The organism is Algoriphagus winogradskyi, from assembly GCF_900182815.1.
Lineage (GTDB): Bacteria > Bacteroidota > Bacteroidia > Cytophagales > Cyclobacteriaceae > Algoriphagus > Algoriphagus winogradskyi.
This window is the reverse complement of sequence record NZ_FXUA01000010.1, coordinates 57,672-115,342: the sequence shown is the minus strand read 5'-3', so window position 1 is coordinate 115,342 and position 57,671 is coordinate 57,672. Positions and strand designations below refer to the sequence as shown.

Sequence of the window (57,671 nt, the reverse complement as noted above, 5' to 3'; positions counted from 1 at the left end):
TCCTGGGCGATTCTTGGAGTTATTGCTTTGGGGATTCGCTATTTGGCAGCTCAAAACCCTGAAGCAACTGACGATATTTACTCGAGAATATTCTTTCCGGGAATCCGGAATGTTATTGATTTGACGCTGGGAAGACTGCCTTTTCCCAGCGTTTATTTGTTTATAGTGTCCGTGATGCTGATTTTTGGCATTTACCTTTATAAGCTTCACAAAAAAATCGGTTGGAAAAACAGAGTTCTCTATTCCTTGCGTGCATTTGCAAATGGAATTGGCGCATTGATTTTCTTTTTCCTATTTCTCTGGGGTTTCAATTACCAACGTACTCCTATTGTAAAGCAACTCAACCTCAGTCCGCGTGCCATGAATTTGGACGAGTTGAAAAGCGAAGTGCTCATTACCCAGCGTCTAGCTCAGCAATACCGGAATGCGATCACTCGTGATACTACGGCAATTGAGGAGATTCTTGCCTATCCAGATTTGGAAAAGTTAGTGAGGGCAAACATAGCTGACAACCTAGACATGATGGGCTTGAATTTCACTGGTCGTCCACGGACAAAGCTGTTTCCACCACCTGGCTTTATGCGTAAGATGGGAATCTTGGGCATCTATTTTCCTTTTACCGGGGAAAGCTACATCGATCCAACCTTGCATGCCTTAGAGAAGCCTTTTACAGTAGCCCACGAGATGGCACACAGCTATGGAGTTACCGATGAAGGAGAAGCAAACTTTATTGCCTGGGTAATTTGTACCAATTCTGATGACCCACTGCTTGGATATTCAGGCCAGCTCCGATTATTGAATTATCAGATTTCGGATTTCTACCGAATGGCTCCGGAAGAGTATAAAATCTGGGTGAAAACCTTGGATCCTGGAATCCGAAATGATATGATTTCCCTTCGAAAAGCAAGTGAAGCGATCAAAGCCTATTCTTTAGAGTTAAGCAGAAAAACGAATGATGTGTTTCTAAAAACTCAAGGCGTAAAAGCTGGAATCAACAGTTACCAGCAATTACCTAAGTTGGCATTTGCCTGGAGAGAGCGAATGAAGTGAGGTAGCGGTGTACAAAACAAGCTTCGATCTTTTCTATCTTTAGTTTGAGACATGCTTATAAAAACACTATTTTAGGAACTGTATTATTTTAATAGTTTCAACTAGCTGTTTTTAAACTTTCTATCTATGCGCTCAATTGTATTCCTACTCATTGTATTGTTTTCCAGTCATACTACTTTCTCTCAAATCACCATAGAGACTGAGTGGAATAGCGATGGGGATATTGAGTTGTATGCGACTAATACCGAAAGATTACCCTATACTGTTTTGATCGATGTGACTGCCCACAACAATGTGCTTCCTATTGGATCATCTGGTTTGGTGGTGGCAAGGTCTGGGAGATCCAAAGTGTCAACGTTGAAGCGGAGAACGGAGGGACAAAGTACAAGTATTAGTTATACCTATTCCTTCATCAAGGGAGATTACTTTGCCAAATCGCGTTCTGAGCCGTTGTATCTCATTCCACTTCCCGAAGGTACGCTAGCTTCAGGTATTCGTATGACGCATATAGAAAATCATCTTCAGCCAGAGAAAGCAAACATGGACTATGTTGGGATATCGTTTAGGTTTGATTTGCCAACGGAGATTCTTGCGCCACGGAAAGGGATCGTTTCAGCAGTTAGCATGGAGCAATACGACGAGAAGCAAAATCTGGACTATGACAGGTCTGAGAATTTCATTGAGTTATTTCATGACGATGGATCATTGACTAAAATAATGGTTTTGCGTCCGGGAAGTCAAAAAGTGAAAGTTGGGCAAGAAGTGTTTCCTGGAGACGTGCTCGCTGAGTCGGCTGGGGAGGAGTATAATTCAGGTTTGCATGTACGATTAGTCAATATGAAACCTATAAAAGATGAGGAGGGCAAGTTGAAGTACTTACTCGAGCCCATGAAATTCGTTTTTAAGGAAGGGCAGTCAGATTTTCCTGAAACGCAAAAAGTGGAGGTAGCTTATCCTGAAGAGATAGTCACTGCCGAAATGAATAAAAAAGAGAAGAAAACCTTTGCTGAGAAGGGTCAGGATTGAATTATTTTCTTTCTATTACCAAACCAAACTCCAATAATTACAGCTACGATTCCAATGTAGTGACCTAGAAGCAATACTTCTCCATCAAGTACTCCCCAGAAAATTGCCACAATTGGGATAATATATGTCACAGAAGCAGCGAAGACTGGGGTAGCTGTTTTTACCATCACATTGAAAATAATCAATGCGATAGCAGTACCCATCACTCCCAGTAAAGTCACATATCCCAGCGCTAGGATTGCCCCATTCATATTCACTACTTTATAGGAAAATTGTGTGCCAGCCATCAAGTAAACTAATGCCATTGGCAAGACCATCAATAAGGATATTGCAGTGATCTCAATGGGTTTTAGCTTTACAAATTTGTACTTGATGATGTTCAGATTGAATCCATAGCAGACACAGGCCAAGAGTACGAAAAATGCGTAGGAGTTAATGTCGGTGAATGCTCCAAATCCAGAACCTTCCTTCACAGTAACTAGGATAAATACACCGATAAAAGCGATTGCAAGCCCAATTCCATTACGTCTCGTAATTTTGGAATTAAAGAATAAAGCTCCTATGACAACTACTGCGAGAGGCGTAAGTGCATTCAGAACGCCCGTAAGTGAGCTGCTGAGTTGAGTCTGAGCTTTGGCAAAAAGGAACGCAGGAATGAAGCTGCCTACCAATCCCACAATTATGAGATTTTTGATTTGGCTTTTGTCCAGATTCCTAATCCTAGGAATGGAAAGTGGCAGGAGGAAAGTTGCCGCAGCCACAATTCTGTAAGCTCCAACCTCTCCCGGAGAGAAAACTTCCAATCCTCGCTTGATCAAGATAAATGAGCTGCCCCAGATTAGAGACAACAGAATAAGTAAACCCCAGTTTTTGAGATTGCTATCGTTGGTGGTAGTGGACATTGGCTATGGCGGATATTTGTCCGCTACACAAAGGAAGCAAAACCAAAGAATATTTGTTTCGAAAAATAGAGTCAGAGGGTAAAAAGTTTAAGAGACAAAAAATAGAAAAGTGGTAAGATTGAAGAGAACCTTTCAACCTTACCACTTTTCAACTTCCTCCTAAAAAACGTGATCTGCATAGACGTCAGAAACTTGATTTAGAATTTCGCACACATGTTCGTAAGTTTCTGCAGTAACCATTTCAGTACGATACTGTTTGAAGTTTGGCATTCCGCGGAAATAGTTGGTGTAATGTCTTCTCATTTCGAGAATCCCAAGTTTTGGGCCTTTCCACTCTACAGAGAAATCCAGATGCTTCTTTGCGACAGCAATTCTTTCGTCCAATCCAGGAGCAGCCAACTTTTCTCCAGTAGCTAAGAAATGCTTGATTTCATTGAAGATCCAGGGGTATCCAATAGATGCACGACCGATCATCATGCCGTCCACGTTGTATTTGTTTTTGTATTCCTGCGCTTTTTCAGGAGTGTCTATATCCCCATTTCCGAAAACAGGAATGTGAAGACGCGGGTTGTCTTTAACCAGATTCAAATAACTCCAATCTGCTTCGCCTTTATACATTTGAGCTCTGGTACGGGCGTGAATGCTGATTGCTTGAATTCCTACATCTTGGAGGCGTTCAGCCACTTCCACGATACGGATGGTGTTTTGATCCCAGCCGAGTCTAGTTTTCACTGTAACTGGAATGTTTACAGCTTTTACGATCTCCGCAGTCATCGAGACCATTTTGTCGATATCAAGAAGAATGCCCGCTCCAGCGCCTTTGCATGCAACTTTGTTTACTGGACAGCCATAATTGATGTCTAGAATGTCTGGTTTTGCTTCTTCTACGATTGCTGCTGCTTCACGCATGGATTCGATCTCATTTCCAAAGATTTGAATGCCAATGGGCTTTTCATAATCGAAAATGTCCAGCTTGGCCACACTCTTTGCGGCATCGCGAATCAATCCTTCCGAGCTGATAAACTCCGTGTACATTAAGTCTGCACCGTTCTGTTTACAGACTGCTCTAAACGGCGGATCGCTCACATCTTCCATTGGTGCAAGCAACAATGGGAAGTCCCCTAACTCCAAGTTTCCTATCTTAACCACTTCTTATTTTAAATTTGCGCGTAAATTTACCTCAATTATGGAGATATACGAAACGGAATCAGAAATTGCCAAGAGGAAGAGTTGGCTTTTGTCCCTGGTAGTCATTGTTTTAGTGGGTTTGGGAGTATTAGTAGTGCTTCAAGTAATTGCTTTAGCTGTTGCGCCTTTTCTATTTAACATCACAATAGAAGAGATAATGGGGCTTATGACAGGTGATTATTCCGCTAATAATGGGCGGATGGCCATGTTTTTTGTTCAAGGAATTGGTTCTGGAATTGGTTTTTGGCTGGCAGCCTATGTGATTACTCATTTTATAGATAAAGCGGACCTGCATTGGGAAATTCAATTACCGAGATTTAATGCTAAAGGCGCGGGGTTGGTCTTTCTGATCGCAGTAGGAGGTATGCTTTTCAATGGGCTGTTAGTCTATTGGAACTCTCAATTGGTTCTTCCGGAGGCTTTTTCTGGCCTCGAGGTTTGGATGCAAGAAATGGAGACCCAGTTAATGGAGATGACTAAATACCTCACCGATTTTCAGACTATACCAGAGCTACTAATGGGTATTTTAGTCATTGGAATTCTAGCGGGAATAGGTGAAGAAATGTTTTTCAGAGGTCTTATCCAGCCAAAGATGCATTTATATACAGGGAATGGTCACGCCGGTGTATGGGTGACGGCTTTTATTTTTTCAGCAATTCACCTTCAATTTTACGGGTTTCTTCCCCGTTTATTTTTAGGAGGTATGTTTGGTTACCTTTATTATTATTCCGGAAGTCTTACCTATCCTATTTTAGCCCATATTTTAAATAATACGGTGACTGTATTGATGGTATATGCGGCTAATCAAGGAATGATAGATTTTGATATGGAGTCAACAGACACAGTGTCATATCCTGCTGCTATGATAGGATTATTGGTTCTTGTGGCTGGAATCTATTACTTTAAGAAAATAAATAAACCCAATGGAAAACTGGATCAAGGTATTTGAAAGTGCTCAGCAAGTGAGAGCTGAAATCGTGAAAGGAGTATTGGAAGAGCACCAGATACAAGCTGTCGTATTGAATAAAAAGGAAACAGTATACCAGATTTTCGGCAATTATGAAGTTCATGTACAACGTGAAAATATGATAGCGGCGAATAACCTAATTCAGAATGAGATCACGTTTTAGTATTAATAATTACAGTAATCTAGGGCAAAGAGCCATTACTGGATTGTTTGGAGCATTGGTGATAGTGGGGGGATGCATCTATTCCGAGTATACTTATTTCTTGGTGTTTGCAGGGATTCTTGGTTTTTCTCAAATGGAGTTTTATAAACTCAGTGGCCTAGATGGAATGCTGCCCTTGAAGAGTTTTGGGACATTTCTAGGCCTGATGATTTTTTGTTTAACCTTTTTGGTTGAGCAAGAGCATCTTTCCAGTAACTATTTCTTTCTGATCTTCCCTATTGTCTCACTCACCTTTTTTATAAAGCTTTATCGTAAAACTGACAAAAAGCCTTTCACTGGTGTAGCTTTTACTTTTTTAGGTCTTTTCTATGTGGCTGTACCGTTTTCTCTACTAAATCTTGCAGTATTCTCAGTAGATGCTACCTATAATTATGAGATCATTATTGGCTGCCTATTGATTCTTTGGGCAAGTGATACGGGAGCATACTTTGCGGGAACAAAATTTGGTAAGACTAAGTTATTCGAACGTGTCTCGCCGAAGAAGTCTTGGGAAGGATTTTTGGGTGGCGCATTTTCAGCAATAGGAGTCGCTTTCATCTTAACTCGGTATTTTCACGTTATTGAAGATTGGAAGTGGCTAGTCATAGCTGGGATTATCATTATTGCAGGCACCTATGGGGATCTGATTGAGTCGCTTTTCAAGCGATCAATAGAGATCAAGGACTCCGGAAAAGGGCTTCCTGGTCATGGGGGATTTATGGATCGTTTTGACGGATTGTTACTTTCGGCCCCTTTTATCACTGCCTTTTTGAAAATCTTCTAATTTGAAGCCCTCTTGATTGAAAATCTGCTTAATATTGCACCGCATTTGAATAACTAAATCAAACCCGAATATGGCTTACATTGAACCGGCTCCGATTAAGGACAAAGAAAATCCTCTGGAGTCAATGATGGAAAGATTCAACATTGCAGCTGAAAAGCTAGGCCTCTCTGACGAGGTGTACAATGTCCTGAAAAATCCAGCCAAACAAGTTATCGTATCCTTACCTATCACCATGGACAATGGGAAGATTCAGGTCTTCGAAGGGATACGAGTAATTCACTCAAATATTCTTGGCCCAGCAAAAGGCGGTATCCGCTTCGCTCCCGATGTACACATCGACGAGGTGCGTGCTTTAGCGGCTTGGATGACTTGGAAATGTGCCGTAGTGGACATTCCATACGGTGGAGGCAAAGGCGGTGTGAGATGTAATCCTAGAGAAATGTCTAAGGGTGAAATCGAACGTCTTGTCAGAGCTTATACCATGGCTATGATTGATGTTTTTGGTCCGGACAAGGATATTCCAGCGCCGGATATGGGAACTGGTCCCCGAGAAATGGCTTGGCTAATGGATGAGTATTCCAAAGCAAAAGGGATGACAGTAAGTTCGGTTGTAACTGGTAAGCCTCTAGTTTTGGGAGGTTCATTGGGCAGAACTGAGGCGACAGGCCGTGGAGTGATGGTGACTGCTTTGGCAGCTATGCAAAAATTGAAAATTAATCCATTCCAAGCGACATGCGCTGTTCAAGGCTTTGGAAATGTGGGTTCTTGGGCAGCTAGACTGTTGGAAGAAAGAGGGTTGAAAATCGTAGCAATCTCTGACCATACAGGTGCTTTTTATAATGAAAATGGGATCAATATTGTAGAGGCCATCGCTTATCGCGATTCTAATAACAATAACCTGGAAGGCTTCAAAGGCGGGGAGAAAATGCTGGATGCCGGTGATTTGCTTACATTGGAAGTGGACGTGTTAGTTCCTGCTGCTGTAGAAGATGTGATCACTATTCACAATGTAAACGACATTAAAGCCAAGCTCATCGTAGAAGGTGCAAATGGTCCTACGTCGGCAAAAGCTGATGCAATCATTAATGAAAAAGGAATCATGGCAGTACCTGATATCTTGGCAAATGCCGGTGGTGTGACTGTTTCTTATTTCGAATGGGTTCAAAATAGATTGGGATACAAATGGACTGCTGACCGTGTAAACAGACGCTCAGACCGTATAATGAAGGATTCCTTTGAAATGGTCTATCAAGCTTCCCAGAAGTACGATGTACCAATGAGAATAGCTGCATATATTGTTGCAATCGATAAAGTAGCGAAGACATATACATTTAGAGGAGGATTCTAATACCCTTCTCTCAAAAGAATATTTTATCTTTGAGGCGTGGGGAGATTCCCCGCGCCTTTTAGTTTATAAGCATATGACCATACACCGCGAAGGACGAGTTTTGTTATTTTGGCTACTAATTATTTTAGTTGCCGGGAATTATTTGATCATCTACTTTATGCCAGATGCTCGAGTGCTTTCTAATGTTGCTGTTTTAGGAAGTATAGTGCTTTATCTAATTATCCTCCAGTTTTTCCGTAGCCCCATTATCCAATTGCCAACCGATGAAAGTCTGGTCTATGCTCCTGTTGATGGGAAAGTGGTAGTGATTGAAGAAGCATTTGAAGATGAATATTTGAAAGAGAATCGCAGACAGGTGTCGATCTTCATGTCTCCAATCAACGTGCATATCACCCGATCTCCCATTAAAGGAATTGTGGAGTTTTTCCAGTATCATCCGGGGAAATATCTCGTAGCTTGGCATCCAAAATCAAGCACTGAAAATGAGCGAACTTCTATGGTAGTGACTCATGAAGGCGGTACGAAGCTCATGGTAAGACAGGTAGCTGGAGCTCTAGCTAGAAGAATCAAATGGTATGTAAAGCCAGGTTCAGAACTTGCTGCAGGCGGAGAATTTGGGTTTATTAAATTTGGCTCACGAGTGGATATTTATCTTCCACTGGATGCTGAGATCTTAGTGGGATTAGAAGAGAAAACTAAAGGTGGAAGAACTCCGATTGCGAGATTGAAAGCTTAATCTTTTGAGAAACTTTTATAACCAAAAATGCTCCAATTAAGGAGCGTTTTTGGTTTTATGCCTTGATGACTTTTTTGTACACCACAAATCCAAGCCCTAGCGTAACCAAGAATAAAATCAGACTGATCCATTCAAAAGTTCTTTTTTCTGAGAGCTTTTCTTCGATTAATTTGTCTCTTTCTGCAACCGCTCTTTTTAAAGCCTGGACGTCTTTCTCTTGTTTGAATGCGATCGCTTTATAGTCTTCCCCTGTCTGAGTGGCTACTGTGGTTTCTATATCCCCGATCATTCTTAGTTCATCCATGATCAGGTTGTCCTTAGCGATAATGCGCTCCAGCCACTCGTTGGTTTCTATCATGTCCTTTTTGGTGCGATTTCCAAAGATACCAGACTTCTTGCTTTCAGATTCCTTCCATTGGCGGGTTAGCGCATCGCGCTCTTGAACCATTTTTTCAAGCTTGGCTTTGCCAGCTTCAGTGAATTGCGGTGTTATTATATTTAGAAAAGTCAGGAGAACTATTAGAATCATTTTTCTTGGGATATTAATGGACTTAAAAGTAAAGAATCAGGAAACTTGATATTCACTTTCGTACGAATATATAGGAAAGCGAATATGAGCATGCCAACGGAGAATATAAGAATAGCGGATTCATCTTGCCAAGAAGCAAATTGCAGGGTTTTTATTTCCTGAGTTTTCTGAGCCAATGCGTTTTTTAGCTTTTGAATATCTTTTTCTTGGGAAAGTGTAATCGCTTTGTAGTTTTCGTTTTCTGAAATAAGTGAAGCTTCGTCGATACGATTATTCAACTTCAGTTTTTGGATAATTGCATTATCTTTTTCGATGATCTGCATTGCTAGTGCATAATTTACCGTCTGATTTGTGGGGATTTCTAACCCAAATACGACTGAGCTTTCATTTGATTCTGCTTTTAACTGCTGAATCATAGACTCTCGCTCTGTCAATAATGAGGACGTAGCATTGCTAGCGTAGATCTGAATTGGTAATAAAAATAGCCAAGTAAAAATTGCAGTTTTCATAAGAGTAGAGTTAAGATAAGGTTGGTGGTTTATCTACTTTCTTTCCAAACAGCATTCCAGTTGGCCAACTTATTTTTTCCAGCCTCTCGTCATTTCCTTTTTACCAGGAGGGCCAGGAAGGGATTCAACTTCAAGTCCGAGTTCTTTCAGATCTCTCCTCAGTTGTCCTGTTGCACAGTAGGTAGTGAAGATTCCTCCAGGGTTTATGGTATCGCAAACCTTCCCTAACACCTCTTTTTGCCACATTTCAGGCTGTTTACTTGGTGCAAACGCATCGTAGAATACTACATCTGTAGGGTAAAGGACCACGTCATTAAGCGTAGTATTTTCTTTTTTCATATTGAAATACTCAGACATGATTACGCCTTTATCCCAATCTGCTTTGTGCAATCTTTGCAAATATGGCTTGTAGTGAAATATAGCATCGTCCATATCTCCATAATTAAGCTGGGAATAAATGTCCTCAGGTAGTGGAAATGGCTCAATGCTGTGATAGAGTACAGGTATCTGGTTTTGCTCAGCCCATACAAGTGTTAGCCAGGCATTCAGACCGGTGCCAAATCCTACCTCAAAAATGCGAAGTGGCTTTTTTCTAGGATGATTCATTACCCATGAATCCAACCCATAAAGCATAAAAACATGAATTGATTCTTTGAAGGCACCATGAAAACTATGGTAAGTTTCTTTTAACTCTTCATTGTAAAGAGAATGAGAGCCATCCTCGGTAGTGATGATTTTTAACTTGTTGCTCATACAGAGTAGATTAAAGCTGTACAGTACGCCGAAACTCCCTCTTGCCGACCTACAAAACCTAGCTTTTCGGTTGTAGTAGCTTTGATGGAAATGTCATTTTCTGAGACATTCATTACCTCTGCCAGACAAGTTTTCATAGTTGGTATATGGGGGTTGACCTTAGGGACTTGAAGACAGATCGTAGTGTCTAAATTCCCTACTTCAAAGCCAGCTTCCCGAATTAAAACCATAACTTCTGATAGCAAAATTTTGCTATCAATGCCTTTAAATTGCGGGTCTTGATCAGAAAAATGATGTCCTATGTCACGTAAGTTTGCAGCACCAAGAAGTGCATCACAAATCACATGGATCAATACATCCGCATCGGAATGTCCGACCGCACCTTTCTCGTGTTCTAGTTTTATTCCTCCCAGCCAAAAGTCGTAGCCTTCCTTTAGTTGATGGACATCGTAGCCGAAACCTATTCTGAATTTGTTCATGCAGGTACAGATTTATAATATAAGACAGAAGAGTTTTCTTCACGGATTAAGCGATTTGCCCAAGTCATGATTTCCTCCCCTTTTATGTTTGATTTTTTCTCGAATTCCTCGTAATACAGGTCCGGATTACCTAGCTGAGCATAATTAGCCAAGTTGATTGCCCGATTAAGAACTTGAATTGACTCGTATGTTTTCATTGCTTCACCTTGGTTCTTTACTTTTTGTAAGGCGTGTTCAGATATTTCAGAGTTTAGAAATTTAGAAATCACTTCATCCAGCCCCTGTTCTGCTTCTTCGGCAGAAACTCCATTTTCCATTTTTCCGGAGAAAATAAGTAAGCCGGGGTCTACCGAACCTAAAATATAAGCGCCTACCGCCGCGAAAAGTTTTCCGTTTTTCACAAGAGTTTGCTCAAGGAGTGAAGACTTCCCAAAGCCAATAATGTCGGTAATCAAATCAGCTTCCAAATATCCTTGGGTAAGTTTAGCTGGCATTTTATAGGCTTTGTACAGTGCGTCAGTTGGGACGTCAGCTTCTACTAGTTTGGTTCTTTTGGCGAGCTGAGCAGGTTCGACTGGTATCTGATGGTTTGCTTTGGAAAGATTAGGAATCGGTTCAAACCACTTCTTGGCCAAGCGCTCTACCTCCGCTTGAGTCACTGCTCCAGCGACGACTAGGACAGCATTGTCCGGTCTATAATTCGCCTGATAAAATTCCCAAACATCCTCTTGGGTGTAGTTGATGATATCGTTTAGATTTTGGCCAATGGTTGGCCATCTATAAGGGTGTGTTGTATAGGCAAGGTCTCGCAAATGGTGAAATACATCTCCATAAGGCTGATTGAGGTAGCGCTGCTTGTATTCCTCCATCACTACTTTCCGCTGAGTTTCGATTGTTTTTTCGCTCAGCGTCAATTGTAGCATACGGTCAGATTCCAGCCAAAAGGCTGTCTCCAGATTTGCGGCAGGAATCGTAATGTAGTAGTTCGTAATATCAGGACTGGTAAATGCATTACAGGCACCACCAACACGCTCGAGTTCACGATCGAATACAGGAACATTCGCAGAACTGCCAAACATTAAATGTTCGAAGAAATGAGCAAGGCCGGTTTTGCCGAGTTTTTCATTTCGGGATCCGACTTTATATAATAGGTTGAAAACAGCGATTTTGCTGCCGTGATCCTCGTGGACGATCACTTCTAATCCGTTTTCTAGGAAAAATCTTGTGTAGGGTAGCATAATTGTAGCTTGCAAAGCTAAGATAATTGGCAATTATGGCTAATCAGCTGGATAGATTTTAAGTAAACCTTAGCAATCAAGCTTGAGTTTAACCATAAACTATCCCTTTGGTGTAAGCATTCCTGATTTTTTCGAAAAAAAAACGAACTTTGGAATGATTGCTTAAGTTAGTTTTCCAATATAACCCTCAGCTCAATTCCCTTATGAAAAAACATTGCGTAGAACTTCACAAGACTGGACAGTTTTCACAATTTTTTTTGGATTATATCGGAGGGAAAAAAGAATTACAACCTTTTTATGCTCACGCTCCTAAGCTGGAGAGTTTCAAGCAGGCAATTGAGCAAAAGACTTTTTCAGATGAAAATCGCAAAGTGCTGGTAGAAGCGCTGCATAGTCAATATGCAAATCAGGAAGTGAGTTACGCTGTTTCTTCCAACATTAAGGCATTGGCTTCAGAAGGTACATTCACGGTGACTACAGGTCATCAATTGAATTTATTCACCGGTCCACTTTACTTTATTTACAAGATTGTTTCTACAATTAATCTGGCCAAAAAATTAGCTGAAACATATCCGAACTACAAGTTTGTGCCTGTTTATTGGATGGCCACTGAGGACCACGATTTTGATGAGATCAATTATTTCAAACTTGATGGCAAGAAATATCAATGGAATTCTGATCAGACTGGTGCAGTTGGAGATTTTGAACTTGATAAAAGTTTTAAGGAATTTCTTAAATCAGTATCCTTTGCTCCGCAGGTATTTTTAGATGCATATTCTTCATCTAAAACGCTGGCAGAGGCAGTCCGCAAGTATGTGAATTCACTTTTTGGCGAGGAAGGTTTGCTGATTGTGGATGGAGATGATGCGAGTTTGAAACGGGAATTTACAGAGGTCATACTTTCTGATTTGTTCAAACATACTCCTTTTACAAAGGCAACTGAAGCGACTGAGGAATTGGAGGAATTGGGATATAGCAGTCAGATATTCCCGCGGGAAGTTAATTTATTCTACCTGGACAAAGGGATTCGGGAGCGGATTGAAAAGATGGATTCTGGATTTGGTGTGGTAAATACCGAATTGCGATTTTCCGATGAAGAAATGGAGGCTTTAGTAGAGTCAAATCCAGAGCGATTTAGTCCGAACGTAGTCTTGCGTCCACTTTATCAGGAAACCATTCTGCCTAATCTGGCTTATTTGGGAGGCCCAGCTGAAGTAGTTTATTGGCTGCAGCTGAAGAGTGTTTTCGATCATTTTAAAACTCCTTTCCCTGTCTTACTACCTCGGAATTTCGCTTTGCTCGCAAACGAAAAAGTACAGCGCAAAATGCAACAATTGAATTGGAGTGTTGAGGATTTGTTTGTGGACGTGGAGCACTGGAAAAAGACTTTTGTGAAGGCTGAAGCTAGCATGGACATAGAGCTCACTAAGCAGAAAGAGGTGATTTCAGCACTATTCGATATGAAAGGTAAGGAAGCTGCGCATTTGGAGAAGACCTTGGAAAATGCATTCGAAGCTGGGAAAATGAGATCATTGAAGATCATTGATCAAATGGCCAGAAAGCTGCGTAAAGCAGAGGAACGTCGTCTGCATACACAAATTGAGCGTGCCTGTTGTATTCAGGAGTTAGTGAAGCCAGGAGGTAGCCCACAGGAGCGGGTGGTAAATATGATGCAGTTTTATCTTGCTAACCCAGATCTGATCTCTGAGCTTCTGGATTGCTTCGATCCGCTGGATTTCAGAATGATGGTATTGACAAATGAGTCTTGATAAGCACCAGCTAAGAACTTTTTACAAAGAGCTTCGTGCGGCTTTGACAAACGAAGAGATCGAACAGAAATCGCTTCAGATTTCTAACAATGTGATTGATTTTTTGAAAGAGCGAAAAGGCCTCAATCATATTCACCTATTCTTTCCCATTCCAAAGCAACTGGAAGTGAATACCTATCCTATCAAAGAGTATATACAAGAGAGGGGTGGAACGGTTTATACTTCAAAGGTTGATCCAGGTTCGTTGAAACTGCAGACTTTGCTTTTAAAGTCTGGCACAAACTTTCAGCTTGATAGTTGGGGAATTCCAATTCCAGAAGAGTATGAGTTCGCTTCGAATGAGATGATTCAGTTGGTTTTTGTGCCCTTGCTAGTTTATGATCAAAAAGGGAATAGAATTGGATTTGGCAAAGGGTATTATGATGTGTTTTTGGCCAGTTTGTATCCTTCAGTAATAAAGGTCGGATTGAGTTTTTTCTCTCCAGAACTGAGTATTCCATCTGAATTACATGATATCCCACTGGATTATTGTATTACGCCAGAAAATATTATTACTTTTTAAACTTGAATTAATGAGCTACTCTATGCGATTTACTTTACTCGTGGTTTTTGTTACGCTTTCTCTTTTGTTTTCAGCAGTAGTTGAATCCAAAGCGCAAATCCAAGATTACAATACCATGATTGGGATTACTGGCGGAACTAATATTGGCGGAACTATAAAACAATTTATTTCTTACAATGGCGCCGTTGACCTGCTTGTTTACAAGAGATGGAAAGGCTGGGTAGCAGCTGCATTATATGAGCACCATATGGACATTCGAGAATTCCGAGGGCTTGAGTGGTATTTTGGTGGCGGAGCTCATTACGGAATATGGAAAGATGGAAAAGGTGAGCCACCTTGGGTGTATAAGATTGATCAGGATTATAAGGTGTTCGGAATAGATGCAATTACCGGAGTGGAATACAACATTAATAAGAGTAATTTTTTTGTAGGGTTGTATTGGAAACCTGCCTATAATTTCACCGACTTTACTAAGTTTTGGGAGGATGAAGTGGCATTTACGCTACGATATTCTTTGTAATGGAAAACCTTTTTTATTGAATGGTGAGACTTCTAATCCTAGGTTTAATATAGATAGTTGAGGAAGCTAAAATTTAAATGAGCAGCGCCAGATCGGCGCTTCTTTTTTTATTCAATTTATTTTATATCACTGATATTAAGTATATTAAATATCATTTTTAATACATTACTCTTTTTAAAACTAGATTTTTATGTCGCAATCAACGGAGGTTTCTGAAACGCTTAAACCATTTAAATCCATTGGAGTCTGCTTTAGCGGCGGTGGCTACAGAGCTACAGCTTTCAGCTTGGGGGTTTTGGATTATCTAAACAGAATAGAATTTGAAGGTAAACCACTTCTAGAAAACGTCATTGCAATTAGCTCTGTTAGTGGTGGGACAATCACTGCAGGACTTTTTGCTGCTAGTAACGCCAAAGGAGAAACCTTTGCCTCTTTTTACTCAAAGCTTTATTCTTTTTTAAAGGAAGATAAGCTGGTAGGGGAGGCTACGGCAAAGTTTATGGATAATGAATTTTGGCAGACCACGACTAGGAGTAGATCAGTGATTAATGGCTTTGCATTGACATATTATGAGAAGCTAGTTGCTGAAAGCTTTGAGGATTTAAAGCCGCAGAAAATACAAGGTCACTTGAAGTATGTCTGCTTTAATGCTACTGAATTTACATATGGGTTGACTTTTAGATTTCAGAACGTTAATAAGTTTGGGAATTATGAATTGAAATGTGATCAGCTTCAAGCTGTATTGAGCGACATACGGATTGCCGATGCAATTGCTTCTTCCTCATGTTTTCCCGTAGGGTTTGCGCCCATGATTTTCCCAAATGATTACTTAGAAAATCACGAAAGTCAAGAATATATTAACCTGATCACTGTTCCCAAATTTGCCAAGGGTGTAGGTATAATGGATGGAGGTATTGTGGATAATCAAGGGATTGGCAGCATGGTGAATTTTGATAAGAGTTCTCAGGAAGGTTTTCCTTTAGATCTACTTATTGTGAATGATGTAGATGGTTTTGTTATGCCACCTTGGAATCCTTATCAAGGCGCAAATTCAAGTGAGGGTAAAGAACCGTTCTCTTCCTATGTTGCAGGTTGGCTAGGGCACCTTCAATTGAAGCCTATTTATTGGATTGGCCTTTTGATAGGGATCTTTGGGTTAATTTTTTCAAGTGTTTTAGACGTATTTTTTGAGAAAACCTGGATTTTGCTTTATGGTATTTCAAGTGGGTTGATCGGCATATTTGCCGTATTAACTAGCTTGGGGCTTTTGGGTGATTACGTAGTGAAAAAAGCTAAGAATGAAGTGCAGGGAATGGTTAAAAATGTCTTGCCACATGCCTTGCTGGATGACGTGGAGAGATTCGCCAATTTGGAAGTAAATCAGGTTAAAAAAATGATCATAAATAGGTGGACTTCGGCCTTACTGATGATTAATGAGATATTTCTTAGACAAATAAGGAGATTGAATTTTGACCTACTTTATACTTCATCTAGGTTTGAAAATCGAAGAATAACTTCCACTGTTTACCAGTTAAATGGAAAACAAAACACGATCAGTGATGAAGAGCAAAAGGAAAAAGCTGATGACGTTTCCATTACGAGGAGAATAAAGGAATCAGCACTCATAGCTTCGCAGATGCCAACAACACTTTGGTGGGATAGCGAAGACCTAAAAGTGCACCGTCAGGATAACCTTATCGCTTGTGGTCAGTTTACTACATGTTACAATCTGATCAAGTACATTCAGAAGCTTCCTGAAGAATATCAAACTGAGCATGTTAAGAGCCTTCACAAAGCTCTCTTGGAAGACTGGAAACAATTTAAAAGCGACCCTCTAGTTTTTGTAGGAAAATAGGGTGATCGAGAGTAATTATCTGTTTGATTAGATGCAAATAGAACAGAATTGTTCGGTCAAAAGTTATTTTTCTCAAAACTGAATAGTGAGTCCGGATAGATTAATCCCTCCTAATCGTTCGGATTGCCTGATTTAAACCCGAAATTTGCTTAGGAATAAACTATATATTCGGAAAGGCAAATAAGCGGTTTTTTATTGTTGGATTAAGACCTTAGCTTTGGCTTCTTCTTCAAAAATTAACAATGGATAAGTTTTCTTATATCGCTAATGCTCACGTGTCCTATATCGATGAGCTATACTCTTCTTACAAGAGTGACCCAGAATCAATCGACCCAAGCTGGAAAGAGTTTTTTGACGGCTTTGACTTTGCACTAACCAACTACGGTGAGGAAGAGGTCACAGCTTTATCAAATGGAAAGTCTACTCCTCCAGCCAAAAATGGCGCACTTGCTACTCCAGGTACTATTATGGACATGGAGCAATTGCCTAAAGAAATTAAGGTGAGAGCATTGATTCATGCTTACAGATCTCGAGCTCACTTGAGATCAAAGACCAACCCTGTAAGAGAGCGAAGAGACAGGAAAGCTTTGATTGACCCTCAGGACTTTGGATTGGGTCAGGAAGATATGAATACCGAATTCCAAGCTGGAAACGAGATTGGTATCGGTTCTGCAAAACTTTCCAAGATTTTAGATTCTTTGAAGTCTATTTATGAAGGATCTGTAGGGTTTGAATACTTATATATACGCGATCCAGAAATGCTGGATTGGTTTAAAACTAAAGTAGAAAAAGAAGCTTTAGCATTTAACCCAACTCATGAGGAGAAAAAAAGAATCCTCTCGAAGCTAAATCAAGCGGTAGTTTTCGAAAACTTTTTGCACACTAAATACCTTGGTCAAAAGCGTTTTTCACTTGAAGGTGGAGAAAGCACCATTCCATTCTTGGATGCCGTTATTAATACTTCCTCGCAACTAGGTGTAAAAGAAGTAATGATTGGTATGGCTCACCGTGGCCGTCTGAATGTTTTGGCCAACATAATGGGCAAAACCTACGAGCAGATCTTCTCTGAATTTGAAGGAACAGCCAAGCCAGATTTGACCATGGGTGATGGTGATGTGAAATATCACATGGGTTATTCCAGTGATATTGTGACGCATTCTGAAAATAAGGTTCACCTGAAACTGGCGCCAAACCCATCTCACCTGGAGGCTGTGGATCCAGTAGTAGAAGGATTTCTACGAGCAAAGATCGATTCAGAATATAAAGGTGATTATACTAAAGCACTTCCAATTTTGATTCATGGAGATGCCGCTATCGCTGGTCAAGGAATCGTTTATGAGGTGACTCAGATGGAAGATCTGAAAGGCTACAATACGGGTGGTACGATCCACTTTGTAATCAATAACCAAGTTGGTTTTACTACCGATTTTGATGATGCCCGTTCTTCGATCTACTGTACTGATATTGCCAAAATCATTGACGCACCTGTCATTCACGTGAATGGTGATAATGCTGAGTCTGTTGTTTTTGCTGCTAAACTTGCTGCAGAATTCAGACAAAAATTCAGCCGTGATATTTTTGTGGATATGGTCTGCTATAGACGTCATGGACACAACGAGTCTGACGAACCGAAATTCACTCAGCCAGAACTTTACAACATCATTTCAAAGCACCCAAACCCTAGAGAAATCTACGTGAAACGCTTGGCCGAGCGTGGTGATGTGGAAGCTAAATTGGCTTCGCAAATGGATGAGGAATTCAGACAATTGCTTCAAGATCGTTTGAATTTGGTAAAGGAAAAGCCTCTTCCATATCAGGCAACTCGATTCGAAGAAGAATGGAGTAACTTGAGAAGATCTAAGCCGGAGGATTTTGATCAATCTCCACAGACCGGAGTTACTGAAGAACAAATTAAAAAAGTAGCTGAAGCGCTTACTGTGATTCCTAAAGGATTTAAGCCGCTTAAGCAGATTGAAGCACAGTTGAAGCAGCGTAAAGACATGTTCTTCCAGTCTAAATCATTAAACTGGGCAGCTGCAGAATTGCTTGCCTACGGTTCATTGACGCTGGAGGGAAAAACAGTTCGATTGACTGGTCAGGATGTGCAAAGAGGAACTTTCTCGCACCGTCATGCGGTACTTCATGATGCCAATACAAATAAAGCCTACAATTCTCTTAAGGAAATGAAGGATAGAAAAGGTGAATTCTATATCTACAATTCACTTCTTTCTGAATACGCGGTATTAGGTTTTGAATATGGTTATGCCATGGCAAACCCAAATTCATTGACTATTTGGGAAGCACAATTTGGTGATTTCGCCAATGGCGCTCAAACCATGATTGACCAATTTATCACCTCTGGTGAATCAAAATGGCAAAAAATGAACGGTTTGGTAATGTTGCTTCCACATGGCTATGAAGGTCAGGGACCAGAGCACTCCAATGCACGTCCGGAAAGATTCCTGCAGCTTGCTGCTGAATACAATACAGTTGTCGCTAACGTAACTGAGCCGTCTAACTTCTTCCACTTGCTGAGAAGACAGCTGGCTTGGGAATTCAGAAAGCCATGTATTGTTATGTCGCCTAAGTCTTTGCTTAGACATCCAAAAGTAGTTTCTCCACTTTCCGAATTTACTTCGGGTACTTTCAGAGAAGTACTTCCAGACACTACCGTGAATGCTAAGGATGTGAAACGTGTAGTGCTTTGCTCAGGCAAGATTTACTACGATTTGGAAGAAGCTCGCGAGAAAGAGAAAGTAAAAGATGTGGCTATCGTTAGGATCGAGCAACTACACCCACTTCCTAAGAAGCAGATGCTGGATGCTTTGTCTGCTTATCCAGAAGCTGAATTAGTTTGGGTACAGGAAGAACCATCTAACATGGGCTATTGGAATTATATGTTAAGACTCCTTTATAAAGAATTACCTATGGAGGTGATCGCAAGAAAAGCAAGTGCTTCGCCTGCCACAGGATATAATAAAGTCCACGTGGAAGAGCAGAAAAATATTGTTGCTCAGGCACTTAAATTGAAATAATTACAGCTCTTTTTATAAAGACATCCAAAATAATCGTATCATTTTGTTCCTCTCTTTTTGACTAGAAAGAGAAAAAAAGAAAAACTTATGAGCAAAGAAATTAAAGTCCCAGCGGTAGGAGAATCCATTACGGAAGTGACTATCGGACAATGGTTTAAAAAAGATGGAGAGGAAGTTCAGATGGACGAAGTTCTGTGTGAATTGGAATCCGATAAAGCCACTTTTGAATTGCCGGCAGAAGCTGCGGGCGTGCTTAGAATCAAAGCCCAAGAAGGTGATGTACTGGAAATCGGAGCTGTGATTTGCGAAATCGACGAAACCGGAACACCAGGCAAGTCTGAGCCAACCAAAGATGAATCTAAGGCTGAATCAGCACCAAAAACTGAAGCAAAATCTTCTGGCGCAAAATCTACTGGAGAAGTGAAAGATATGGTCGTGCCTACTGTAGGTGAGTCTATCACCGAAGTTACTTTGGCTAATTGGATTAAAGCGGACGGGGATTATGTGAAGTTGGATGAGATCATCGCTGAAGTAGATTCTGACAAGGCAACTTTTGAATTGCCAGCTGAGGCATCAGGAATCCTTCGCCATGTGGCACAAGAAGGCGATGTGCTTGAGATTGGTGGAATGATTTGTAAAATCGAAGTGACGGAAGGCGAACCAGCGGCTGCAACTAGTTCTGAATCTTCTTCTGAATCAGCTCCAGCAGCTGCCTCAGGAAATACAAACTATGCTACTGGGCATGCGTCTCCTGCAGCTTCGAAGATTTTGGCAGAAAAAGGAGTTTCTCCTGAGTCTGTAAAAGGAACTGGAAAAGACGGTAGAATTACCAAAGAAGATGCTCAATCTGCTCAAAAAGCTGCTCCAGCTCCAGCAAAAGCTGAAAGCAAACCAGCGGCGGCTTCTGCTCCTGCACCAGTTGCTGGTTCTAGAAACGAGCGCAGAGAGAAAATGTCTTCTTTGAGAAAAACAGTCGCCAAGAGATTGGTTTCTGTGAAAAATGAGACAGCGATGTTAACCACATTTAATGAGGTGAACATGAAGCCGATCATGGATTTGAGATCCAAATTCAAAGAGCAATTCAAAGAGAAGCATGGTGTAGGACTTGGTTTCATGTCCTTCTTCACCAAAGCTGTTTGTGTAGCCCTTCAGGAATGGCCTGCAGTAAATGCTAAAATTGATGGAAATGAAATCGTTTACAACGATTACTGTGATATCTCAATTGCCGTTTCTGCTCCAAAAGGATTGGTAGTTCCGGTAATCAGAAATGCTGAAACACTAAGTTTTGATCAGGTAGAAAAAGAGGTTGTAAGATTAGCGATGAAAGCTAGAGACAACAAGCTTTCAATAGAGGAAATGACTGGTGGTACGTTCACATTGACTAACGGAGGAATCTTCGGTTCTATGATGTCAACACCTATCATCAATGCTCCTCAATCTGCTATCCTAGGAATGCACAACATCGTTCAACGCCCAATGGCTGTGAATGGAGAGGTTGTTATCCTTCCGATGATGTACTTGGCACTTTCTTATGATCACAGAATCATCGATGGCCGTGAGTCAGTTAGCTTCCTGGTTCGAGTAAAAGAATTGCTTGAAGATCCGACAAGATTGTTGTTCGGAGTTTAAGGATTTACGATTTCTGAATTACGATTTACGATGGTCTGAAGGACTTCAGCCCTCATTTTAAACAGTCTTGACTCTTTGTTATAGACTCTAAAAAGACAAAAAAATGTACGACGTAATAGTTATAGGTTCTGGTCCAGGTGGATATGTTGCAGCGATTCGCTGTGCGCAGCTTGGGTTGAAAACCGCCATTGTTGAAAAATACCCAACGCTAGGAGGGACTTGCCTGAATGTAGGTTGTATCCCGTCTAAGGCATTGTTGGATTCCTCTGAGCATTATCATAATGCTGCACATACGTTCGAAACTCACGGTATTAAGTTGAGCAATTTGAAAGTAGATTTGAAGCAAATGATTACCCGTAAGAATGACGTGGTAAAGCAAAATACTGATGGGATTGATTACTTGATGAAGAAGAACAAAATCGATGTTCATCAAGGAGTTGGTTCTTTCGTAGATAAAACTACTGTGAAAGTGACTAAAGATGACGGTACTACTTCTGACATTCAGGGTAAAAACATCATCATAGCAACCGGTTCTAAACCATCTACTTTGCCTTTCATCAAGATAGACAAAGACAGAGTAATCACTTCTACTGAAACTTTGAACTTGAAAGAGATTCCAAAGCATCTAGTAGTAATCGGTGGCGGAGTTATCGGCTTGGAGCTAGGTTCTGTGTATGCGAGATTGGGAGCGAAGGTTTCTGTGATCGAATTCATGGATTCATTAATTCCTACCATGGATCGCACCATGGGCAAGGAACTTCAGAAGTCCTTGAAGAAAATTGGCTTTGAATTTTTCCTGAAGCATAAAGTAACTTCTGTAGAAAGCAAAGGCAAAGAAGTGACTGTGAAAGCTGAGAATGCAAAAGGTGAAACGGTAGAAGTGAAAGGCGATTATGTCTTGGTTTCAATTGGTAGAAGACCTTACACTGATGGCTTGAATACTGAAGCTGCAGGTGTGAAAATCACCGACAGAGGTCAAGTGGAGGTGAATGATCATCTTCAGACCAATGTGCCAAATATCTATGCAATCGGTGATGTGGTGAAAGGTGCCATGCTTGCTCACAAAGCTGAGGAAGAAGGTGTCTTTGTTGCTGAGACTATATTAGGTCAAAAGCCTCATATCAACTACAACCTGATTCCTGGTGTAGTTTATACTTGGCCGGAAGTAGCTGCCGTAGGATATACCGAAGAGCAATTGAAGGAAAAAGGCATCAAGTACAAGGCTGGTAAATTCCCTTTCATGGCTTCAGGCCGTGCAAGAGCTTCCATGGATACTGATGGCTTGGTGAAAGTCTTGGCAGATGCTGAGACAGATGAGATCCTTGGCGTTCACATGATCGGTCCAAGAACTGCTGATATGATAGCGGAAGCGGTTGTTGCGATGGAATATAGAGCATCGGCTGAGGATATCGCCAGAATGTCTCATGCTCACCCGACTTATACTGAAGCTTTCAAAGAGGCTTGTTTGGCTGCTACTGATAATAGAGCGCTACATATTTAATAAAATTAGTACCCTTGCTGATTTAAGCCATTCGGAGAGATTCGAGTGGCTTTTTCTTTTTGAGGAAAAATGAGTTATTTCCATCATGAAGTTCAAAATTGCAATTATTGGAGCGGGAAACGTGGCCTGGCATTTGGCTCCAGCTCTGGAAGATGCCGGACATGTTATCACAGAGGTTTATGCGCGCACGATAAAAAGTGCCGAAAATATCACTGGTCGTGTTTATGCCGGAGAGTCTAAGGATGATCTTGATTTTTCGGCTAGCGAAGCAGAGATTTTCATTTTGGCAGTCAAAGATTCTGCGATACTTGAAGTTGCAGATGAGATAATTTTACCGGAAGATTCTATTCTGGTTCATACTTCTGGATCTGTAGGCTTAGATATTTTGAATTATAGCTCAGCCAGCTACACAGGCATATTTTATCCCTTGCAATCCTTTACTAAGGGGAGAAAAATTGAATTTGATGAAGTTCCTTTTTTGCTGGAGTCAGATGATGAAGAGACTTTGCAAAAACTCAGAAAGCTAGCTAAAAGCTTATCCCCTCTGACTTATACTGTGAGATCAAAGGATAGGAAAGCGATGCATATTGCAGCTGTTTTTGCGAGCAACTTTTCCAATCATATGATTAGAATAGCGGAGGAAGTGATGCACCGGCAAGGTTTGGATTTCGAAATGCTTAAACCGCTGATAATCGAAACTATTTCAAAAAGTCTTCAAATGGGAGCTAAGGCTGCTCAAACTGGCCCTGCAATTCGGGAGGATTATGAAACCCTGGAAGACCATCATCGCTTTTTGAATTACAACGAATCAATAGCAGAAATCTACAGATTAGTCTCCCAGGATATTATTGATAGCTAATTAATGGTTCCAAGTTCCGAATTTCCCGGCTTGGTAATCAGCATAGGCTTCTTGGATTTGCTTGGTGGTGTTCATTACAAATGGACCTTGAGCAACCATCGGCTCATTGAAAGGGGCTGCATGGCCTAAAATCAAAATGGCTTCTTCGCTAGCTTCTACCGATATTGATCCATCTTGATTTTCAAATTCTACCAAGTTTCTGAAATTGACTTCTTCGCCATTTACAATGAGTGTACCGCTAACGAGGTAGAAGAATATATTCTCTTCAGCAGAAATTGACTTCTCGAATTCCCCTCCTTTTTCCAAATAAATAGTACTCATCGTGATTGGGAAGTTTCCCTCAAAAGCACCTTCAGTTCCATCCCATTCTCCGAACAACTGCTGGACCTTTACTTTTCCTCCATCCAATTCGAAAGTTTGAATTTCTTCTTTTTGCAGGCCTATATAGCTCGGTTTCATCATCTTTTTATCCGCAGGAAGATTCAGCCAAAGCTGTAAAATTTCAAGGTCTCCACCTTTTTTCTTGAATTCATCGCTACTGACCTCAGCATGTATCAGCCCGCTACCAGCGGTCATGTATTGAACCCCTCCTGGTCCGATGACAGATTCATGTCCGGATGAATCTTTGTGCATGATATCACCCGCTAGTATAAAAGTTACAGTCTCCATTCCCCGATGCGGGTGCGGACCAAAAGGCAAGCCTTCATTGTTAGATGGATAAGTTTGAAATCCGTGATGGTTTAGAAAAATAAATGGGTCTAAATGATCCAAAGATCTGGTAGGCATAGGACTATATGTCACCAAATCCGCTATAGGTCGGTATTCTGCTTTATGTATTTTTTTAATTGCTCTCATGATATTTCAATTAATGTATATACATGTAATTGATTTCAAGTGAATTTGGTTTGCCTAAATTCAACTTATTTTGGAATATCTTTGAGTCTAAGCTCGAACAAGTCTGTTCGACGGTCCTTGCGATTTCTCACGCTTCCAAATTGCTCTAACTCCCGCAACAAGGATAGATCAACATCTGCAATCAGTGTCATTTCGCTATTTGGGGTGGCTTCAGCCTTGATGCCATTACTAGGGAATGCGAAATCACAAGGTGTAATGACCATAGACTGTGCGTATTGCATATCCATATTGTGAACCTTTGGCAAGTTGCCCACACTTCCTGCCATGGCTACGTAGCATTCATTTTCTATCGCTCTTGCCATTGCACAATTGCGGACTCTGGAATAGCCATTCTGGGTATCTGTTAAGAATGGGATGAAAAGAATATCCATTCCTTCATCAGCTAGAATTCTGCTTAGTTCCGGGAATTCTGCATCGTAGCAGATCAAGATTCCGATTTTTCCACAGTCAGTATCAAAAGCTTTCAGTTGCGTTCCGCCTTGCATGCCCCATACTTTAGCTTCCAAGGGTGAAATATGCAGCTTCTCATACATTTCAACGGATCCATCACGTTTGCAGAGGTAGCCTACATTGTACAGCTTATCATTCTTGATCTTTGGCATGGAGCCAGTGATGATATTGATATTATAGGACACAGATAGCTGCGCAAAACGCTTCACGATCTCATCAGTATATTTTGCTAATCCACGAACAGCCTGTGCTTCACTTAGGTGATTGAATTCTGCCATCAACGGAGCATTAAATAGCTCAGGGAAAAGCGCGAAATCTGAGCGATAACCAGATACTGCATCGATGAAGTACTCTGCTTGCTGCATCAACTCATCCAAATTGTCATACAGGCGCATTTGCCATTGAATCAAGCCAAGACGAACAATAGTCTTATTTGTGGAGGCTTTTTTATTTGGCTTTTCATAGAAAATATTATTCCACTCCAACAACACAGCGAACTCACTGGAGGCGGCATCACCCTCAAGATAGTTTTTCATGATCCTAGCTGGGTGGAAGTCATTTGCTAACTGAAAATTCAGAACTGGGTCATAGATTTCCTTGAGCTTTACTTTTTCCAAGTATTCCTTTGGGCCCATTTTATCTGCATACTTGTGATAATTTGGGATTCTACCTCCAAAGACTATTCCTTTCAAGTTCAGTTTTTCACATAGCTCTTTTCTATAATCGTACAACCTTCTACCTAGCCTCAATCCGCGAAATTCTGGTTTGATAAACACATCGATACCATACAGCATATCTCCTGCATTGTTATGGTTGTCGAAGGTGAAGTCCGTCGTAATATCTTTGTATGTATGCTCACCTTCCAGATCAGCGTCGCTCACAATAATCGAAAGCGCACAGCCAGCTAGTTTGTCGTTGATGCGAATGACTACCTGACCTTCAGGAAACTTGGTGATCAAACTTTCAATTTGACTTTCCTTCCAATACGAACCAGGCATACTTCTGTATGCTTCGATCATTGCCGATTTGAGATCTGCGTAATCAGAAGGTTGTAGGTAGGATAATGATATGTTTTCTACTTGCGTATTGTCCATGTTAAGTTACTGAATGTGGATTTTAGGCTGCTAACTGGGTGCGATATTAGTCTAATTCTTTGTCAATTCTAAGAATGGTCTGAAGTAAGACATTCGCTCCATTTGCAATGTCCTCTGGAGATGAATATTCCTGCGGGGAATGGCTGATTCCATTTTTACTTGGGATAAAAATCATCCCAATAGGACCAATTCTGGCCATTTCCTGCGCATCGTGACCAGCACCACTTGGTAAATACATCGTGCTCAGACCAAGTGTGGAGGCAGAATTTTCAATTGCTTTTTGAATAACGGGATTAGCCATTGCTGGCTCGCTAGCCACTTCTTGATGTACAATCTGGAGCTCGGTACCATTTTCCTCAGCAAATGTCTTCGCTTTGCTCTCAAGTTCTGAATAAATTTTCCAGATTTTTTCAGAAGAAAGGTCTCGCAACTCCAAATTCAGAGTTACTTCACCTGGGATTACATTTCCAGCACCTGGGAAAGCTTCTATTTTCCCTACGGTTCCCACCTGAGCTCCAGCGTATGAATTGACTGTTTCATTCACTGCCAAAATAAATTTAGCAGCAGGAAGCATAGGGTCTTTTCTCATGTTCATTGGAGTGGTTCCAGCGTGGTTTGCCGTCCCTTTAAAAGTGAATTGCCACCATTCTATGGCGACAATTCCTTCAACTACTCCAATCTGCTTTTGGTTTTTTTCAAGATTTCCACCTTGCTCGATGTGAAGCTCTAGGAAAGCAGCTATATCGCCCTTTTCTCTCTTTACTTCCATTATCCGATCTGGATTTCCTCCTACTGCTCTGATTCCTTCGGATTGAGTCAGTCCACTACTACTTTTTGTTGTCAAGGCTGCTGCAGAAAGTTGTCCAGCAATAGCGCGACTGCCAACTACTCCGCCTTCTTCATTGGTGAAAAGAATGAGCTCTAAAGGATGCAGTGTAGTGACGTTGTTTTCGATTAATGTTTGCATTACTTCAATAGCTCCCATGGATCCCACTGGTCCATCGTAATCTCCACCGTTTGGGACTTCATCTATATGAGATCCGAAAGCTATGGGCTTTAATTTAGGATTACTTCCAGTCTTTTTTGCGATAACGTTGCCTGCAAAATCAATCGATACTTCCAGGCCAAGCTTTTCTAATTTTCCCAATAAAAACTTGCGAGCTGCGATATCATGGGTGCTGTAGGCAACTCGATCAGATCCGCCAGCATCATTTTTCCCATAAGTAGAAAGTTCATGGATTAGGCCTGTAAGTCGTTCTTGGTTTACTTGAATAGTCTGAGAGTAGACGTCTGCGCCAAAAAAAACTGTAAGAAGGCAAATGGAAAAGAGCTTAATAAAAATATGTTTCATAAGGTAGAATCTAGTACGATAAGATAATTATAGTAGATGCAAACAAAAAATCCCTTCCAGTATGGAAAGGATTTTTTAGGAGAATTTTTTGATTATTTAAGCCATGCTAATTTTACTTCCTCAGGAGCTTTCATCCTGTCTGCTAACCTCATATATCTATCAGATAGCTTTACAAGGTAATCTTGAGCTTTTGATGCCACATCGTTAAGGCCTGTGAGACTTTCGATTTTCCAGAGTTGAACCAAATGGTCAATTATTCTAGCATAATCCCATCCAGTATATATCCCGACTTTCTGTGTAATAGCTGAGAATTGGGTGAATAGAGAAGGGTTTGAGCCACCTTCGCCCATTAATACGGCAGGCATGACAATCTGCTTTCTCATTAGTTTTTCGAAAGCGATAATTGCTCCATTTGGATCTATTTCAAAAATGGCTGACATAAAGCTCTTGTAAGCTTTTTCATGTCTTGCTTCATCACCCGCAATTTGCTTACAGATTCTGCCTAGGACTGGATCTCCCGCGATATCAGCAAGTTTGCCAGTATTTACATGAGAAACCTTGGTAGCTCTTTCCTGAAAGGATGTATAAACTATTGCCTGATAAGGATCTCCTCCAGTATTGGCATCAAAACCATTCATAAGAAGCCTGTGGATAGTTTGCTCTACGGCTTTCATATCCACCCTTCCTGTCATGTAAAGGTATTTATTGAGCAGGTCACCGTGGCGGTTTTCTTCTGCTGTCCAAGACTTACTCCATCTCACCCAGCCGGATGGCGACAGAAGTGAACGTTCTGGATTAATGCCTTCAAGTAAATTGAAATAGGTCTGATAACTTGGAAGGGCTTCCTCTGTAATCATATTACCTACGAGTGAGGTCAAAACTGTATCTGGTATTCCCTCAGATCTTTGCTGAAGTAATTTCACCTGATCATGTATGTCGGGATCGCTAAAGTCAGGTAGAAAATCTGAAGGTTGCCAACACTTGTCTGGGTCAACCAGAATATTATCCACCGCTTCACTAACGAGACCATCCAATTGGGATATGACCTCTATATTCTTTTCTAGTTCGTAATCTATTTCTCCTGATTTCATCATGGATAAATTTAAGCCCGAATTATAATTGATTCGGTACGGATTTGAATTAGGACAAATTTACTCACAAATGGACAAATTACAGATAGAAAGTACCTATCAATGATTTGTCTTTCTGTAAGTAGCCAGCTTACAGATATTTAACTATTCAAAACATGATAAAATTCATAAAATATGGCATGTTTTGCTTTTCTGCACTCCAAAAAGGGTGAGATTCTCTTGAATGCATGTTTATTAATATAAGGAAAATTTTCACCTTCTCGTTCACCTAACTTAAAAAAGCCTCCAAGGGGAGGCTTTTAACTCTAATGCGAAAAGATGGATTAATAGTCCAACTTATAGGCTACAACTTTGTTTTTGAAAAATGTTGGGACTAAAATGATGTTGTCTTCCGGTATAAACCCAATATCTGCTGTATTAGAGGACGCGTCTTTCGTATCTAAAAGCAAAGTCTCACCTTCTGCACTTACAAAGTAAATTTCTCCCGCCCAGCGAGAAGCCACATAATTTCCATCTCCCAAAATAACAAGCCCATCACCTCCAGTTACTGTGCTATTCATGATATTTGCTGTTCCATCTGAATTGAGCGACACTAGGCCAGATTTATCTAACCCATAAATGGCTCCATCTTCTCCGACAGCAATACCATTGATAGACTCATGGCCTTCAGTTACGGTAGAAATTGCACCCCCATCAAGCATATGTACTTTACCAGTATTCATGTCTGTAAAGTAAACTTTGCCTTCGTATGTGGCCAAATCGTTAAGAAACTGTCCTCCTTCTATTGGGTATTTATTGGAGATTTTTCCTGTTACCAAATTGATTTCGACCAATTGATCAATGTCAGTTACATACAAGTTTCCATTTGCAATACCCATTCCTTTTGGAGCATTTAGACCAGTGACCCACTCCTGAGTGACTATATTTCCTTGTTTATCAATGATGGCAATAGATCCTTTACCATCTTTATCTGTAGGTTGACCTTCGATATTGGAAACATAAATTTTACCTGTAGTAGCATCATATAAAACAGATTCGTTAGTAGTTAAGGTAGAATCAGTTTCCCAGATTTTGGTTAATGTGGGGGTTTTTACCTCTTCTACCACGACTTCTTCGGTTGTTTCTTCTGTTTTAGGGGAAGAGCAACTCGCGATTAGGACTGCGCTTGAAAGTCCAAGAAGACCAAGTTTAAATGTTGTAGATTTCATATTAGTTTTTAGTTAAGGTCCAGTTGTATTGATTGAAATTTGCAGGAGCTGTATCTTTTAGGCGTTCACCTATTTCTTCAAGATAGAGGGTGTTGTACCTAAGTCTTGAAATATAATTGGGTAATGTAGGATCTCCATTCCAGCAATGTTCGGCACGATCGCCGTATGCGACGGTGCCGGCATAATATGGGTTTTGAGTTTGTTCCAAAAATTCTTCAGTCAAGTAAACAGCATTATTCAGGTAATAATTATCCATATCTCCACAGAATATGTTTACTTTTCCTTCAAGTTTTGGACCTAAAGTGTCCCAGTCCTGCTCCATAATATAACGAAGGTCGTAATTTTCCTTCCAATAAGAAGCTACTTGCGGGTCGATTTCTCCGGAATATTTGTCCCAAATGGGTTTTGGATAGCCATCTTCTCCAGCTGGAGAATAAACAGCTTGCCAAATATTGAATTGGTCTCCAGATCTACTTTTGGTGCCCCCGATAGCCAGTTCTTTATGGTTCATATCTTGCACAGTAGCTGAAATATGGCCTAAATAATCCCTGTGACTTGGACGAAGAGTCTTTCGGAATTCTCCTTCCTGATAGTAAGCATTCTGATCTTCATAGAGATTAATAGAAGTATAAGCCCTAAAGTCAATTGGGTCTGGGCATGCTGCAAAACAGCCATTATATTCATCAGGATAAAAAACCTGTACAGCTAAAGCTTCCCATCCTCCAGTGGATCCCCCATAAAGGAAGCGTGACCAGCCTTCGCCTATACCTCGGAATTTTTCCTCAATATGGGGAATCAATTCATAGGTAATAGCATCGCCGTATGGTCCTAGATTGGCAGAGTTGACTGCATAGCTATCGTCATAATAGGGGTTTGCGTGTTGGATCTCAATAATAATGAAGCGCTGGAAGTCAGGCGAAATCCATTTTTGATAAAAATCATAGGCTTCTTGCTGCTGAATTTTTTCATAGCCATAGATTCCAAATCGTGCACTGTAATCATCTTCAGCAAGGTTGGGGTCGGGTGGGATTGTTCTAAATCCTGAAAAATCCGAAGGAAAATGTCCATGGGAAATCATCAAAGGATAATACTCATTTGGGTTTTCATCATAACCTTCTGGAAGTAGAACGTTTGCTCCAAGGAACATGTCTCTTCCCCAGAATTCTGTAAGTTTTTCTGATTTGAATTTAATGTGCTTGATGTATTTTGTGTCTTCGGGCTGGGTGACTTCTGGGATACTATTATCAATCGTCAAGCTTAGCTTTTGACCTTTTTTCCATTCTACTTTTACTGGAGTGCTGTATATGTTTTTAGGAGCCCGCGCCCATTGCCTTCCTTCTCCTTGATCCATTGGAAGTTTTACAGTATGCCCGTCAGCTCTTTTGAAGGTGTCGTGTTTTTGAATAAAAGCTTGAATGTAATAGAAACCTTCTTCCAGATCTTTGAGGTTTTCTACTGGGTATCCAAAACTTTCATTGTCGAAAAGGATATGTTTTGAAGCTTCATAATTTTCAAAGTCCATTCCGAAAACTTGATTTGTATTTACATTGTCACTGATGCCAAATCTAGGTTCTGAGGTGCTATCTGTAGAAAAAATTAAAAGTACTCTACCATCTTTTAGGTCGGCTTGCACGGATTCATCAATTTCGATTTCGATTTGAGATTCGTTTATAGATGTGCAGGCCCAACTAGCAAAAAGCATCAAGGCGTAATAGATGAATTGTTTCATGATGGGTGGTTTTGTATTGGAATTTACATATTTCCCATTAATTCTCGGGGTGATTGGGTTTTTTATGGTTTAAAATTGGCGATTATTTGGTTCAGAATGCCATTGATGGATTAATTGGATATCAAATAGAAAAACACCTTATCTTACGCTATAAATCAACCCACCAACTTATGAGAAAGTATTTAAATCTTGCCATGATGGCTACAATGGTATTTTCATGTGCCCCAAAAGAAGAAGTAGCAGTCGATTACACAACTTTATCTGATGAGGAACGCCTTGAAGTCGCCACCCAAATGGCGCATGAGACTATCATGGTAGATGGCCATGTAGATTTACCCTACCGGATGAAAGTAGGTGGATTCACACTGCAGCGTGAGATTTTGGATGTATCAGTTCGTACACCGGATGGCAATTTTGATTTTCCAAGAGCAAAAGAAGGTGGTCTGGATGCGCCTTTCATGTCTATCTACATTCCCGCAGGGCTCCAGCAGACCCCAGGATCCTCTAAAGCTTTGGCTGATTCACTTATTCTAATGACTGAGCGATTGGCAGAGACTTTCCCAGATCAATTTGCTATGGCATATAGCCCAGCCGATGTTGAGGCTAATTTTGCTTCTGGCAAAGTCTCTCTTCCGATGGGTATGGAAAATGGATCTGCACTAGAAGATGATATTTCTAATGTTGAATATTTTCACGGAAGAGGTATTCGCTACATCACACTAACTCACGGAAAAGCGAACCTAATTGGTGATAGTAGTTATGATACAGTTCGTCTGTATAATGGATTGAGCGAATATGGAGAGCAGGTAGTAGCTGAGATGAATCGAGTGGGAATTATGGTCGATCTTTCTCATGTATCTGATGATACCTTTAAGGATGCATTAGCTATCACAAAGGTGCCCGTAATTGCCTCTCACTCTTCAGTTAGAAAGTTTACTCCAGGCTTCGAAAGAAATATGAATGATGAGCTTATTCAGGCTATGGCTAAAAATGGAGGAGTGATGATGATTAATTTCGGCGGGACTTTTATTGATTCTGCTTACGCTGCGGGTAGTTCGGCCGTACGCGAGCACCTTGTTAACTATCTGGCAGAAAATAATCTTTCAAGAAGAGACTCTGCTGCTCAGGCTTATATTTCTGAATACACAGCTGCTAATAATCCATTCCCGACAGTGCAACGAGTTGCTGATCACATAGATTATGTAAAAGACTTGGTAGGCATTGACTACGTAGGTTTAGGGTCTGATTTTGATGGGGTAGGGGATTCCCTTCCTACAGGATTGAAAGATGTTTCCATGTATCCAAATTTGATAGCAGAACTCTTGAAAAGGGGATATTCTAGGGAGGAAATTGAGAAAATCTGTTATAAAAATGTGTTTAGAGTATGGCAGGCTGTAGAGGATTATGCAGCTTCTCAAAAGGGATAAATATTTGAAAGATATTTTTAATGCAACCCTGTTTCATGTAAATGAAGCAGGGTTTTACTTTTTAAAATCAACTGTGCCCTAAACTATACTTTAGATGTTCTTCTATCATTTAATAAATAGATGTAATGATTTTGTTGATAGCTCTAAATCCAGCTCTTCATTATTAGATCACGCATAGTGATTGTATTAAAATGAGTAAACTAAACTTGTTTTAAATATTCATAATGTCCCAAAACCATCATATTTCAAATAAAATTCTGTCAAAATTTCCGTTTTAGGGTATAAAACTCAATTTTTCCAGCCATTATGACCGAAAAACGTAATTGGAAGTAGTTTTGATAATATGGGATAAGAGAAGGGCGAAAAGTTAAGGCACTCTTCTCAAATTTCTAATTGTAGATACCACTATTGCTAATAACCAACTATACCTATGGACTTTAAACAATTCACTATAAAATCTCAGGAGGCGATACAGAAAGCTCTTGAGCTCGCTACCGCGGCTGGTCAGCCCAACATTGAGCCAGCACATTTGCTGAAAGGAATTATTTCAGAAGATGAGAATGTCACTGAGTTCTTGTTTAAGAAACTTGGGACCAATAAGCAGTTTATTTCTCAAAGATTGGATGAGCAATTGGCGCGTCTACCGAAAGTAAGTGGTGGTCAACAGCCTCATTTATCTAATTATTCTAATCAGGTGCTTACAAAAGCGAAAGAATATCTGAAGACTTTTGGAGATGAATATGTCGCAATAGAGCATTTATTGCTGGCTATTTTGGCCTCAGGAGATGGGACTTCCCAATTATTGAAGGATCAGGGTATTTCAGAAAAAGCATTGATTGAAGCTATTAAAGAACTTAGAAAAGGAAATAAAGTGACCGATCAAAATGCAGAAAGTAAATATCAGGCGCTAGAGAAATACTCCAAGAACCTGAATGAAATGGCTAAGAAGGGGAAAATTGACCCTGTGATTGGCCGAGATGAAGAAATCAGAAGAGTACTTCAGATTTTGGCAAGAAGAACTAAAAACAACCCAATTCTACTCGGCGAGCCGGGAGTAGGTAAGACAGCTATTGTAGAAGGCCTGGCACAAAGAATTGTATCTGGAGATGTGCCTGAAAACCTAAAATCAAAGACATTGATTTCTTTGGATATGGGTTTGCTGGTAGCAGGCGCCAAATACAAAGGAGAGTTTGAGGAGAGATTGAAGGCTGTCATAAAAGAAGTAACCGATGCCGAAGGGGAGATTATTCTCTTTATCGATGAGATTCATACGCTCATTGGTGCAGGCGGTGGTGGAGAAGGAGCTATGGACGCTGCAAACTTACTTAAACCTGCTTTGGCTCGTGGAGAACTTCATGCAATCGGTGCTACTACGCTAAAAGAGTATCAGAAATACATCGAAAAAGATAAGGCGCTGGAGAGAAGATTTCAGGCTGTAATTGTAGACGAACCTGATGCTGCCGATGCGATTTCCATCCTTCGAGGAATCAAGGATAAATATGAATTGCATCATGGAGTACGTATCAAGGATGACGCTGTGATAGCCGCAGTTGAGCTTTCTCAGCGATACATTTCAGATCGTTTCTTGCCGGATAAGGCAATTGACTTGATGGATGAAGCTGGCGCTAAATTGAGAATGGAAATTGATTCATTGCCTCAGGAATTGGATGAGTTAAATCGTAGAATCATGCAGCTGGAGATCGAGCGAGAAGCTATCCGTAGGGAAAAGAACAAAGATAAAGAGACAGTTTTGAGCAAAGAACTAGCTGAACTCGCTGAAAAGCGTGACAATGTTAAAGCGAAGTGGGAAAGTGAAAAAGCTGTTATTACTGGGATCCAAAGAGAAAAGGAGCGAATTGACAATTATAAAATTGAAGCTGAGCAGGCGGAACGATCAGGAGATTTTGGTAAAGTCGCTGAAATCAGATATGGGAAGATCGGGGAGGCCGAGCAGAAATTGGAGTCATTCAAAAGCCAATTGAAAGAAATGCAGGCCGGTTCGCCTTTGCTCAAAGAGGAAGTTGATCAAGAGGATATTGCCGCGGTTGTTTCTAAATGGACTGGCATACCAATGAATAAAATGATTCAATCTGAGCGGGAGAAATTGCTTCATCTGGAGGAAGAGCTTGGAAAAAGAGTCGCTGGTCAGAAAGAGGCAATCACAGCATTATCTGATGCAGTTCGCCGAAGCCGTGCTGGCCTGCAGGATCCAAAACGGCCGATTGGTAGCTTCATCTTTATGGGTACTACAGGTGTCGGAAAGACTGAACTTGCAAAAGCTTTGGCCGAATACCTGTTCAATGATGAGAATTCCATGGTTCGGATCGACATGTCCGAATATCAGGAAAGGCATGCAGTAAGCCGATTGGTGGGAGCGCCTCCAGGCTATGTGGGTTATGATGAAGGTGGTCAGTTGACTGAGGCGGTTCGTAGAAAACCATATTCTGTAATTTTGCTGGATGAAATTGAAAAAGCACATCCTGATGTGTTTAACATTCTCCTACAGGTGTTGGATGACGGACGGTTGACCGATAACAAAGGTCGTGTGGCGAATTTTAAAAACACGATTATCATCTTGACTACAAATATCGGTTCTCATTTGATCCAAGAGCGATTTGCTGAGATGGAGGAATGGAACAAGGAAGATGTTTTGGAAAAGACAAAAGCTGAGGTGTTTGATTTGTTGAAGAAGTCCGTAAGGCCTGAGTTTCTTAACCGAATTGATGAGACGATAATGTTTGAACCATTGAATAAGGGGATCATTCGCAAAATCGTAGATATACAATGGAGAGAGATTCAGCATAGATTATCTGAATCAGGAATCGAAATCGAAGCGACCAAGGAGGTCTTGGATTACCTTGGGGAAATGGGGTTTGATGCCAACTTCGGGGCCAGACCGCTAAAGAGAACTATGCAGCGATTGATCTTAAATGAGCTTTCCAAACAAATCTTATCCGGCTATATCAAAAATGATTCAGCTGTATTGGTTGATCTTGATGCAGATAAGCAAGTCTACTTTAAGAATGTAGATGCTGAAATAGAGGTGTAATTTAGGTTAGTAGTTATAGTTAAACCCTCGGAGTATGTAGCTTCGAGGGTTTTTATTTTAGTTAAATTAAAGGATGCTTGAACACTTCTTCCAATGTCCCTATTGTGTAGGTGAAATCTCTATGCTGATTGATCCTTCGGTCCCTGACCAAAAATATATAGAAGACTGTGAGATTTGCTGCAACCCGATTGAAATTCAATTTGCAGTAGAGGAAGGAGGAATTATTTCTTTTGAGGCAAAATCTATTGACCAATAACTTAATTAACTGGCGTGTGTCCTAACAAATAATTTGTCAACAAAGTGTATAAATGCAGTGATGTGCCTTCCCCTTCATAAATCCCATGAGAACGGTTTGGATAGGGCATCATTTGGAATTGCTTGTTGTGCTTGATCAGCTCGTTCATAAGCATTTCGGCTCCTTGATAATGCACGTTGTCATCGCCGGTGCCATGCACGATTAAAAGATTTCCTTCGAGGTTTTTGGCATAGGTGATAGGAGATCCATTTACGAAGTCCTCCATGTTTTCCTGAGGCAATCCCATATAGCGCTCTTGATAGATATTGTCATAGATGAGCTGATTGGAAACCGCTGCCACGGACATTCCTGTCTGATAAATTTCGGGGAATTTAAACATTAGATTAAGCGTCATAGATCCACCGCCGCTCCATCCCCAAACAGCTACTCTTGTTTCATCAAGATAAGGAAGCTTCAGTAATTCCTTTGCTGCCAAACCTTGATCTTGGGCATTGATCACGCCGATTTTTCGGTAGATACTTTTTCTCCATGCACTTCCTTTGAGAGTCGGCGTGCCCCGATTGTCCATGTCGATGATGAAGTATCCTTTTTGCGCAAGCATAATATTATAAAGTCCGACTTGCGTATCCGTCGCCACTGTGCTCCAAGGTTCACCATAGACATGGAATAGCACAGGGTATTTCTTTGTCTCATCAAAATCAATTGGATAAATAACCCTTGCGTCTAGCGTCACACCTTCTGAAGTAGTCACGGTAGTGAATTTGATTTCTGGAGTTTTGAGAGAAGCCAGTTTCTGTTTGTAGGCAGTGTTTTCTACCAGATTTTTTACGATATCATGCTTAGGTAGAGATACCAATCTTACACTCAAAGGATCGTTAGTGCTTTGGTGACTATGCACCGCTACCATTCCATTAGGAGCAATATTATAAGTGTTTACACCTGAAAAGGACTCTGGAGTAACTTTTCTAAGTTTACCTTTTCCTGCCAAATCAATCGCATAAAGGTAGCGCTGAACAGGGTTGTTTGGCGATGCAATAAAATAGACTTCCTTATCAGTAACTCCCCCAAAAGAGGCTACATCAAAAGCTCCAGGGGTAATTAGTGTTTTCTGTCCATTGCTGATATTTACCTTATATATGTGCCTCCATGCATCCTTTTCTGTCATTCGGAGAAAAGCTTTTCCACCATCTACAATTGGTAAACTATTGTCGCTCCAGCCATTTTTAGAAAGATCCGGATAGGCCAAGTCAACCCAAGTTTCTTCAGATTCAGTATAAATCTTCTTCAGCTCAGAAGTGGATGGTTTGAAAGTCCAAATGGTCAGTAAGTTTTGCTTTCGATTCATCTGCTGGATGAGGAGCAAATCGGCGTTGATCCATTGCATCCCGGGCAGGTAATTTTCTTTTTCCTCTCCCGGAACTGGAATCCATTTGGTTTGCTTCGTCACCATGTCTACCAATCCGATTTTGGCACCAGCCGGCTCTTGTCCCACTTTTGGATATTGCAGTGGGATAGGCTTAGAATAGACCGAGTCGGTATTATTGATCATGTAAAAAGTGCCGATTTTCGATGCGTCAATCTGCCAGTATGAAATGAACTTATCATCAGGACTCCATTGAAAACCGTCTCTTTTACCAAACTCTTCTTCATACGCCCAATCGAATGTTCCATTGATGATTTTATCTGTGCCATCAACTGTCAACTGAGTGACTTTTCCTGTCACGAAATCTTCTAAATACAAATTGAATTTCTGTACGTAGGCAACCTTTGAATTGTCTGAGGAAAACTTTGCAAACATCAGAGATGAGGGCTCAAACTCACTTCCCAATTGCTTCAATTCTTTGCTTACTAAATCATATACAAAATAGTCTCCTTTAGTATTGGATCTCCAAACCCTGCTGGAATTAGTGAATACCAAGACTTTTGATCCATCATCAGAAAGGCTGAAAGATTCTATATTAATTGGTTTACCACTGCTTTGCAGTGCTGAGCCAGGAACAAAGACACTTTTTTCTAAACTCTTGCTATCCCATCTTGCCAATTCATTTCCTTTCTCCACAGTCACATAAGCGGCTCCATTTTCGATCCACTGAATCGGTTGAAGTCTCTCCTGCTGAAATTCACTTGAGGCATAGATCCGCTCTAAGGTGAGTAGGTCTTTTTGCTGGGCAAATGTGGAAGTACTGACTAGAGAGAAAAGAAATATTGTGCAAGGAAATAGGGTAGGAAAACGCATGAACTATTTGGTTTAAACTGAAGTATTCAAAAATAAGGGAATATCCCAATACTTTTCAGTAGAGGTGAATTCAAAAGAAAAACAGGTCAATCAGACCTGTTTTGAGCTTTTGTTAAGAATGGGGATTTCTGACTTCAGCTAATAATAAAAACTATAAAACCCCGTCTTTCAATTTGATCTGTCCTAAGGACTTCGGGAGTTCTTTGATTTTCACCTCTATCGAATTTGATTCCTTCCCAATATACCCAATATTCAACGTGATACTTTTGTTTTTGAATTGGCTAAGATCTAACTCAAAGAATCCATTTTCGTCCGAAACCACTCCTTTGGTAGTGCTATCCACTAAAATCGTTGCACCGATTATTGGAGAATTTTTCTTATCAACGATTTGACCTCTGACAATAGGTGTACTTGCAGGTCTTTCCATTTTTTGAGCAATGGATTCTTGGCTTAAGGAAATGCACAAGATTACTCCTAGAAAAAAGTAAATGCGAAGGAAATTAGATTTTAGCATGGTTCAAGAATCAAAAGTATGAATTGTTTGAATGAATTAACTAAGATTATTGGTGTAAATCAAGTTATTGAATAGTAAATATTTACATCTTTACAATCCTGGCGAAATCAGATTCTCCTTGGTGAGCATCTTTATTATAAATGATTTTGACAGCACTTACTGCTTCAAACGATAATTCATTGTTAAGTTAATTTGTCTCATTTGACGTTGAGAGCTTGCTTCAGTATAGAAATTATCCCCTTCTGTGATGTTTCTGTTTATTCGGGAATTCAGGATATCTGTAGCATTTAAGGTTAAGGTTCCGCGATCTTTAATTATATCCTTACTTGCAGACAAGTCCATGAAAAATATCCCTTTTCTGATCCCCTGTGCTGTTTTTTGCTTTGCTTCATAATTAGCGCGGAACTGTATATCCAAGCCATTTTTTAAAGTGAACCGGGAAGTTTGTCGGAATAGCCAAGAGTAAGTTTTAGCTGTGTAGTCAGCTTGGATGTTACTTCCATCAATTTTTGCATGAAAGAAATTCACATTTACGTCAATTTTCCACCACTCTTTTGGCCGATAATCTCCACTAAGTTCTAATCCAAATGATTTTTCTCCATTTAAATTGTAGGGTTTTGTCACCGAACTCCCATCATTATTTACAGTTCTCAACCGTTCAATTTTTTCATCAGTACTTCTGTAATAAACAGTCGAAAAAAGAGTCCCTTTGTCGAAATATTTAATATGTCCAAGTTCGAATGCATTGGTGTATTCTGGGTTCAAATCTGGATTTCCACTACTGAAATTTCTAGCATCTGAGAACGTTACATAAGGACTCAAATCATTATAAACTGGCCTTTGCACTCTTCTGCTATAGCTGAGTTGAAAAGCATTTTCTTGCGTGATGTTGTAAGTCAAGTGAGCACTCGGAAAAAGATTCGTGTACTTTCGTGGATTCTCTTCATTTGTCTCTTCGAGAATAGTTTTGACATCTGTATTTTCCACTCGCAAACCTGCCTGATAGCTCCAGTTATTCGTTTTATTGCCAATGATTCCGTAAGCCGCCATGATGTTTTCATCGTAAAGAAAAATATTATCTAGTCCTGGAATCGGAGTAAACTCTCCATCCTCACCTTTCTCCTGAACTAGGTAGTCATTTTTCATTCTTCTAAAACTTGTTCTAAAGCCTGTTTCAAACTTCCCCTCTTTTGCAAAAGGCTTGACGTAGTCCAACATGACCAAATATTGGTTTTCATATTCGTCATTTAGCGAGGTTTGAACTTGCTCAAGGGAGGTGTCTTCGACTCCTTCAGGCGAATAGGTATTTTGTGTAAAAATTTGATCAGAATTTTCCCAATAATTCAAATAGGTAAACGTAGCTGTGAGCTCATGACCTTTCTGCTCAAATGCCCGCTTGTAGTTCGCTGAGATTTCTGAGTTTGGTTCTTGCTCAGTTTCATCCTGAGTTCTTAAACTATAAGTCTGCAAATTACCAATGGTATTCCAAGAGTCTTCATAACGAAAATCTGTGAGTCTATGTGCATCACTTCTTCGCCAGATGTAGGATAAAGTCAGAATACTATTTTCATTGAAATAATAATCCAGTCCACCTCTGATATTGTTATTCCAACTAGCCACCGTGCCTTCTCTAGTCTGATTTGAGATAAATGTGGTGTCTTGTGTATAGACTTCCTGATACAAATCTGCCACATTTGGTGAGCGTCGGTGGGCCAAACCATAGTTTATAAACCAGTTGATTTTTTTGTGCCTGTAGTTCAAATTCGCAGTGAAACCAAGGTTCGTGGGAGTTCCAGCGATTACTTCAAAGGAACCGTTGAACCCTTGATTATTCTCTTTTTTCAAAATGATATTAATGACACCAGCCATTCCTTCAGCTTCATATCTGGCAGACGGATTCGTGATCACTTCTACTCGATCTATCATATTGGCTGGTAGCTGGCGCAACCCACTACTTCCTTTGAAACTAACCAACCCAGAGGGCTTCCCATCGATCAAAATTCTAACATTAGATGAGCCTCTCAATCGTACATTTCCTTCCGGATCTACTGCAATAGAAGGCAAATTCATCAGAATGTCATTTGCCGTTCCACCGGCATTTGCCAAATCCTTACCCACGTTGAAAATTCGCTTATCAAGTGAAAGCTCCATGATCGTTTTTTCACCGCGAACTACCACTTCTTCCAAATCTTCAGAAGTTGATTCCAACGTTATAATACCAAGGTCAACTTTGTTGTTTTGAGGTGAAAAATTGATTGATCTAGTCTTATGAGATTCAAAGCCCATGAATTCAATCAATGCGTAAAAGTTACCATTAGGAACATCTATGCTGAACTTCCCGTTTTCTTCCGATATCCCACCGGCCACCAAGCTGTCTTTTTCTGAATAGATGCCAACAGTAGCGAAACCTAATGGGTTTTCACTCCCTTTTTCATGGATTGTTCCAGAAAGTTTGGCCTGGTTTTGTTGAGCAAAAGCGTAGGTGTTAAATAGGATTGCTATTGAAAGGAAAGCCCCGAATTTCCCAAGACAGCTAAGTTTGGTTTGGTCCATTTTGCAATTCTAGGTTTGATTTTTTGGGTTTCTTTACTCCAAATCAACTGTTGAAGGGAGTGGATTTGACAGGAATATATTTTGAATATTCGGGAAATCCAGAGATTAAGTGATCAAAGGTCTAAAAGTTTGCTGGGAAATAACGTTTAGACCTTTGCGTTACTATTTCTTTGTTAGAAGACCTACTTTAATTCCCAAAGTCACATGTGGGATATAGTCCCTTCCGTTTATTCGGTATCGATCACTACCCAAAAAATTCTCGTCTTCTTTATTTTGAATTGGAGATACTTTTAGCATAGTTATTTTGGTGTACCTAGTCCGAATTCCAATTCCGACAAAACTGTCTAATAGTATATTTTGAGAAATGAATTTCTGCTTACCTAATTTTAATCCGGTGCCCAGCACCTGAAAGTCAATGTGTGCTTTATCATACCAAGTTTTGGAATTTGAAGAATAGTAGTAATCATCTGTACGATTGAAGTCCTTTTCGACAAAAAATAATTCAACCCCCAATAGTTCTTTGCAGAATAAAGTTTTAATTCGTTCTTCGTTCTCCACATAGAGAACTGTTCATTTTTTCCTCTACCTGAAGAGATTCCAATAAAGCCGCCATTCAATCCTATTTCTGACTGAATACTAAGTTTTGGACTCAAAAAGTATTCAATTCCGCCCTGAACGACAACGGTCTCAGGTTCCAAAAGTGCCATAGGAGAGGCCTTAATCAAAATGTTTTTGTCAAGTCTAGGTATTTGTTGAGCGAAGTTTTTCGAAGGCATTAGCCAAAATAGTAGAATACCTACCACTTTGAGCCAACAGCTTGATTTCATTTTAAGATCAAAATATCTGGTACTTGCATTGTTTTCTGGTGTCAACTTATTGAAATTTTTATTTCCTTCTAAATAGCTTTGCAACCAATTTCCTGGTATAATCAAATCGCTCAATTGGCCCAACAAGAGAGCCATGTATCATTTCCATTCCGTCCATTCCAGCGAATTTGGGTTGGTTAGGATAGATTAATATGAAGCTATTATTCTTCAACCAAGTATTGATCAAGTTTGGAACCTGCTCCAATTTTGGATGGTAGGAAATGGCGCCTTTTCTGCTCAAAATCATGATCAAATTATCATCAGGCTTTAGATGAATATTAAGATTTGAAAGCTCTTCCCATCCTGGAAATGCACGAAAATCAACTCTGATTGGATGATTTTTTAGGATATCGGCCAGGTATTCTCTTGTTTCAGGTGCTACATAAAAGATAATTCTAGCTCCAGTATTTCTAGCTATATTCCAGACTTTGACCAGCCAAAACGGGAATCCTAGCTCTTTTTCTGCATTCGGAGGTACTAGGATCAAATGTCTCTTGTGTGTATCGAACGGTTGATGGGATTTGTAAATAAAGGTCGTTGTATTTGATTTACTTAGCAGACCTTCCGTGAGATTTCCCAAAAAGCTATCATCTATACCTTGTTTTTCATGAAGGCCTAATACTAGGTCGGTAATTTTATTCTCATGGATTACACCTGTAATTCCTTGTTCAACATTTGTGTCATAACGAAGCAGTTCAATCAGAAAGTGGTCTGTAGCCGATGCTGTTTCACTCGCTTTGTTTAACGTTTTTTGAGCCTTCATTTCTGCCGCAGAATCCTGTAGATCTGGGTTGATGATACTCAAAGCATACATACTACTTTTCCTTTTTGGCGACTGGATTAAGATACTTAAATTGATAAGTTCATCCGATGTTTCCTGATTTCTGACAGGGATAAGAATTCGCTCCACTATTTCTTTTTCACTATTTGCATCGTCAATAACCGTTTCAGCTAGTGCAATATTCTTAGCGCCTTTTTGAGCTTCCAAAGAGGCAATGGTACAGGTGATGAGTATCATGATGATTGTACCATTTAAGATAGATTCTGATAAAAGGCGGATGGGCTCACCTAAATCATCATATCCTATGAATGTATTAAACCCGATGATTACAGCTGCTAGAGTTGCTGCTGCTTGGGCATTACTAAGTCCAAAAATTATCCTACGTTCATCTATTGTGAATTTGTATGTTTTTTGTGTTGCTAAGGCAGCTAGCCATTTCGCGGTAATAGCAATAGTCGTCATCACAAACGCTACCCAGATCGTCTCCCAACTTTGAAAAAACACCCTGAAATCAACTAACATTCCTACTCCAATTAGGAAAAATGGGATAAAAATTGAATTACCTACAAACTCTATCCGATTCATCAGAGGCGAAGTATGGGGAATCATTGAATTGATGGATAGACCAACAAGGAATGCCCCAATAATAGCCTCAATTCCTGCAAGTTCAGCCAAAGTGGCACCTAAAAATACTAGTACTAATACAAAAATGTATTGAGAAGAATTATCTAAGTATTTTTTGAAAAACCATCGAGCAAGCCGAGGGAAACCAAAGATGATAGTCAGTGCAAATAAAGTGATAGAAAGAATTAGTTTTAGCCAGAAAAGAGTGTTTACTTCTCCTTTGGTAGAGCCAATAATTATTGCCAAAATCAATAAGGCCAAGGTGTCTGTGATTAAGGTTCCTCCTACTGTAATATTTACCGCTCGGTTTTTCCCAATACCTAATTTTGAAATTAAGGGATAGGCAATTAGGGTATGTGAGGCAAACATGCTGGCAAGCAAGACTGAAGAAATCAATGACAAATCAAGAAGGAATAGCCCTGAGATGATTCCTAATGTCATGGGAATTAGGAAGGTATACATTCCAAAAACCAGGCTCTTATTCCGGTTTTTCTTAAACTCATGCAAATCAATCTCTAATCCAGCGAGAAACATGATATAGAGTAGTCCAGCAGTGCCAGAAAGAATAATCCCACTGTCCCGCTCAATTAGGGCCACTCCATTTGGGCCAACAATAGCACCAGCTATGATTAACCCTAATAATGGAGGGATTTTTATACGGTTTAATAGTATGGGAGCCAAAAGGATGATCAATAGAATCAATAGAAATTTGATCACCGGATTGGTAATTGGCAATTCGGATGAAAAAATCGATTCTAGGATCATGTTTTAGGATTTTATTTCTTATTCAAAGCTCCATGCTAACTAAGTAGGTAGTATATCCAATGTATGCTAGTAATAGTATGATAGCCTCCCATCTGTCCAGACTCTTTCTTTTGCCGGAAAACATAGCAGTGAAGAGAAATAGCGTGCCACCTAAAAGCAAGTATATGTCGTTATTAAATGTGATTTGAAATGGTAAAGGTCTAATGATTGAACTTACACCGAGTATCAAGAAAATATTAAAAATATTGGAGCCAATTATATTACCTATTGCGATATCATTGTTCTTCTTTAAAGATGCCACTACAGAGGTAGCCAATTCTGGTAGGGATGTTCCGGCAGCAATGATGGTGAGTCCGATGATTTTCTCGCTCACACCTAAACTGTTGGCAATTGTCACAGCGTTATCCACTACTAGTTTTCCGCCCAAAACAAGCCCCGCTAGCCCGCCTAAAATCAGAGTCCAGATTTTGAGATTTGAGTAGACTTTTTGCTCTATTTCTTGATTAGTAGTTTCTGATTTGAGTTGTGTGAAAACATAGTATAGAAATGCAGCAAAACAAACCAATAGAACTATCCCTTCAATCATCGATAAACTAGGTGCTGTATTTGAGAAATAATTATTGACCATCAGCAATAAGATGATAGCCGCGATAAAAGAAAAGGGAATCTCTTTCCAAACCGAACTAGATTGAACGGCTAGCGGGGTAATTAATCCTGCTACTCCAAGAATGAAAAACAGATTAAAATTATTGGATCCGATTACATTACCGAAAACTATATCTGCGTAGCCTTGTGCGGAAGCAACTGAATTGACTACTAATTCTGGTGCGGATGTACCAAAAGCCACTATAGTCAGACCGATAGCCAAGTCCGAAACTTTGTGTTTTTTTGCTAGTACCGATGCACCATCTACCAGCCAATCAGCACCTTTTACTAATAGTAAAAGACCTGCAATAAGAATGACACTTTGAAGAATCATAGCTTTGGTGATTTTTCTTCTACAGCTAAATGCTTTAAAAATCTATCAAAAGTAGAATGAAATATGTAGGTAATTTCATGCTATACCAATAAATATTTTTAAAGGAAAAGTGGTTTGACCTTAGCCTATCTTTTATCATCCACAATTTTAACTTGCTTTGTTGTTTTTATTTGATGTTTTTCCTAACACGCTTATAAACAAATTCTTATGAAGCTGTTTTATTTGCCGTTAATATTCATGTTTACTTTTTCCGTTTCCGCAGCTTTGGCCCAAGAAAATATGCCTCCACATATAAAGGAAGGTATTACCTATCGTGTAATGAATTTTCACCTTGGGTGGGAGTGATGCCAGTTGCCAATCCGGTTATTACTTACGATTCTACTCTTAACTATAAAATCGTTTTTGATTTGAATGGGAAAGTGAAAGACTCTACAGTCGCAAACCCTATTCTTTTAGAAGTGGCAAGGACTTATAATCTCACCGTTGCAAATGGAGTTCCTGCTGAAAAATTCAAGTAGCGGCTGTTATCCATGGAGGTTTGGTGGATGTGATATTAACAGAAGAGGACTACCAACCTCTGATGCTCAAAGTGCCTTAAATTGAATCAGTCGTTAAACCAGAGGTAAAGCATGGGCGATACTAATGGGCAATGGTCTCGGTTTTTTAAATTTTAAAATCACTTTTGTGATTTTAAAATCAGATTCATTGTAGGATACATAGATAATTAAGTAGTAATTCTACTGATACGAGGGGCGAATTCTAAGTAAGATAGATTCTGTTTGTGATGATCTTAAGTAAGCAACATAGCTTGAAAATTCTATCCGAACAGATTGCATAAGGGTTTTAGGCAGGATGACAGTAAGTGCTACAGTATCAGCAAAAAGCTTGGAATTTGAGTCTACTAAAAAATCTATTTAGGAATTAAATCAAAAAAGGGGTTCGATAATAAATCGAACCCCTTTGATTATGTATTGAGTGCTAATTACTTCACTTCGAAGCTAGCTCTTCTAGCCATTTGTCTTGCATCTGCTGATGACTTATCTACGCTGGTATCTTCACCATATCCTTTGTAGGATAATCTTGAAGCATCAACTCCTGAAGCTACTAAGATGTCATAAACAGCCTTAGCTCTTCTTTCAGAAAGTTTCATGTTGTAATCTTCAGGACCTAATTCATCAGCATAACCTTTGATTTCAACACTTACTCCTGGATTCTTTTTCAAGAAATTTGAAACATAGCTAGCTGCGCTAGTAGAGTATCCAAGTGGCTTAGAGCTATCGAATGCGTAGTAAACATTAACATAACCGTCATTGATAGCTTTCTTGAAGAAATCAAGTTGCTCTTGTACTTCTTCAACTGGACATCCATTTGTTGATGCTGGACCAGGAAGGAATGGACACTTATCCATGTGATCAGGAGTTCCGTCACCGTCAGAATCCAAAGTCATACCTGCGGAGTTAACTCTTGCACCAGCTGGAGTATTAGGCTCTTTATCTAAATAATCAGGAACGCCATCACCGTCAGAATCCTTCAACATATCTTTGATTCCGTTGATTTGAGTAGCAAGTTCTTCTTTTGTAGCATATTTATCTGCAGCAATGTACCAGTCAGCGTGCTCTTCATTTTTACCTAAGTAGAACTGAAGACCTATTGTACCAGTCCACAATACGCTATTAGCTCCGAAGAAACCATTGTCGATCGCTGGTCCGATTGGAGTAGATCCATCCCAAGTAACTGTCTGGCGACCGTTAATGATGGTACTGATGTCTCCATAAAGAGCAACACCTTTACCCAACTTCAATTGAGGAGTTACACCAACTATAAAGTTGTAAACGTCATCAGTTTCACCTGCATAAAGGTTTTCTTGAGGTTTCACACTACCGATACCACCACCAAAATGACCTAGTAAACCTAGAGATCTTGAAAATGATTCGAAATTCATGATTCTACCAAGGTTGGAAACCATTTGAAGATCCAAACGATAATATTTGGTGTCAAATGAACCTGTCATAGCATCGTCATTACCTGCTTCTTTCACAGATCCGAAACCGTAATCTAGTTTCAAACCAAATTTCTCGTTAAACATGTACCTAGCACCGAAATCGATGTGACCTAGGTTGAGAGTAGGAGACAGATATCCAGCTGCAATGGGTGCCATCGGTTTATTAAAACCTCCGCCAACTTCCAGAGAGAATTTGTCGAATTCCTGTGCATTTGCTCCAACTGAAAGAGCGCCTGCGATAATTGTTGATAGTATTAGTTTTTTCATAACAAAAAATTTTTGTTCAAATTTTAAGTGTTGATTGATGTGAATACAAATTTATAAACTTTTAATTTACTACAAATCTAGCTGAATTATTTAAAACCCACTGAGGATAAAAAATAAATTCCAGTCTTTTTTCAAATATAACATCGAAATATTAACATAATTTATGCCACAATGAAATTTTTATTCGAAATCCTTAAACAAAACAGTGTTTCGGGAGATGAATCCAAAACGTCAGAATCCATATTAAAGTATATAGCACAACGGAAGAAAAGTTGGAAAGTTTTGCCAGAAATCTATTCTGGAGAAGATTTTCATGATTGTATTTTACTGAAATTTGGAAAGCCTAGAACAGCTGTTTTTGCTCATATAGATACCATAGGATTTATGTCAAGGTATAATAATCAGCTGATTAGCATTGGCGGGCCAGAGGTAATTGAAGGTACTTTATTGGAGGGGAAGGACTCGTTAGGAGAGATATCTTGTAAAATAAAAGGTGATGAAAATAATATTTCTCATGATTTTCCGAGAGGTATAGACCCTGGTACTCGCCTATCTTTTGCTCAGAATATTAGAATAAACGATGAATTTATTCAGGCAGCCTATTTGGATAATAGGTTAGGAGTTTATTCTGCGCTTGAGCTCTGCGAAAAAATTTCCGATGGTTGGGTGGTATTTTCCACATATGAGGAACATGGCGGAGGAAGCATGCCATTTTTACTCAAGTTCATTCAGGAAACATCTCCCGTTAAACAAGCATTGATCTCTGATATTACCTGGATTACAGAAGGGGTTCAGTTTCATAAAGGCGTGGTGATTTCCATTAGAGATAAATTTATCCCCAGAAAAAAGTTTATTGATAGAATAATAAGTCTTGCAAATGAAAGTGGAATACCCTTCCAGCTTGAAGTGGAGGAATATGGCGGAAGTGATGGTAGAGAGGTGCAGTTTTCCCCATATGCAATAGATTGGTGTTTTATAGGTGCAGCTGAAGAAAATGTACATTCTCCGGATGAAAAGGTTTCTTTGGTTGATTTGGAAGCGATGCTAAAGATTTATCCCTACTTACTAGAGAGACTTTAATTATATAGGATGAGTATTATTTTAAAAGACAAGATATTTGAGATTTACCTAAGCGCCGAAAAGATTCGTGTTAGGAATACAGAACTTGGGAAAGCTATATCTCGGGATTTTGTAGGCAAGGAATTGGTTGTAATTGGGATTTTGAATGGATCCTTTGTGTTTATGGCTGATCTATGTAGGCAAATAGATTTACCAATTTCTACTTCTTTTATAAAAGTGAGTAGTTATTCAGGAACAGAATCAACAGGGAATGTGCGGTCTATCTTAGGCTTAGAAGAAAAAATTGAGGGAAAAAATGTACTAATTGTAGAGGATATAGTTGATACTGGAATCAGCATGGATTATTTGTTAAAGGCACTTTCTGAGTTCAATCCTGCCAAAATTTCCATAGTAACTTTGCTACACAAACCTGATGCTTTTCAGTTTAATTACGCGTTGGATTATGTGGGTTTTGAAATTCCCAATAAATTTGTGGTCGGTTACGGCCTTGATTACGATGGTTTGGGTAGGAATTTACCTGATATTTACCAGCTCAGTACTCCTTAAATAATAGACTTACGAATGTATAATATTGTATTATTTGGTCCTCCGGGTGCAGGCAAAGGCACTCAAAGTGAAAAACTTATTGAGAAATACGGACTTACTCATTTATCCACTGGGGATCTTTTTAGAAAGCACCTAGGAGAAGGAACGGAACTTGGCCTACTCGCCAAAAAGTACATGAACGAAGGTCGATTGGTTCCTGATGAGGTTGTGATTGGAATGGTTGAGGATAAGATCAATGAGACTAAAAATGCCAAAGGATTTATTTTTGATGGCTTTCCACGTACTACCGCACAGGCAGAGGCTTTGGATAAAATGCTCTCTAAGCATAGTCTTGAGATCAATGGCATGATAGCTCTTGATGTACCTGAAGAAGTATTGAGAGTGAGAATTAAAGAGCGGGGTAAAACTTCTAACCGAGTGGATGATCAAGATGATGAAAAAATCAACACACGTATAAAAGTATACTTGGATGAGACTCTCCCGGTAGCTGATTATTATGGTTCACAAGAGAAACTTCAGAAAATCAATGGCGTAGGAGAGATCGATCAGATCTTCTCAGACATCACTTCGGTAATTGATAGCTACTGATTGCCTTTAATTTCCTAATTTTGCAAATCATATATGGCTAAGCTAGTAAGCTTAGCCTTTTTCTTTATCACAAAATGGCTGATTCAAATTTCATAGATTATGTAAAGTTCTGTTCCAGGTCTGGGGCAGGTGGACCTGGATCTACGCATTTTCGGAGAGAAAAGCATGTGCCTAAAGGAGGACCCGATGGCGGCGATGGCGGAAGAGGTGGACACATTATAGTAAGAGGCACGACTCAAGTATGGACTTTGCTACATCTCAAGTACAAAAAACATGTTATTGCCGAGGCTGGGAAAAGTGGCGAGGGAGGAAGAAGAACTGGTGCTGACGGTAAGGATATAATTTTGGAAGTACCACTTGGTACCATTGCAAAAGATGCTGAAACAGGAGAAAAACGCTTCGAAATCACAGAAGATGGCCAAGAAGTAATTCTTACCAAAGGCGGGAGAGGTGGACTGGGAAATGACCATTTCAAAACATCTACGAATCAAGCTCCTCATTATTCTCAGCCTGGAGAAGAAGGAATCGAAGAGTGGATTATTTTAGAGTTGAAGCTTCTGGCGGATGTAGGTTTGGTAGGATTTCCAAATGCGGGCAAATCGACCTTGCTTTCTTCTATATCTGCAGCTAGACCTGAGATTGGAGATTATCCTTTTACTACCCTTGTGCCAAATCTTGGCGTTGTAGCCTACAGAGGAGATCAGTCTTTCGTGATGGCAGACATCCCAGGAATCATCGAAGGAGCTGCAGAAGGCAAAGGGCTAGGAATTCGTTTTCTCCGCCATATAGAGCGCAACTCGATTTTACTATTCATGGTGCCTGCAGACGCTGCTGATATTGGAGAGCAATACAGAATTTTACTGGCAGAACTGGAAAAGTATAATCCAGAATTGCTAGATAAGCGAAGACTGCTTGCTATATCCAAAGCAGATATGCTGGATGACGAACTTGTCAAGGAAATGGAAAAAGAAGTCCCGGAAGGAATTCCTTATGTGTTTATATCTTCTGTCTCCCAATACAATCTTGACAGGCTTAAAGATCTAATCTGGCAGGCTATACACGAGGGGTAAGGTGTCAGTTTGTCAGACATCGCGCAATGGCAACAATATTGATAACCCCATAACGCCAACTATTGTCTATTTCAATTATGACTAATAAAGAACAAGTGGATCAAGAAATGAATCTCAAGGACGAGAATATCAATGAGGAAAAGGTAGAAAACGCTTCTTCCGAAACGGAACTTGAAGAACAAGCTCCTCAAACTGAATCAGAAGAAAATAAATTGGAGTATGAAGTAGCCGATCTTAAAGATAAATACCTTCGTCTCTATTCAGATTTTGAGAATTATAGAAAAAGAACTGCAAAGGAGCGATTGGATTTGATTTCAACAGCTTCCGAGGATGTTATTAGGGATCTAATTCCAATTTTGGATGATTTTGAGCGAGCTTTAAAAGCCAGTGAAAATGAGGCTGAAGGAGCTAAAGTAAGAGAAGGTAATCTTCTTATTTTTCAAAAATTCGGAAAAATACTTGGTTCAAAAGGCTTAAAGCCAATGGATGATCTAGTAGGTAAGCCTTTCGATCCGGAAACCCAGGAAGCAATAACCCAAATCCCGGCGCCTAGCGAAGACTTGAAAGGAAAAGTAGTTGATGTAATCGAAAAAGGTTACGTATTAGGAGATAAAGTAGTACGCTACGCAAAAGTAGTGACAGGAGCATAATATTATGGCGAAAAGAGATTATTACGAAGTACTTGGAGTAACAAAGTCCGCATCTGCCGATGAAATAAAAAAGGCGTATCGGAAACTAGCGATTCAATTTCATCCGGATAAAAATCCTGACAATCCAGAAGCTGAAGACAAATTCAAAGAAGCAGCTGAGGCTTACGAGGTTTTAAGTAATCCTGAGAAAAAGCAACGTTATGATCAATTTGGTCATCAAGGTGTTGGTGGAGCTGGAGGTTTTGGCGGCGGTGGAATGAACATGGATGACATCTTTTCCCAATTCGGCGATATTTTCGGCGGAGGAGGCGGAGGAGGTTTCGGTTCATTTTTCGGCGGAGGCGGCGGTGGCCGTCGCACCAAAAAAGGAACGAATCTTCGCGTAAAGATGAAGTTAACTCTTGCTGAGATTGCTAATGGCGTGGAGAAAAAGATTAAAGTGAAACGCCATCTTATAGCTGATGGAGTCACTTTCAAATCTTGTTCAGCATGCCAAGGATCTGGCCAGGTTAAGAAAGTAGTGAATACGATGTTGGGCCAAATGGTTTCAGCTAGCACCTGCGGTGTTTGTGGGGGAAGTGGTCAGATTGTAGATAAAAAACCTGCTGATGCTGACGCAAGAGGTCTAGTGGTGAAAGAGGAAGTGATTTCTATCAATATCCCTGGCGGGGTAGCTGAAGGAATGCAGCTAAGTATGTCTGGCAAAGGGAATGAGATTCCTGGTGGAATTGCCGGAGATCTTCTTATAGTTATAGAGGAAATTGAAGATAAAGTACTTCAACGTGATGGGAATAATGTGATCTATGATCTATACGTTTCCTTTGTAGATGCAGCACTTGGTGCTTCTATAGAGGTGCCAACCATAGAAGGAAAAGTAAAAATCAAAATTGAGCAAGGAACTCAAAGTGGTAAAATGCTCCGTTTGAAAGGAAAGGGTATTAAAGATATAAATGGATATACCAAAGGTGATCAATTGATCATGGTCAATGTGTGGACGCCTACCCATCTATCCAAAGATGAAAAAGAAGCGTTAGAAGGACTGAGATACTCAGACAACTTCAAACCAGATCCAGGAAACAGCGAGAAATCCTTCTTTGATAAAATGAAAGAGTTCTTTTAATACAATAAAGCCAGAAGCAATTCTGGCTTTTTTTATATTTTTAAAAAACCTTTTTAAAGTCGCCTCGTAACCTTACCGTATGCTTAAAAGATTGTGTCTGCTTTTTCTGATGATGATTGGATGGGTAGCTGTGGGTAAGGCGCAACTAGTCAAAGAGTTCAAGGCGACAGAAAAAGACGGTTTTGATATGGTTGCTTTGGAGTTCACCTCCTACAAGAGTACCACACAGCTGAAGAGAACCAAATCTTCAGATCCTGTCTATATTCATGGGCATCTCGATCAAACGAATATCCTTCCGGTATTTTCTCAGAAAGTATCAAATAATATACTTCAGACCACATTAGTTCATAAGAACGTGGAGTCCGAAAATCTCGGTAAAAGTATCACATCCAAACTATTTTCGGGATCTTCAGATGATTTTGATCACAGCTGGAATGTAGGTTTAAGTACCAATTATCTTTATCATCTCGATTTTAATTTGGGAATGGGCAAGTCAGACTTTGACCTTGCCAATCTAACCATCAGTCAGCTGAAAGTGAAAAGTGCCAGTGCTGATGTGGCTATCCGCTATAGTAGCGACTCTCCAAATCAAGTGCAGATGGATACCCTTTTGGTAACCCTAAATATGGGGACCGTAGTGGTAAATGATGCCAATTTCACCAATGCCAAGAGAATGATATTCGAAGTTAACTATGGCAAAATCGATTTGGATTTCTCAGATGGCATGCATAATGCCAGCCATATTATTGCTGCAGTTGGTGCAGGAACACTTCACGTGCGTTTGCCTTCTGACTCTTTTCCCATCAAAATAAAAATGAGAACTACGGCTATGTGTAAAACCACCTTGCCAAAGTATTTAAAAACCTTAGAAAAAGGAACATACATAACGAAAGGGTTCAAAGTGGATGACCCAAGATTAATGGAATTGATCATTGATGTAGGAGTGGGTTCTTTAACAGTGGAATAATTCCTATTTTTTCAGATATGTTAAAAATCAATAAGCTTAATAAATCCTACGGAGTCAATAAAGCACTTACAGAGGTGGATTTAAATGTATCCGAAGGTGTGGTTTTTGGACTTCTCGGGCCAAATGGAGCGGGTAAAACCACGCTGATTCGGATTATTAATCAGATTATAGATAGCGATAGCGGTGAAGTTTACATTGGCGGTGAGCTTTTGGCACCTAAGCATATTGGACTGATTGGCTACTTGCCAGAAGAGCGTGGGCTTTATAAGAAAATGAAGGTCTGGGATCAGATGCTTTATTTCGCGAGATTAAAAGGACTTAGTCCTCACGAGGCCAAACTGAAGATCAAATACTGGCTGGAAAAGCTGGAGATGGAGACTTGGAAGGACAAGAAGATTGAAGATCTATCCAAAGGCATGGCGCAGAAAGTCCAGTTTATCTCCACAATAATTCATAATCCTCCGCTCTTGATCCTCGATGAACCTTTCTCCGGCTTTGATCCAGTAAATGCAGAAATCATCAAAAATGAGATTTTGGAACTCAAGGAGAAAGGCACCACAGTGATCCTCAGTACTCACAGAATGGAGTCTGTAGAGCTGCTGTGTGACCAGGTCGCAATGATCAATCGCTCGAAGAAAATCTTGGATGGTACAATCAAGCAGGTGAAATCCATCTATAGACCGGAAGTCTATACGATAACTCTTGATCACCTTACTAGAGATTTGCCGACAGAGTGGATATCCAAAGAAGACGAAGGAAGCTACAGTTTTACGCTACCTCTTAGTGGGAAATTGCCAAATGAACTTCTCAATGAGTTAATGCAATATGGTCAAGTGAGCCAGTTTCAAGAACTGATTCCGAGTATGGAAGAAATTTTTATTCACCAGGTAAAGTCAACAGAAAATGGATAAAATCTGGTTAGTAATTCAGCGTGAATATGTCGCTCGAGTTAAAAAGAAGTCGTTTTTGCTTGTCACCTTATTGACTCCTTTGATTTTCCCAGCCATCATGGGAATTTTCGTGTGGATCGCTTTAGAAGAGGAAGACAATCAAGCGCTGAGAATCATCGAGGTGGTAGATGATAATAAGCTGTTTTTCTTGGAAAGTTCTGAGCAGTATGCTTTTTCCTTTTCGGATATAAACTCTGAAGAAGCCAAGAAATTAGTACAGGATGGAGACCGTTACGGCTTTCTGCATATCCCTAAGTTTGATATAAAAGATCCAACGGGGATTTCTTTTTATGGAGAAGAAAATCCAAGTATGAGTCTGATCAGCTATTTGGAAAATAATCTGCGGAAGAAAATCGAGGAACAACGGCTTTTTGAAAGTGGAATTGATCCAAAAATTATAAATGATGTCCGGACAAAAGTGGCGATCAAATCCATTACGCTAGATGAAGAAGGGACAGAAACTGTAAGCGACGCGACAGTGAATTATGCAATAGGCTTTGTTGCAGGCATTTTGATCTACATGTTCATTTTCATCTATGGCAATCAGATTATGCAAGGTGTGATTGAAGAAAAGTCCAGTAGGATCGTGGAGATATTGGTTTCTTCACTGAAGCCTTTTCAGTTGATGCTGGGAAAAATCATTGGCATTGCTGGAGTAGGATTAACTCAACTTCTAATTTGGATCGTGCTAGTGGGGACGTTGACGACTATTGTGACGGGCTTTCTAGGGATGCAAATGCCCCAGCAACAGGCGATGGAATTGGCCAATCCTGAATTGGCTCAAGGCCTAGCTCAAAACACAGAAATGGGTGAAATTCTGCAAGTGATCGCAGGAATTAATTACATGGAGATAGCCTTAAGTTTTGTTTTTTACTTCTTGGGCGGATACTTATTGTATGGAGCTTTGTTTGCAGCGATTGGATCTGCGGTGGATGCACCTTCGGACGCGCAGCAGTTTATGTTACCCGTAACTATTCCTTTGATTGTAGCCTACATGGGTTTGTTTGTTTTTGTACTGAATGATCCTACCAGCACTACGTCATTTTGGCTATCAGTAGTTCCGCTGACTTCGCCGATTGCGATGATGGGTAGGGTGAGTTATGGTGTGCCATTTTGGGAGCTAGCTTTATCTATGGGGCTTTTAATCGTTGGCTTTTTATTTACTACTTGGGTAGCGGGTAAGATCTACCGAATAGGAATTCTGATGCATGGGACAAAGCCAAGCTATAAGACACTTTGGAAGTGGATCAAGACGAATAATTGAGAAGCTAAAATCTTAGTATTAAGTAGCAAGATAGAAATATCAAGGTGGTAGAGCTAAATACCAATAAATCAAGAGTCAGGAAAAAAGAGTCAAGAAGTAGCAATTATTGATAGAAAAAAATCCCGATCAGTTGCTGGTCGGGATTTTAGTTTAGGCGTTATTGGGGGAAGATCATTCTTATTATCTCAAATACGCAGAAAGCATCCATACTACTTTTTCTTTTGCAGTAATGTAGTCACTCATCAGGGAAGCAGTTCCCTCATCGCCTGATGCTCCTGCTGCTTCGAGGGTTTCTCTTTCGAGTTGCAAAAGGGTGTTCATATTTGACTTGATTATCTCCACCATTTTCATGGGATCTGTAATTTCTTTTGCCTCTTTGATAGAAGCAGTGTCAATGTATTCCTGATATGAAGAAAGTGGTCTGGCCCCTAAAGTCAAAATTCGTTCTGCAGTTTCGTCTACTGCCAAGTTCGCAGCATTGTAAAGTTCTTCAAATTTGGCATGAAGCTCAAAGAAATTTGGGCCGGAAACATTCCAATGAAAATTCCTCAAATTCTGGTAGTAAATCTGATAATTAGCTAGTAGGTCATTAAGTTTTTCTACCAATACCTTACTTTCTTTGATTTCTAATCCAATGTCGTTCGTTTTCATATGTCTGTTGTTTGTTTTACTAGTGTCATATGGAATCTAGCATGCGATATAACCATCCCGTTTTGTGACGCCGGAGGGATGCTCGATTTCATATTTAAGTTGTTTAATTTTCTCTGCTTGAATTAAAGTATAAATTTACTCCATAGGTCGATACCTTCCCAACTGATAAATTCTATCTTCAAGTCATACTATCTATGTGATTGGGAAGTTAGTAACGGTAGTAATTCAAGTTTGATTAATGAAAAAAAGATTTCAAGACCTTACCTCTTTAGATTTTTATACAAATAAGAAGCAAGTCAAATGGCTTGTCGTTGCGGCCTCACTAATCATAGGAGCAGGTTCGATTTGGTATACTAATAGTCTGGTGGAGGAATTGCGCGAGCGGGAAAGGAGGCAGATCGAATTGCTGTCCAGTGCGCTGGAGTATGCAGCTACTACGATGGAGAATCTCACGTTTATCAATCAGGAGATCATCCAACAGAATTATTCCATTCCGATCATTATGGTGGATGATTCGGCCAATCCTATTGAATTTAGAAATATACCTTTTAAGAATAATGCAAGTGCTGCCGATTCTGCAGAAACGCTGCAAAAGGAGCTGGCAGAGATGCGAGCGGAGTACGAACCTATTTTGCTTCCAGAGGCAGATATTCTGGTTTATTACAGGAACTCTGAATTGCTGATTAATCTAAAGTATTATCCTTACGTGCAATTAGGAATCATTCTGATTTTTGGGGTATTGGCTTATGCTCTTTTCAACCAAAGTAAAATTGCCGAGCAAAACCGTGTGTGGGCTGGTCTTACTAAAGAAACTGCGCATCAATTGGGAACGCCGATCGCTTCTTTGATGGCTTGGATTGATTACCTGCGAAACTCTCCAGTCTGGGAGGAAAATAAGGAAATCATCACCGAAATGGATAAGGACGTGGTGAAGCTGAGGATGGTGACGGAGCGATTTAGCAGTATTGGCAGTAAGCCCGTGATCCAATCAGGGAATGTCTACGAAGCAATTGACGAAACAATTAATTACCTCCGTCCGAGAATATCTACCAAAGTGGATTTGAATATTCATGCAGACACTAAGGATCTCGATGCGATGATGAATAAGCCACTGTTTGAGTGGGTGATAGAAAATATCTGTAAAAATGCTGTAGATGCGATGAAGGGTAAAGGGCAGATTGATATTA

Annotated in this window: 51 protein-coding genes (2 of these 51 cut by a window edge); 29 read left to right on the top strand and 22 right to left on the bottom strand. The window is 40.0% G+C overall.

Annotated elements, in window-relative coordinates:
* Both QOL76_RS19925 and QOL76_RS19920 read left to right on the top strand, forming a co-directional pair.
* A protein-coding gene (locus tag QOL76_RS19925; RefSeq protein ID WP_283414721.1) for a DUF3810 domain-containing protein crosses the window boundary here: on the top strand, positions 1-1,050 show its 3' portion. 18 nt of this gene lie to the left of the window's left edge; only the last 1,050 of its 1,068 coding nucleotides appear in the window; its start codon lies off the left edge, out of view; its stop codon occupies positions 1,048-1,050.
* 126 nt (positions 1,051-1,176) lie between these two features.
* Entirely contained in the window at positions 1,177-2,076 is a 900-nt protein-coding gene (locus tag QOL76_RS19920; protein WP_283414720.1) for a M23 family metallopeptidase, read from the top strand.
* Here the strand turns inward: QOL76_RS19920 and QOL76_RS19915 are convergent.
* Together QOL76_RS19915 and dusB are read right to left on the bottom strand one after the other, a co-directional pair.
* Positions 2,067-2,978, bottom strand: a complete 912-nt coding sequence (locus QOL76_RS19915) for a DMT family transporter (RefSeq protein WP_283414719.1) — start codon at positions 2,976-2,978, stop codon at positions 2,067-2,069. The two genes, QOL76_RS19920 and QOL76_RS19915, sit on opposite strands and share 10 nt — an antisense overlap.
* Before the next feature lie 159 nt (positions 2,979-3,137).
* Positions 3,138-4,127, bottom strand: a complete 990-nt coding sequence (gene dusB, locus QOL76_RS19910; protein WP_283414718.1) for a tRNA dihydrouridine synthase DusB — start codon at positions 4,125-4,127, stop codon at positions 3,138-3,140.
* Between the two features lie 37 nt (positions 4,128-4,164).
* Between dusB and QOL76_RS19905 the strand changes: the two genes are divergently transcribed.
* From QOL76_RS19905 to QOL76_RS19885, 5 genes are all read left to right on the top strand, one after another.
* On the top strand, positions 4,165-5,115 hold the full coding sequence (locus tag QOL76_RS19905) for a CPBP family intramembrane glutamic endopeptidase (RefSeq protein WP_283414717.1): 951 nt from the start codon (positions 4,165-4,167) through the stop codon (positions 5,113-5,115).
* Positions 5,090-5,296, top strand: a complete 207-nt coding sequence (locus QOL76_RS19900; protein WP_283414716.1) for a putative signal transducing protein — start codon at positions 5,090-5,092, stop codon at positions 5,294-5,296. Before QOL76_RS19905 ends, QOL76_RS19900 begins: the two co-directional genes overlap by 26 nt.
* Entirely contained in the window at positions 5,280-6,119 is an 840-nt protein-coding gene (locus QOL76_RS19895) for a phosphatidate cytidylyltransferase (protein ID WP_283414715.1), read from the top strand. The genes QOL76_RS19900 and QOL76_RS19895 overlap by 17 nt, the downstream gene beginning before the upstream one ends.
* Positions 6,120-6,189: 70 nt before the next feature.
* Complete coding sequence (locus QOL76_RS19890; protein WP_283414714.1) at positions 6,190-7,467, top strand: Glu/Leu/Phe/Val family dehydrogenase; 1,278 nt, start codon at positions 6,190-6,192, stop codon at positions 7,465-7,467.
* A 73-nt stretch (positions 7,468-7,540) separates the two neighbouring features.
* Positions 7,541-8,203 carry a phosphatidylserine decarboxylase family protein gene (locus tag QOL76_RS19885; RefSeq protein ID WP_283414713.1) on the top strand — a complete coding sequence of 221 codons (663 nt, stop codon included), beginning with the start codon at positions 7,541-7,543 and terminating at the stop codon, positions 8,201-8,203.
* A gap of 55 nt (positions 8,204-8,258) precedes the next feature.
* Here QOL76_RS19885 and QOL76_RS19880 read toward each other — a convergent pair whose 3' ends face one another.
* The 5 genes from QOL76_RS19880 to QOL76_RS19860 form a co-directional block, all read right to left on the bottom strand.
* Positions 8,259-8,732, bottom strand: a complete 474-nt coding sequence (locus tag QOL76_RS19880; protein ID WP_283414712.1) for a Clp protease ClpB — start codon at positions 8,730-8,732, stop codon at positions 8,259-8,261.
* The gene (locus QOL76_RS19875) at positions 8,729-9,241 is read right to left on the bottom strand and encodes a hypothetical protein (protein ID WP_283414711.1); all 513 of its coding nucleotides are present in this window, start codon (positions 9,239-9,241) and stop codon (positions 8,729-8,731) included. Before QOL76_RS19875 ends, QOL76_RS19880 begins: the two co-directional genes overlap by 4 nt.
* Before the next feature lie 69 nt (positions 9,242-9,310).
* Positions 9,311-9,994 carry a tRNA (5-methylaminomethyl-2-thiouridine)(34)-methyltransferase MnmC2 gene (mnmC2, locus tag QOL76_RS19870; RefSeq protein WP_283414710.1) on the bottom strand — a complete coding sequence of 228 codons (684 nt, stop codon included), beginning with the start codon at positions 9,992-9,994 and terminating at the stop codon, positions 9,311-9,313.
* Entirely contained in the window at positions 9,991-10,473 is a 483-nt protein-coding gene (ispF, locus tag QOL76_RS19865) for a 2-C-methyl-D-erythritol 2,4-cyclodiphosphate synthase (RefSeq protein ID WP_283414709.1), read from the bottom strand. The genes mnmC2 and ispF overlap by 4 nt, the downstream gene beginning before the upstream one ends.
* Complete coding sequence (locus tag QOL76_RS19860; protein WP_283414708.1) at positions 10,470-11,711, bottom strand: M16 family metallopeptidase; 1,242 nt, start codon at positions 11,709-11,711, stop codon at positions 10,470-10,472. The genes ispF and QOL76_RS19860 overlap by 4 nt, the downstream gene beginning before the upstream one ends.
* A gap of 203 nt (positions 11,712-11,914) precedes the next feature.
* Between QOL76_RS19860 and bshC the strand changes: the two genes are divergently transcribed.
* The 8 genes from bshC to QOL76_RS19820 all read left to right on the top strand — a co-directional run bounded on the left by bshC (position 11,915) and on the right by QOL76_RS19820 (position 23,441).
* Positions 11,915-13,480, top strand: coding sequence for a bacillithiol biosynthesis cysteine-adding enzyme BshC (gene bshC / locus QOL76_RS19855; RefSeq protein ID WP_283414707.1), 1,566 nt, complete (start codon positions 11,915-11,917; stop codon positions 13,478-13,480).
* Positions 13,470-14,042 carry a 5-formyltetrahydrofolate cyclo-ligase gene (locus tag QOL76_RS19850; RefSeq protein WP_283414706.1) on the top strand — a complete coding sequence of 191 codons (573 nt, stop codon included), beginning with the start codon at positions 13,470-13,472 and terminating at the stop codon, positions 14,040-14,042. The genes bshC and QOL76_RS19850 overlap by 11 nt, the downstream gene beginning before the upstream one ends.
* Positions 14,043-14,052: 10 nt before the next feature.
* Positions 14,053-14,562, top strand: a complete 510-nt coding sequence (locus QOL76_RS19845; protein ID WP_283414705.1) for a hypothetical protein — start codon at positions 14,053-14,055, stop codon at positions 14,560-14,562.
* Between the two features lie 190 nt (positions 14,563-14,752).
* On the top strand, positions 14,753-16,417 hold the full coding sequence (locus QOL76_RS19840; RefSeq protein ID WP_283414704.1) for a patatin-like phospholipase family protein: 1,665 nt from the start codon (positions 14,753-14,755) through the stop codon (positions 16,415-16,417).
* A 242-nt stretch (positions 16,418-16,659) separates the two neighbouring features.
* Positions 16,660-19,452 (top strand): 2-oxoglutarate dehydrogenase E1 component, encoded by a 2,793-nt coding sequence (locus QOL76_RS19835; protein WP_283414703.1) that lies wholly within the window; start codon positions 16,660-16,662, stop codon positions 19,450-19,452.
* A gap of 87 nt (positions 19,453-19,539) precedes the next feature.
* On the top strand, positions 19,540-21,081 hold the full coding sequence (odhB, locus tag QOL76_RS19830) for a 2-oxoglutarate dehydrogenase complex dihydrolipoyllysine-residue succinyltransferase (protein ID WP_283414702.1): 1,542 nt from the start codon (positions 19,540-19,542) through the stop codon (positions 21,079-21,081).
* Between the two features lie 103 nt (positions 21,082-21,184).
* Entirely contained in the window at positions 21,185-22,582 is a 1,398-nt protein-coding gene (gene lpdA, locus QOL76_RS19825; protein ID WP_283414701.1) for a dihydrolipoyl dehydrogenase, read from the top strand.
* 85 nt (positions 22,583-22,667) lie between these two features.
* Positions 22,668-23,441, top strand: a complete 774-nt coding sequence (locus QOL76_RS19820) for a Rossmann-like and DUF2520 domain-containing protein (RefSeq protein WP_283414700.1) — start codon at positions 22,668-22,670, stop codon at positions 23,439-23,441.
* Here QOL76_RS19820 and QOL76_RS19815 read toward each other — a convergent pair whose 3' ends face one another.
* The 6 genes from QOL76_RS19815 to QOL76_RS19790 form a co-directional block, all read right to left on the bottom strand.
* Positions 23,442-24,296, bottom strand: a complete 855-nt coding sequence (locus QOL76_RS19815) for a pirin family protein (RefSeq protein WP_283414699.1) — start codon at positions 24,294-24,296, stop codon at positions 23,442-23,444.
* A 65-nt stretch (positions 24,297-24,361) separates the two neighbouring features.
* Positions 24,362-25,900 (bottom strand): carbon-nitrogen hydrolase family protein, encoded by a 1,539-nt coding sequence (locus QOL76_RS19810; RefSeq protein ID WP_283414698.1) that lies wholly within the window; start codon positions 25,898-25,900, stop codon positions 24,362-24,364.
* A gap of 46 nt (positions 25,901-25,946) precedes the next feature.
* The gene (locus tag QOL76_RS19805; RefSeq protein ID WP_283414697.1) at positions 25,947-27,251 is read right to left on the bottom strand and encodes a M20 family metallo-hydrolase; all 1,305 of its coding nucleotides are present in this window, start codon (positions 27,249-27,251) and stop codon (positions 25,947-25,949) included.
* Positions 27,252-27,343: 92 nt separating this feature from the next.
* Positions 27,344-28,345, bottom strand: a complete 1,002-nt coding sequence (locus QOL76_RS19800) for an acyl-ACP desaturase (protein ID WP_283414696.1) — start codon at positions 28,343-28,345, stop codon at positions 27,344-27,346.
* A gap of 320 nt (positions 28,346-28,665) precedes the next feature.
* Positions 28,666-29,550: an SMP-30/gluconolactonase/LRE family protein gene (locus QOL76_RS19795; protein ID WP_283414695.1), complete on the bottom strand. Its 885-nt coding sequence runs from the start codon at positions 29,548-29,550 to the stop codon at positions 28,666-28,668.
* Position 29,551: 1 nt separating this feature from the next.
* Positions 29,552-31,279: an alpha/beta hydrolase gene (locus tag QOL76_RS19790; RefSeq protein ID WP_283414694.1), complete on the bottom strand. Its 1,728-nt coding sequence runs from the start codon at positions 31,277-31,279 to the stop codon at positions 29,552-29,554.
* A 170-nt stretch (positions 31,280-31,449) separates the two neighbouring features.
* On the opposite strand from QOL76_RS19790, the gene QOL76_RS19785 reads away from it, so the two are divergent.
* The 3 genes from QOL76_RS19785 (at position 31,450) to QOL76_RS19775 (ending at position 36,011) form a co-directional block, all read left to right on the top strand.
* Positions 31,450-32,706, top strand: a complete 1,257-nt coding sequence (locus tag QOL76_RS19785; RefSeq protein WP_283414693.1) for a dipeptidase — start codon at positions 31,450-31,452, stop codon at positions 32,704-32,706.
* Between the two features lie 430 nt (positions 32,707-33,136).
* Positions 33,137-35,755: an ATP-dependent chaperone ClpB gene (gene clpB, locus QOL76_RS19780; protein WP_283414692.1), complete on the top strand. Its 2,619-nt coding sequence runs from the start codon at positions 33,137-33,139 to the stop codon at positions 35,753-35,755.
* A 73-nt stretch (positions 35,756-35,828) separates the two neighbouring features.
* The gene (locus QOL76_RS19775; RefSeq protein ID WP_283414691.1) at positions 35,829-36,011 is read left to right on the top strand and encodes a CPXCG motif-containing cysteine-rich protein; all 183 of its coding nucleotides are present in this window, start codon (positions 35,829-35,831) and stop codon (positions 36,009-36,011) included.
* A 1-nt stretch (position 36,012) separates the two neighbouring features.
* Here the strand turns inward: QOL76_RS19775 and QOL76_RS19770 are convergent, their stop codons facing one another.
* The 7 genes from QOL76_RS19770 to QOL76_RS19740 form a co-directional block, all read right to left on the bottom strand.
* Complete coding sequence (locus QOL76_RS19770; RefSeq protein WP_283414690.1) at positions 36,013-38,247, bottom strand: S9 family peptidase; 2,235 nt, start codon at positions 38,245-38,247, stop codon at positions 36,013-36,015.
* Between the two features lie 151 nt (positions 38,248-38,398).
* Positions 38,399-38,761 carry a carboxypeptidase-like regulatory domain-containing protein gene (locus QOL76_RS19765; protein WP_283414689.1) on the bottom strand — a complete coding sequence of 121 codons (363 nt, stop codon included), beginning with the start codon at positions 38,759-38,761 and terminating at the stop codon, positions 38,399-38,401.
* Between the two features lie 156 nt (positions 38,762-38,917).
* Positions 38,918-41,314: a TonB-dependent receptor gene (locus tag QOL76_RS19760; RefSeq protein ID WP_283414688.1), complete on the bottom strand. Its 2,397-nt coding sequence runs from the start codon at positions 41,312-41,314 to the stop codon at positions 38,918-38,920.
* Between the two features lie 162 nt (positions 41,315-41,476).
* Positions 41,477-41,611, bottom strand: coding sequence for a hypothetical protein (locus QOL76_RS19755; protein ID WP_283414687.1), 135 nt, complete (start codon positions 41,609-41,611; stop codon positions 41,477-41,479).
* Between the two features lie 89 nt (positions 41,612-41,700).
* Complete coding sequence (locus QOL76_RS19750) at positions 41,701-42,141, bottom strand: hypothetical protein (RefSeq protein WP_283414686.1); 441 nt, start codon at positions 42,139-42,141, stop codon at positions 41,701-41,703.
* A gap of 58 nt (positions 42,142-42,199) precedes the next feature.
* Positions 42,200-44,350 carry a cation:proton antiporter gene (locus tag QOL76_RS19745; protein WP_283414685.1) on the bottom strand — a complete coding sequence of 717 codons (2,151 nt, stop codon included), beginning with the start codon at positions 44,348-44,350 and terminating at the stop codon, positions 42,200-42,202.
* A 22-nt stretch (positions 44,351-44,372) separates the two neighbouring features.
* Positions 44,373-45,329: a calcium/sodium antiporter gene (locus QOL76_RS19740; protein ID WP_283414684.1), complete on the bottom strand. Its 957-nt coding sequence runs from the start codon at positions 45,327-45,329 to the stop codon at positions 44,373-44,375.
* 344 nt (positions 45,330-45,673) lie between these two features.
* Here QOL76_RS19740 and QOL76_RS19735 point away from each other — a divergent pair, with 344 nt between their 5' ends.
* On the top strand, positions 45,674-45,847 hold the full coding sequence (locus QOL76_RS19735) for a hypothetical protein (protein WP_283414683.1): 174 nt from the start codon (positions 45,674-45,676) through the stop codon (positions 45,845-45,847).
* Positions 45,848-46,311: 464 nt separating this feature from the next.
* Here QOL76_RS19735 and QOL76_RS19730 read toward each other — a convergent pair whose 3' ends face one another.
* On the bottom strand, positions 46,312-47,598 hold the full coding sequence (locus tag QOL76_RS19730; protein ID WP_283414682.1) for an OmpA family protein: 1,287 nt from the start codon (positions 47,596-47,598) through the stop codon (positions 46,312-46,314).
* Positions 47,599-47,769: 171 nt separating this feature from the next.
* Between QOL76_RS19730 and QOL76_RS19725 the strand changes: the two genes are divergently transcribed.
* The 9 genes from QOL76_RS19725 to QOL76_RS19685 all read left to right on the top strand — a co-directional run bounded on the left by QOL76_RS19725 (position 47,770) and on the right by QOL76_RS19685 (position 55,833).
* Positions 47,770-48,678 carry an aminopeptidase gene (locus QOL76_RS19725; protein WP_283414681.1) on the top strand — a complete coding sequence of 303 codons (909 nt, stop codon included), beginning with the start codon at positions 47,770-47,772 and terminating at the stop codon, positions 48,676-48,678.
* Between the two features lie 9 nt (positions 48,679-48,687).
* Positions 48,688-49,224: a hypoxanthine phosphoribosyltransferase gene (gene hpt / locus QOL76_RS19720; protein ID WP_283414680.1), complete on the top strand. Its 537-nt coding sequence runs from the start codon at positions 48,688-48,690 to the stop codon at positions 49,222-49,224.
* A gap of 15 nt (positions 49,225-49,239) precedes the next feature.
* A complete protein-coding gene (locus QOL76_RS19715) occupies positions 49,240-49,812 on the top strand; it encodes an adenylate kinase (RefSeq protein ID WP_283414679.1) in 573 nt (190 codons plus the stop codon).
* Positions 49,813-49,886: 74 nt separating this feature from the next.
* Positions 49,887-50,882, top strand: coding sequence for a GTPase ObgE (obgE, locus tag QOL76_RS19710; RefSeq protein WP_283414678.1), 996 nt, complete (start codon positions 49,887-49,889; stop codon positions 50,880-50,882).
* Between the two features lie 77 nt (positions 50,883-50,959).
* Positions 50,960-51,532 (top strand): nucleotide exchange factor GrpE, encoded by a 573-nt coding sequence (locus QOL76_RS19705; protein ID WP_283414677.1) that lies wholly within the window; start codon positions 50,960-50,962, stop codon positions 51,530-51,532.
* Between the two features lie 4 nt (positions 51,533-51,536).
* Entirely contained in the window at positions 51,537-52,652 is a 1,116-nt protein-coding gene (dnaJ, locus tag QOL76_RS19700) for a molecular chaperone DnaJ (protein ID WP_283414676.1), read from the top strand.
* A gap of 79 nt (positions 52,653-52,731) precedes the next feature.
* Positions 52,732-53,619, top strand: coding sequence for a toast rack family protein (locus QOL76_RS19695; protein WP_283414675.1), 888 nt, complete (start codon positions 52,732-52,734; stop codon positions 53,617-53,619).
* Positions 53,620-53,636: 17 nt separating this feature from the next.
* Positions 53,637-54,530 (top strand): ABC transporter ATP-binding protein, encoded by an 894-nt coding sequence (locus tag QOL76_RS19690; protein WP_283414674.1) that lies wholly within the window; start codon positions 53,637-53,639, stop codon positions 54,528-54,530.
* On the top strand, positions 54,523-55,833 hold the full coding sequence (locus tag QOL76_RS19685; protein WP_283414673.1) for an ABC transporter permease: 1,311 nt from the start codon (positions 54,523-54,525) through the stop codon (positions 55,831-55,833). The genes QOL76_RS19690 and QOL76_RS19685 overlap by 8 nt, the downstream gene beginning before the upstream one ends.
* Before the next feature lie 180 nt (positions 55,834-56,013).
* On the opposite strand, the gene QOL76_RS19680 is transcribed toward QOL76_RS19685, so the two are convergent.
* Positions 56,014-56,484 (bottom strand): Dps family protein, encoded by a 471-nt coding sequence (locus tag QOL76_RS19680; protein ID WP_283414672.1) that lies wholly within the window; start codon positions 56,482-56,484, stop codon positions 56,014-56,016.
* Between the two features lie 238 nt (positions 56,485-56,722).
* Between QOL76_RS19680 and QOL76_RS19675 the strand changes: the two genes are divergently transcribed.
* Positions 56,723-57,671, top strand: partial view of a sensor histidine kinase gene (locus tag QOL76_RS19675; RefSeq protein ID WP_283414671.1) — the 5' portion only. Its footprint extends 287 nt past the window's final position; only the first 949 of its 1,236 coding nucleotides appear in the window; its start codon is at positions 56,723-56,725; the stop codon falls past the right edge of the window.

Coding starts and splice junctions, on each gene's coding strand:
- QOL76_RS19920 (WP_283414720.1), top strand. CDS start 1,177: ATGCGCTCAATTGTATTCCTACTCATTGTATTGTTTTCCAGTCATACT.
- QOL76_RS19915 (WP_283414719.1), bottom strand. CDS start 2,978: ATGTCCACTACCACCAACGATAGCAATCTCAAAAACTGGGGTTTACTT.
- QOL76_RS19905 (WP_283414717.1), top strand. CDS start 4,165: ATGGAGATATACGAAACGGAATCAGAAATTGCCAAGAGGAAGAGTTGG.
- QOL76_RS19900 (WP_283414716.1), top strand. CDS start 5,090: ATGGAAAACTGGATCAAGGTATTTGAAAGTGCTCAGCAAGTGAGAGCT.
- QOL76_RS19895 (WP_283414715.1), top strand. CDS start 5,280: ATGAGATCACGTTTTAGTATTAATAATTACAGTAATCTAGGGCAAAGA.
- QOL76_RS19890 (WP_283414714.1), top strand. CDS start 6,190: ATGGCTTACATTGAACCGGCTCCGATTAAGGACAAAGAAAATCCTCTG.
- QOL76_RS19885 (WP_283414713.1), top strand. CDS start 7,541: ATGACCATACACCGCGAAGGACGAGTTTTGTTATTTTGGCTACTAATT.
- QOL76_RS19880 (WP_283414712.1), bottom strand. CDS start 8,732: ATGATTCTAATAGTTCTCCTGACTTTTCTAAATATAATAACACCGCAA.
- QOL76_RS19875 (WP_283414711.1), bottom strand. CDS start 9,241: ATGAAAACTGCAATTTTTACTTGGCTATTTTTATTACCAATTCAGATC.
- mnmC2 (WP_283414710.1), bottom strand. CDS start 9,994: ATGAGCAACAAGTTAAAAATCATCACTACCGAGGATGGCTCTCATTCT.
- ispF (WP_283414709.1), bottom strand. CDS start 10,473: ATGAACAAATTCAGAATAGGTTTCGGCTACGATGTCCATCAACTAAAG.
- QOL76_RS19860 (WP_283414708.1), bottom strand. CDS start 11,711: ATGCTACCCTACACAAGATTTTTCCTAGAAAACGGATTAGAAGTGATC.
- bshC (WP_283414707.1), top strand. CDS start 11,915: ATGAAAAAACATTGCGTAGAACTTCACAAGACTGGACAGTTTTCACAA.
- QOL76_RS19850 (WP_283414706.1), top strand. CDS start 13,470: ATGAGTCTTGATAAGCACCAGCTAAGAACTTTTTACAAAGAGCTTCGT.
- QOL76_RS19845 (WP_283414705.1), top strand. CDS start 14,053: ATGAGCTACTCTATGCGATTTACTTTACTCGTGGTTTTTGTTACGCTT.
- QOL76_RS19840 (WP_283414704.1), top strand. CDS start 14,753: ATGTCGCAATCAACGGAGGTTTCTGAAACGCTTAAACCATTTAAATCC.
- QOL76_RS19835 (WP_283414703.1), top strand. CDS start 16,660: ATGGATAAGTTTTCTTATATCGCTAATGCTCACGTGTCCTATATCGAT.
- odhB (WP_283414702.1), top strand. CDS start 19,540: ATGAGCAAAGAAATTAAAGTCCCAGCGGTAGGAGAATCCATTACGGAA.
- lpdA (WP_283414701.1), top strand. CDS start 21,185: ATGTACGACGTAATAGTTATAGGTTCTGGTCCAGGTGGATATGTTGCA.
- QOL76_RS19820 (WP_283414700.1), top strand. CDS start 22,668: ATGAAGTTCAAAATTGCAATTATTGGAGCGGGAAACGTGGCCTGGCAT.
- QOL76_RS19815 (WP_283414699.1), bottom strand. CDS start 24,296: ATGAGAGCAATTAAAAAAATACATAAAGCAGAATACCGACCTATAGCG.
- QOL76_RS19810 (WP_283414698.1), bottom strand. CDS start 25,900: ATGGACAATACGCAAGTAGAAAACATATCATTATCCTACCTACAACCT.
- QOL76_RS19805 (WP_283414697.1), bottom strand. CDS start 27,251: ATGAAACATATTTTTATTAAGCTCTTTTCCATTTGCCTTCTTACAGTT.
- QOL76_RS19800 (WP_283414696.1), bottom strand. CDS start 28,345: ATGATGAAATCAGGAGAAATAGATTACGAACTAGAAAAGAATATAGAG.
- QOL76_RS19795 (WP_283414695.1), bottom strand. CDS start 29,550: ATGAAATCTACAACATTTAAACTTGGTCTTCTTGGACTTTCAAGCGCA.
- QOL76_RS19790 (WP_283414694.1), bottom strand. CDS start 31,279: ATGAAACAATTCATCTATTACGCCTTGATGCTTTTTGCTAGTTGGGCC.
- QOL76_RS19785 (WP_283414693.1), top strand. CDS start 31,450: ATGAGAAAGTATTTAAATCTTGCCATGATGGCTACAATGGTATTTTCA.
- clpB (WP_283414692.1), top strand. CDS start 33,137: ATGGACTTTAAACAATTCACTATAAAATCTCAGGAGGCGATACAGAAA.
- QOL76_RS19775 (WP_283414691.1), top strand. CDS start 35,829: ATGCTTGAACACTTCTTCCAATGTCCCTATTGTGTAGGTGAAATCTCT.
- QOL76_RS19770 (WP_283414690.1), bottom strand. CDS start 38,247: ATGCGTTTTCCTACCCTATTTCCTTGCACAATATTTCTTTTCTCTCTA.
- QOL76_RS19765 (WP_283414689.1), bottom strand. CDS start 38,761: ATGCTAAAATCTAATTTCCTTCGCATTTACTTTTTTCTAGGAGTAATC.
- QOL76_RS19760 (WP_283414688.1), bottom strand. CDS start 41,314: ATGGACCAAACCAAACTTAGCTGTCTTGGGAAATTCGGGGCTTTCCTT.
- QOL76_RS19755 (WP_283414687.1), bottom strand. CDS start 41,611: ATGCTAAAAGTATCTCCAATTCAAAATAAAGAAGACGAGAATTTTTTG.
- QOL76_RS19750 (WP_283414686.1), bottom strand. CDS start 42,141: ATGAAATCAAGCTGTTGGCTCAAAGTGGTAGGTATTCTACTATTTTGG.
- QOL76_RS19745 (WP_283414685.1), bottom strand. CDS start 44,350: ATGATCCTAGAATCGATTTTTTCATCCGAATTGCCAATTACCAATCCG.
- QOL76_RS19740 (WP_283414684.1), bottom strand. CDS start 45,329: ATGATTCTTCAAAGTGTCATTCTTATTGCAGGTCTTTTACTATTAGTA.
- QOL76_RS19735 (WP_283414683.1), top strand. CDS start 45,674: ATGCCAGTTGCCAATCCGGTTATTACTTACGATTCTACTCTTAACTAT.
- QOL76_RS19730 (WP_283414682.1), bottom strand. CDS start 47,598: ATGAAAAAACTAATACTATCAACAATTATCGCAGGCGCTCTTTCAGTT.
- QOL76_RS19725 (WP_283414681.1), top strand. CDS start 47,770: ATGAAATTTTTATTCGAAATCCTTAAACAAAACAGTGTTTCGGGAGAT.
- hpt (WP_283414680.1), top strand. CDS start 48,688: ATGAGTATTATTTTAAAAGACAAGATATTTGAGATTTACCTAAGCGCC.
- QOL76_RS19715 (WP_283414679.1), top strand. CDS start 49,240: ATGTATAATATTGTATTATTTGGTCCTCCGGGTGCAGGCAAAGGCACT.
- obgE (WP_283414678.1), top strand. CDS start 49,887: ATGGCTGATTCAAATTTCATAGATTATGTAAAGTTCTGTTCCAGGTCT.
- QOL76_RS19705 (WP_283414677.1), top strand. CDS start 50,960: ATGACTAATAAAGAACAAGTGGATCAAGAAATGAATCTCAAGGACGAG.
- dnaJ (WP_283414676.1), top strand. CDS start 51,537: ATGGCGAAAAGAGATTATTACGAAGTACTTGGAGTAACAAAGTCCGCA.
- QOL76_RS19695 (WP_283414675.1), top strand. CDS start 52,732: ATGCTTAAAAGATTGTGTCTGCTTTTTCTGATGATGATTGGATGGGTA.
- QOL76_RS19690 (WP_283414674.1), top strand. CDS start 53,637: ATGTTAAAAATCAATAAGCTTAATAAATCCTACGGAGTCAATAAAGCA.
- QOL76_RS19685 (WP_283414673.1), top strand. CDS start 54,523: ATGGATAAAATCTGGTTAGTAATTCAGCGTGAATATGTCGCTCGAGTT.
- QOL76_RS19680 (WP_283414672.1), bottom strand. CDS start 56,484: ATGAAAACGAACGACATTGGATTAGAAATCAAAGAAAGTAAGGTATTG.